Origin of the sequence: Microcoleus sp. AR_TQ3_B6 (assembly GCF_036702785.1) — a bacterium.
In the GTDB taxonomy this organism is placed as follows: Bacteria; Cyanobacteriota; Cyanobacteriia; order Cyanobacteriales; family Microcoleaceae; genus Microcoleus.
In genome coordinates this window covers 1-57,671 of the sequence record NZ_JAUBVJ010000015.1, presented here as the reverse complement: position 1 = coordinate 57,671, position 57,671 = coordinate 1, and the positions used below count along the sequence as shown (strand labels likewise).

Sequence of the window (57,671 nt, the reverse complement as noted above, 5' to 3'; positions counted from 1 at the left end):
ACAGGGAGACCCGAAAACAACTGTTTGCCAAGTCGCAGAAGAAGAAAAAGCCGACTTAGTAATTATGGGTTCCCGGGGACTCGGACGGCTGCAATCGATTTTGGAAAACTCTGTCAGCCAGTACGTTTTCCAGCTAACATCCCGACCGATGCTGTTAGTAAAAGACGACATCTACGTCAAAAAAATTAAGCGCGTTATGGTGGCGCTAGATAAATCCGAATCCGCCAAACAATCCTTAGAACTCGCCCTATCTTTGGTCAAAGAAGTCAGCGGCGGACAGATAATTTTAGTACACGTCACCAAAGATTTGACGGGAAAATCCACCGAAGATTTAACAGCAAATGCTGAAAAAGACCCTGTATTAGCGCCTGCAGTAGCACTTGCGAAACAAATGGGAGTTAGCTACCGCTGCGTGAGTGCCACAGGCAAGCCAGGGGAAGCAATTTGTAAGATTGCAGACGACGTGAATGCCGACTTGTTGGTCATCGGTTCCCCGGATCGGCGGCCGAGCGTTGCCAAAAACTTTGTGGATCTCGATCGACTCCTGGGAAATTCGCTATCAGACTACGTGCGAGTCTACGCCAACTGTCCCGTCTTGCTAGCCCGCACAGTCGCCTAGAATCTCATCATTAACAGTTAGCAGCCAGCACTCAACAGTTAACAAAAAAAGCGCCTCAGCAAAAAGCTGTTGGCGCTTTTTTTGCAAGCAGCTTACCCCAGACAGAAATAGCAGCAGTTGCTAATCTTTTCTACCTTCACGGCTAGCCGTTTGAATGTACAGAATGATTAAAAAAACGCTGGGCACCAATACAAACAGAATGGTTGCCACAAACCCTAAATCGTTAACTTCCATGAAGACGCTCGCCTCTATCGGAAAATAGGAAAACACACACAACTAGGATATCACTCAAAGGCAAAAGCCAAACTCGAAGACAGAAGGAGAGCTTGCGGACAAGCGTCGAAACCCGGTTTCTGCCTGGATACCTCGCTGACCAATCTTTTATTTGTCCTAGAAACCAAGTTTCTTTTCCTGGCCCGGCAAAAGGCGTAATTATACAGTGAAATAGGAAAAAAGAAACAAAATTATTGCTTTCTGCATTTTTCTTTCCTTCTGCATCTGGTGCCGAATGCCGAATGCCTTCTGAGAGTCACGGTTTAGTCTTCACACTCACCTGGCCGTTGACCAAAGCTTGACAAGCCAACCGATAGTTTGCGGGCTTTTTCTTGAGCTTGCGGTTTTCAAAGTCCGTGCGGGGCGACAGATTTTCACTTCCCTCCACAATTTCCACAATGCAGGTGCCGCATTGACCGATGCCCCCGCAATTCATCATCTTTCCCGAAAACGTGTACAAGTCGATGCGGTTTTCTAGAGCTTTCAGCCTCAAATTGGCTCCGTCTGCTGCGATGACTTCCTGATTTTCCTTCACAAACTTGATGTTGGCCATTGCCGATTCCTTAACGCAGTTGACATGGAACTCTATTACAAAATATTAACTAATGTGTCGGACGTTTAATACCCCGATGTCTAATTGCCTTTGTGAAGCCACCGGAAGATCCAAATCAGATGTTTTAAGGGAACTCATCCGAAGCCTTAAGACAAAGAGAAAGCTGTGCTAGAAGGACGGGGCTTTAGACCCATTTCTCCGGTAATTAAAGGTTGTCAAGCGTAGCTATCCCGTAGGGAATCGCCCCAACCCAATCTCAAGGAGCATCCGAGAGGTTATTAGTGGGAAGATTGCTCACAGCCCGTTGGAGAGAGGAAAGCCCCAGGTTGTAGTTGACAATGGCCGACAATCGGTTTCTCTCAGCCCTAGTCAAATCTGTTTCCGCCTGAATCACATCCGTCTGAGTACCCACACCAGCTTGAAACCGCAGTCGCGCCAGACGCAGAGCTTCCCTGGACTGCAAAACTCCCGCCTCAGAAGTTTCGATATTCTCAAAACTCGACTCTAAGCCAAAATAAGCTTGTTCCACTTCCCGGCGAACCTGGTTGCGCAGTTGGTCAAATCGGCTTTCGGCGATCGTAATCTCAGTCTCCCGCTGTTTCGCCCTGGCGTTCGCCGCGCCCCCGTCGAAGATACTCCAAGTCAGACTCGCCCGCACCGAATACCCGTCCGCCCAGCCGCGAGCAGTATATGGGTTCGGGTCGTCAGGGTCTTGCCCCAGCACGTTGTAGGCGGCCGAGACACTCACTTGAGGGTAACGCCCCGCCTGAATAGCTCGCCTCTGCTGCTTGCTGATATCTCTCTGCACCAACTGCTGTTCCAACTCGGGGCGATTCCTAAAAGCCTGCACGATACTCTCTTCCAAAGACAGCCTCCAAGAGCCAGCTTGCTCTACCGGGTCAGCCGCTGTCAAGTTCGCCGACTGGCTGATATTCAAAATCTCAGCCAGACGCCGCTGGGCAACTCGCTGGTCGCGACGGGCCACTGACAGTTGTTGCTGTTCGTTAGCCAAATTTGCCTGAGCCTGCAACACAGCAAACCGGGTTCCCACCCCTGCCCGTTCCAGGGCTTCGGCATCCCGCAAACTTTGCTGGGCATTTCTCACCGAAGCTTGGCGGATGGCAACTTGTCCGTCCGCGTTTTGCAAGTTGTAGTAAGCCTCAGCAGTATCGAAGCGGAGTTCCTCGGCCTGGCGTTCCACATCCAGTTCCCGAAAGCGCAACTGTTCCTCTGCAGCGCGGATCGTAGCGCGCCGGCCTCCGAACAAATCGAGGTTGTAGCTCAACTGCAAAGTGCTGTTGAGACTGTTGCTGCCGAAATTTGTGCCGGCTTGGGGGGCGGGCTCCCCGGTTTGGTTGGCCCGAGCGTTGAGGCGGCGCTGCGCAGCCCGGATTCCGAGTTCTCCGCCAGCAGTCACAGAACGGCTGGCGTCCATTTGAAAATTGAGGTCTGGATAAAGAGCAGCTTGCTGTTCGCGCAAAACGGATCTGGTTTGTTCCACTTGCTGTTGGGCGATTTGCAAAACTTGGCTGTTGCGGCGGGCGAGGTCTATCGCTTGCTGCAAGGTAATTGACTCTGTTCGCTCGATCCTGACATCCTCGGGGTTTGTCGGAAACTGCAGCGGATTGGGGTTGGGTTCCAGGGAAGCCGGAGGCTTGGTGTCTAAAAGGCCCTTCGGAGTGAGAGGGGGGAAACTTTCGTTCGGCGTGCCCCGGAGAATTGGTACCGGGGAACTCGGGACAGGAACATTGTTGAGAGGGCTCGGGGAAGGCTGCTGAGCGTCTGTCGGCCCCAAACCTCTTTGAGGCGTTGAACCGCCCTGAGACAGAGTTGATGGGGAAGCCGGAGCAGCCTGTTGAGGCTTTGATGCTTGCTCGGGCCTGGTTGGGGGATTTGATGCGATATTCGCTGGGACTGGCTGCCCAGACTCGGAGGTTGGCGCGTTAAGGGCGATCGACTGTTCGGGGTCTTTTGCTGATTCTGGCGCTGTGTTCGAGGTCGATCGAACATTCGGCCCTAATTCGACGAGCTGATTGCTAGGGGCCAAGCTGTCCTGGGACTGAGCCGGAAGCTGTGCTTCAGCACTCTGTGCGGCGTTGCTGAAAGTAATTGCAGCGCCCACTCCGACTCCGATGATTTGACGAAAAACACGCATAATTTTTTAATTAGTCTGCAATCCTAGAGACAATTTTAGAGCAAGATTTGGCTTCAAGTTTCTAGTTTGTAGCCTGAACTCTCCAGTTACAAGTCAGAATCACCCTACTCATCTTAACTTTTGAAGGTTCGATTCAAAATTTACAATTTAACTTCAGCAGTTGCCAGACCGATCGCCGCCGAGATTAGTTCCTCTACTCCGCTAACCGGCAAAATCCGGGTTTTCAGCAAGCTGGCGAGTTGTTCGACGGTCATGTCGTCTAGAAAACGCGGTTCCCCCTGTTTTAGCATCACCGACGGCAGCAGGATGCCATTTCCCAAGTCTTGCCCCTGCAAAGCTTCCAGCAAATCTTGCCCGGTGAGCAAACCCGTGACAGTGATACTTTGTCCCCAGTAGCGGCTGCACAGAGCTGTCATGTTGACGGACAAGCCGGGAATTTGGTTTAGTTGTTGTACGATCGGCTCAAAAGCTTTTTCTACAGCATTCCCCACCACCCAAACTAACTTGCGCTCTGGCTCGACTTGCATCGGTTGCAGCTTCTCAAAAGCCGTTTCAAACTGCTGGATAAACTGGCGGATTGAACCGACACCGTTACCAATTTGCGGATAATCTTCGTAATCTTCAGCCGACGGCAAATCTAAACCCGCTATTAAAAACCACTCGTCAGCCAGCCAAATACAGCGCGATTTTGACTTGTGCTTTTTCGCCTTTGAACCGCCTTTTCCTTTACTTAAAAGCACTTGAATTTTCTGCACTTGTTCGATTACTTCTCGCGCTTTTTCCGCAGTTACTGCGATCAGTTCATCTTCGGCTGGGCGAAAGCGAGTTAAACCCACCGGCACTACAGCCACCGATGCTACAGCGGGAATATTTCCGGTATGAAACTTTGCCAAATCTAACAAAGTGCGTTCTAAATGTTCCCCATCATTAATGCCGGGACAAACAACTACTTGAGCGTGAATTTGCAAGCGGCGTTCTTGAAACCATTTGATTTGTTCGAGAATCTTGCCCGCGCGGAGATTTTTTAACAGCCTAATTCGCACTTCCGGTTCCGTAGCGTGCACGGAAACATAGAGAGGAGAAAGCCGCATTTGCTCGATTCTCTCCCACTCTTTTTGAGTCAGATTGGTGAGAGTGAGATAGCTACCATAAAGAAAGCTGAGGCGGTAGTCATCATCTTTGAGATACAAAGTTTCGCGCTTTCCCGGAGGCTGTTGGTCAATGAAGCAAAAAGGGCAGCGATTGTTGCACTGAATTAGTCCATCAAAAAGAGCTGTTTCAAATTCCACTCCCAAGTCTTCGTCATACTCTTTTTCTATTTCTAACTTGTGAGTTTTGCCTTTGGCATCTAAAACTTCTAGTTCGAGAAATTCATCCGCACAGAGGAATTGATAGTCAATTAAATCGCGGGGTTTTTGGCCGTTGACTGCGACGATTGAGTCTCCGGGTTCAAATCCGATTTCGGCGCCGATGCTGTCGGGGATAACTTTGGTGATTAGGGCTGGTCGGGTTGATAATTCGCTCATAAGTTCGCGCTGGCATTTTCAATTTTGATAAATTGTTGTTTAAAGATTTATTTTTATTTTATTATTGTCACTAATCCTATCACAATTGCTGTCATTTGTCAACAGCGCTGTGCTGGGAGAAATAGATGTTTGTGAGGTGTCCTCGACCGAAACACCGCCAGCTTTAAAATAATCTGTCGGTCTGGTGGAGGGCCTTGTTGTGGTGCTTGTTGTTGACTTTTAGTCACCAGCTTTGAACTTTTGCCATGCAGACCAGATTTCTCTCGCTGAATCTGCATATTTCTCTTTGGGACCTGCCATATTTTCATCAAACCACTTGATAAACTCCTCGTGAATTATTTGAAGCACTTCATTTTCTGACGTTGCCGATCCAAGACGGGGGAGAATTGTGCCGACTTCTGGGTGATATTCGTCGGTATTATGTTCAAAATTAATACCTAAAGGATCGTGGCGAAATAAAATTTCTGCCATTGTATCAAAGAGGCGAGGATAACTTTTTTCTATTGGTTCGCGTTCTGCATTCATAATTATTCCAAGTTTCGTTATGGTTTCAAAATCAGGATTAGTTCTGGGTTGTAAATTTATTTTAGCTGTGAGATAATAAAGCAAAAATCTTTATTTATGAAATTCAAAATCTTGACGGGACTCCTGACAGGGTTAGTTATGTCTGATATCACAACAGCGCTTTTTTGTCAAGGCAGCCGTGCGGGAAATAATAACTTTTTTTGGGGTACTCTTCCATATATTAGCACTGGGATTCTGAACCCAGAACCAGTTTTTAATGAGAGGATTCTGATTAATATGAGTGTGAGATTGTTGGCATCAGCTCAAGTGGATGTAGGGGTCAATCGATTTTAGATTTTAGATTTTAGATTTTAGATTTTAGATTGACCCCACGGATAAATTCGGGGGCTTGAGGATTTTCGATTTGGGATTGATTCCACGGATAAATCCGGGGGGTTATACCACCTTTGAAATTTTTGGTCAAGGTTTCGAGTGCGTCTGTGCCCACACATCCCAAAGCTGAGGATTTCTTTATTCAGAGTAACGATAAGTATGAAAAAGGAGATTATCAAGCGGCTATAGCGGCTTACAGCCAAGCAATTGTGCTTAATCCTAATTATGTTGAAGCCTACAACCGCCGGGGAAATGCCCGCCGTGCTTTAGGAGACAATAAGGGTGCGCTCGCCGATTACAACGCAGCGAGTGCGAATTAATCCGTCAGATGCTCTCGCCTACTACGATCGCGGAATGGTCCGGGTTAGGTTAGGAGAATTTCCGGGTGCATCGCCGATTACAGCGAACTTTTACGAATTATTCCTAACGAAAGCCTCCGCCTACCAGAACCGGGGAGTTGCCCGCCGTGATTCTGGAGACAAGTCCGGGGCGATTCAAGACTTTCAGAGAGCGCCAGATTTATATCAGCAGCGAGGAGATAAAAATAGCTATGAAAAAGCGATTTACATTCTGATGAGACTTCAATAAACTGCCGCCTTACTAATCGCTAAGGCCCGATTAACACCTGACAAATCCTCTGTCCTTCCATCTGAGCGAACTTTGTACGAGGAACATAGCTTTGAACTTCCTGTCAGTCGATCGCTTGTAATTAGTGTAGAAAGGCGAGTATGTTTAATTTCAAAGCTATTTTATTCGCAGGTAAAATCAATGAAAATTTTTAACAAACGGACGATCGCGTTGATTGGTGCAGTTGCAATAAGTGCGATCGCACAACCAAACGCAGTTTTCGCTATATCTGTTCAGGTTCCCAGTGCGCCTGTGGTGGCTGAGACGAAAGCTGAGGATTTCTTGATTCAGGGTGAGGAAAAATATGAAAAAGGAGATTATCAAGGCGCTATAGCCGCTTACACTCAAGCAATTGTGCTCAATCCTAATTATGCCGAAGCCTACAACGGCCGGGGAAATGCTCGCTATCGTTTAGGATACCATAAGGGTGCTGTAGCCGATTTCAACGAAGCTTTGCGAATTAATCCTAATTATGCCGAAGCCTACACCAACCGGGGGAATGCCCGCGATGACTCAGGAGACAGCCAGGGTGCTCTAGCCGATTACAACACAGCTTTGCGAATTAATCCTAACGATGCTATTGCCTACTACAACCGGGGAGTTACCCGCTATCGTTTGGGAGACAACAAGGGTGCTGTAGCCGATTACACCGAAGCTTTGCGAAATAATCCTAACTATGCCTCTGCATACAACAACCGGGGACTTGTGCGCTCTGAATTAGGAGACAAGCCAGGTGCTGTAGCGGATTTCAACGAAGCTTTGCGAATTAATCCTAACTTATCCCAAGCCTACGGCAACCGGGGGATTACCCGCTATCGTTTAGGAGACAACCAGGGTGCTGTAGCCGATTTCAACCAAGTTTTACGAATTAATCCTAACGATGCTCTTGCTTACTACCACCGTGGGAATATCCGTTATGTTTCAGGAGACAACCAGGGTGCTGTAGCCGATTACAACGAAGCTGTGCGAATTAATCCTAACTGGGCCGAAGCCTACACCTACCGGGGGAATGCTCGCGATGATTTAGGAGACAGCCAGGGTGCTCTCGCCGATTACGATCGAGCTTTGCAAATTAATCCTAACTTAGCCGCTGCCTACTTAAACCGGGGCGTTACCCACTCTCGTTTAGGAGACACGCAAAGTGCTTTAGCCGATTACACAGCAGCTTTGCGAATCGATCCTAACTTAGCCGGTGCCTACTTGAGGCGGGCACTTATCCGCGCTGAAGGGGGAGACAAGCCCGGGGCGAAGCAAGACTTTCAGAAAGCAGCAGACTTATTTCAGCAGCAAGGTGATAAAGATAACTATCAAAAAGCCATTACCAATCTGCGGAAACTTCAATAAACTGCAAAAACTCCCCAAAGGTCGATCGCACCACTAATCGCTGAAAAATAGAATACCCCGATCCCCGATTTCTTTAAGAAGTCGAGGATCTAATTAAACATTATCCGAATCCGATAATTTATTTTTTTTTATATCTTTCGTTACTATAGCAATCCTAAATGATTCAGATAAATTTGTAGGGGGAGTGCCTTTCTTTGCCTACCCCCTATCTATCGGGCAACCACGGGGGGATTGCCCCTACAATAATTATGCAAATGATGCGAGGATTGCTATATAGCGCGTCTGAATAATATCATGTCCGATCGATTAACCATAATATCCCGGTCTGGGCGGGTTTTTGAGATGGTCAATTGTTCGCAGGTATTGTTGGCTCACGGGCCCCTACAAAAATCGCGGTTTCTCGATCGAACCTGATATAAGTTGTGTAAATAAAAGAAAAGTGGTCAGCTCAAATTATAGAAAAAAAGGGGGGAGACAAATCTTTCGCCTTCCTCCTTAACGGCACGCGAACATTTTATCTAAATCGTCCAGATCTAAATTTATTTTTAACTGCATCAATAGATTCTATAGATTCTCTTGCTGTTGAGGTTTCCGACTTTTTCGCCTTGATAAAAATTTGGTAAGGGGGCATTCTATTTCTTAATTATACAGAGAGCAGAGCGACTTATGTCGCTCCTACTGCTATCGGATTTATATTTTAAATATTGTTCACTGCCCCACCTGCAAGCGCGGTCAAAATCGCCACGCCAAAAGCCAACCTGTACCACACAAACACCCACGTATTTTGAGTTTGCAGGAACTTCATCAGCCACGCGATCGACAAATAAGAAAACACAAATGCCGAAATCGTTCCCACTATCAAAGCTGCAACTCCAGCATCGCCAATTCCTTCTCCCAAAGCCTCCTTCAATTCCACTAATCCAGCCAGAGTAATTGCCGGAATTCCCAATAGAAAAGAAAACCGCGCGGCGGCGGGTCTTTCCAATCCCATAAACAATCCTGCAGTTAGGGTAGAACCCGATCGCGAACACCCCGGAATCAATGCCATTGCTTGAGCTAGCCCCATCAAAATACCGTCTTGAACAGTTAACTTTTCATAAGTGCGATTGCGATTGCCAATTTTTTCTGCGATTGCTAACAGCAGCGACATGACAATCGAAGCAATGGCGATGCTGGCCAAACTCCTGAGTGGTGACTTGTCAAAATCTGGAACCAATCTCTTGATTAGCAGCCCAAAAAATAGTATAGGTATTGTTCCCAAAGCAATCCCCAATGCGATCCGAAACTCTTGCGATTCGTAGTCGCGCCGCACCAGGGCATCTACAGCACCCAAAGTTATAGTTGTCAAGTCTTTCCAGAAATACCAAAGCACTGCCACAATACTGCCCAACTGAATAACAGCAGTATAAGCAACCCCGGGATCGCCCCATCCAAAGGCGATGGGGACTACCTTCAAATGAGCGCTGCTGCTGATGGGCAAAAACTCTGTTAATCCCTGTACAATTCCTAAAACAATGGTCTGCACCAGATTGATTTGACCCTGGCCGGAAACATCAGCAGCGGGCGTTTGGGCGAGGAGTGCGTCAAGCAAAGCTATCATTAGTTGTGAATTTCCAGTTGTGAGTTTCTAGTAATCTGTTGAATTTAAGATCTTGCACCCTTCTGGGAAGCTAGAAGCCCACCCCACCAAAAATAAATTTTATTGTGGCGCGGACACTTCCAGCCCGCCCCTGAAAAGCCGATCGCAAATAGTGGTCTTCGGTCAGTTAAATCGCCGTGTCGATCGCTAAAACAAGCAAACTATGATAGTCGATCTGAAACTACTTTAACCTACTCAACAACATTTGCCTACATTTGGGTGATAAACTTAGAAAAGTTTTTGCATCAGATTTCGCTTTCCTTACAGCAACTGCCAACAACCTATGATATTTACTGAGAAAAAAAATTCACTTGTTACTGCTGCTTCTGGGCTGGGCTGGCTGCGGCGAATGTTGTCAGCCAGTCTTTTAACAGTGGCGATCGCACTTAGCTTGATACTGCTAACCGGTACGCCACCAGCCTTAGCAACTCTCACAGACGATCGCTATGACGGTACAATCTTTGCCCTCTACGCCGGCAACGGTTCCCTAGTTCCTCCTAAAGTAAAGCTCACAGATTCTTTCAAACGCAATAAACCCGTATTGTTAGTGTTTTACACTGACGACAGCAGCGACTCCAAGCAATACGCGATAGTCGTCTCTCAACTCCAGGAATTTTACGGTCGCGAAGCGGATTTTATTCCCGTAACAGTTGATTCTTTGCCTCCGCAACCGTCGCCAAAACTCACAGAACCGAGCCATTATTACGAAGGTTTCGTACCTCAAACTGTCATACTCGACCAATCGGGAAAAGTAGTTTTTAACGCGAAAGGACAAATACCGTTTGAACAGGTAGACGATGCCTTTCGGAAAGTATTTGACTTGCTGCCCAGAGAAAAATCTATCCCGCTGAAACGTCGCGTCGTGAACGAGCTTAATATCGAATTGTCGAAGTAAACTGTTCCAATAACAAATGATTTTGGGGGCGGGTTCACGAATATCTGCAAACAGAATCCCCACATACCCGACTTGTTCAAAAAGTCGGGTATCTAACAGCTATCCAACAATTTAAACTCAAAAATTAAGTCTAGCAATCAAAATTTTATTAATGGCAGTTTGGAAGGGGCGCCGCCAAGTATCGAACAGTACGAGATAAATAGAAATAAAAAAGAAATCGGCAAAGTATTTACAAAGGTGGGATACGGATATATCGGTGTAGGTACGAAGGGACAGAATGAAACTTATAATTCGGAGGCGAAAACATATAGCGGTCATATCATGTCCGATAGATTAACCATAATATCGCGGTCGGGGCGGGTTTTTGAGATGGGAGATTGTTGGCAGGTATTGTTGGCGAACTCGCCCCAACAAAAATCGCGGTTCCTCGACTGGACATGATATCAGAACCGCTACGATGCCTTAACTGATGTTTTGAAAGATGCTACAGAATCAGATATGTTAGAATTGGGGTTGGGCAGTCAATCGATTTTAGATTTTAGATTTTAGATTTTAGATTGACCCCACGGATAAATGCTCTTTCTTGAGGATTTTAGATTTGAGATTTTGGATTGATTCCACGGATAAATCACGTGGCGGGTACCATCAAGAAATTCTTGGTCAATTAATCTTTGATTTTGATGATGGTACTGCGGAACGCGATACTTTGGGGAGGCATTTTTCGAGGTGGACTAAGAGAGGTTTGGGAAAAAATGAAATAGCTACAGCCCGCCGGAGATTCCGGGGGGCCTTCGTTTGTTGACGGGAAGATTGCGGGCGTTAGTTATTGGGGTTATTGCAGGGATTTTTCAAAACCCATATCGCCGATATTGATCATGTGGACGATAACGGCAGTTTTGGGGAAATTTCCGGTGACACTCCGTGTCATTTTATGCTAGTTCGATTGATTGGTTGACCAAACATTCCTGATAGGGATAGTCCTAGACGCATGGGGTCCCCGAAACCGGGTTTTATCTACGAAAAGACGCCTTGCAGCGCGCACACGGGCGTAAAAAACCCGGTTTTCAGGAGTCGGACTGCATCTATAACTCCTAGGGATTTAAGTTAATTGCGACATTCGGGAATAAGTCGAATTTCATAGTTCCATTCGTTTCATTCCCCGAGCGGGATTTAGGTTAATTGCGGGCGTCGGCGGGAGACAAAGGAATTTTAGAAAAAGGGGTTTCAATAATTCTTGTGATTCAATCATTGCGTGGCCAGCTTGAAACAATCGGGCCATTGCTTGCAACTTACACTCCCTCTAACGGCTTTCTGTGCAACCACAACGATCCTGTTACTAAACTACCCTCCAGCCCCACCGTTTTAACTGCCTGCATCACCCCCGGCCATTCCGGTTGATAGTCATCGCAGAACAGATAGCCGCCTGGTTTAAGTTTAGGATACCAGTTCAGCAGATCGGCTTTGACAGAATCGTAATCATGGGCGGCATCAACTAATACCAAATCGAGGGATTGTGGCTCAAATTTGGCTGCTGCTTCGGTGGTACTCATCGCCAGAGTATAAATTTTATCTTTTACCCCAAAGCGTTCAATATTAGCATTAAAGGCTTCTAATAAATTACTGATGTTTAAATTCCATTGTTTGTGTTCGGGAGACCCTTGAAAATGATCGACGCAGTAGAGCACGCTGTTCGGTGGTAAGACGGCTGCGATCGCTACACTACTACGACCTTGAAACGATCCTAGCTCAACTAATTTTGAGTTAGGAGGTAATTTTTTCACAAAAATTTGCATTGCGATAGCTTGGGACAAATCAAACCAACCCTGGATTTGATTCCATTCAGCGACGCCAGTAAAATCGTATTTCATAGTCATGGACTTAACCGATTTTAGATTTTAAATTAACATTTGCCTGTAGCAGACTGAAAGCAAAAAGGGATTAAATCGTCTTTCAACGCTTAATATAAGACTTCACATCTTTTAGACCCTGATACTGAATCGAAAGTCCAGTATACCAGATTACCTTTCCAGCCTTCGGCTTGTCAATAGCATTTTTTTCATATTCAATCCAAAACGTTATCCTGTAATACTTTCAGATTTTACTGGCAGCTTTTTTTCAGATTTCTAGAGGCATCAAATCACGATCGCGCCGAATTTATACCACTCAAAGAATTTGGCGGCAAAATGGATCTGAACAATTTAATTTCAAATCATGACCAAAACCTTAATTCCCGTGATTCTAGCCGGCGGTAAAGGCGAACGTTTTTGGCCACTAAGTCGCAAACAGCGGCCCAAGCAGTTTTTGAGTCTCGATGGTAGCGGCAAGAGTTTGCTGCAAGCTACTGCAGAAAGACTTTTGACCTTAGGTAACGGTTGGGACGATTTGTGGGTGGTAACGTCGGAAATGTTGGCGAATGGGGTTCGCGAACAGTTGCCGCTGTTACCGCCGGAGAATTTGCTGGCGGAACCGGAGGGCAGGGATACTGCGCCGGCGGTGGCTTGGACGGCGATCGAAACTGCGAAGCGTTACGGTGAGGATGCGGTGGTGGGTTTTTTCCCGGCGGATCACTGGATTGGGGAACCCGAGGAGTTTGTCAAGACTTTGGAGGCGGCGGCCGAGTTGGCGAGAAAGGAAAGTGCGATCGCCACTTTGGGAGTAAAACCGAGTTATGCTTCCACCGGCTACGGCTACATCGAACAAGGCGAGGAAATTGGCAGTTTTGGGGGTTTTCCGGCTTATCGGGTGGCGAGGTTTACCGAAAAGCCCGATCGCCCAACTGCTGAGGAATTTGTAGCCAGCGGCAAGTTTAGTTGGAACGGCGGAATTTTTGTCTTTCGAGTCGGAACAGTCTTGACAGAATTGCGAAATCATGTACCGGAAATGATGGCAGCTTTGGAGGCCAAAGGTGCCGCTGCTTACTCCGAATTGCCGAAGATTAGCATCGATTACGCGCTGATGGAGAAGACGCAAAAGGCTTGTGTTCTGCCCGTGGGCTTTAGCTGGGACGATTTGGGTGATTGGAATGCGATCGGTCGTTTGCTGCAAGGAGACAAACCGAATGTCGAGTTAGCAAAACACGTCGGAATTGACACCAAGGATAGCATTCTTTATGCAGCGGATGAGAATGAAGTGATTGTCACCATTGGTTTAGAAGATGTGGTAGTTGTCAGAGATGGCAACGTAACTTTGATTGTGAAAAAGGACAGGACGCAGGAGATTAAACAGGTAATCAAGGTGTTGGGAGAAGATGACAAATTGAAAGATTTGTTATGATGTAAGTACGGCACAGATTGGGCAGGCGAATCCACAAAGAATTACTCAGCATTGAACCCGAATTTCGTTTCTTAATCTGTGTCGTCCTTTACTATTAGACTTTTGCTTTTCGCACTTCGGCTGAAGCCATTTTTGTAGCAGATTCCTAATTAAATAATCTGCTTCTGATAGTGACATAGGTTCTTGTGGTGGAGCGTTCTGAGCGACACTATGCCGTGCATCATCACCCATCGCTCTTTCAATATTAGCAGTATTAGCAGTCTGCGTGAAATTAGCAATCTTCTTTTTTGTTCCCCATTCCATTTCTTTGTTTCTGAATTTTTACTGACCATTTCATAAACCTTATAAATATTCACCCAGTTATGTTCAAATTTAGTCAGTTTTATAAAAAAAATTAACTTTTTTGTCCTATTCTGCCACCTTCACCCAAGAGCACAACTCTAAATTATGAGTTCTATCTTAGCCGCATTCTAGTTGGATATAAGCATCAATTTTATCGGTCATAATTGTAGATTTCATTTCAACCCAGCTATGACGCTTACCTTCTTCATCAACTTGGTAAATGATATGAGGCTTAAGTAGTCGAAACCAGGGAAAATGCATGGCAACATCACTTAGCTGCGGAAAAACTTTAGTAGCTTTCAAATATACATCAGACGTACTTGTTAGTGATTCCCCATCTGAAGAAGTTAGGTAATATTCACCATTCTCGGCCCTTAAGCTAAATTTATCCCAAACATCGTTTCCGCTTGACGGACTCACCCTCCCAAGTAGTCTGGGGCCACTTTCGCCAAGAAGTCTCATTTGCGACTTCCCGTTAAGTTTTGGGCTGCATCGAGGAATGTAGCGAATCATTGCATCACTCAGCATCTTCTGGCTTTTTTGCGATCTAAAAAGGAGAGACAATCGCCAATGGTGGCATTGCCTCTCCTCTATTCTGCCTGGGACTTTATTTTTTCCCCAGTCCCCAACTATTAACCGTTCCTAAAAAAGCATTAATCAATCAGTTGCGGCGTAGGAACTTGTGCATTAATCTGAGCCTGAGAAAACGAGGGCAGAGTCCAAGTTGTCTCACCCGCTTTAAAAACTTTAGCCGGGGTAACATTCAATTGAATACCGCCCGTTGCTGCATTCGTTGTAGCAATTAGCTGCGTACCATCTACAACCTTAATAGCAACCGGTTCAGCCAAAGAAACTGGCTGACTCGCCGGGCCTAAAGTAGCTTGAGTCCCTGCTGGCACGTAAATACCATCGCAATCCCAATCATCATCTGTAATCTCACCCGCTGCCAGGAAATAAAGTTGCGTGGGCGATTTTTTCGGCTTATTAGCATAAACTGCCAGCGTTTGCCCCGTTGCATTGCGACACTGAGCCCGCTTTTTAGCAGTTTCCATCACGTACTTCTGCATTTGCAATTCGCCCAACCGCTGTTGGTACTCTTCAGGCGTATAACCCGCAGTCGAAGGATCGCTCTGAGCTGACAAAAGTTGATTCAATTCCTGTGTCACTTCCGCATAGTCAGCCCCCTTTGTGAAATCCTTGCCGGCCCAAGAAGGCTGAGCTACAGCTAAGTTTACGAAAAGCACTAAAGCCACCAGAATTACTTTGAAAAACTTGCTCATTTTTGTTGTCCTTTGTGTAATAAATCAGAGTTTGTTCTTAAAAACCCCCTCGACTTTGCTGAAGTTATAAATTATTTTCCAACTTCAGCAAAGTCGAGGAAACTTGAACCCTAGCTTGCCTAAAATTTTTCAACTTTAGGTGCAGTCTCTAAGGATTGATAACTGTCTTTAAGCAATATCAGCAGCCACAAGCAACTGATAGCTACAGTAACTACCGTTAAACCGCTATCCTCTAGAGTATGGCTATCGAGCAGGATCAGCGTACCCAGACCCATTAGAACGAAGGGAACAAGGGAATTACCGTAGCGGACAAGTAGGGTCGCGATCGCGCTCGTGCGAGTTAGTTGATAGGCCACATAACACCAGACACCCACTAGCAAGAAAAACACGCTCAGAATCACTAGCAGGCTATCCCAAGTGCAGTTAGCAAACAGCGGGACATAAATCCCCACATTATCACCTCCATTAGCAAATGTCACCGCAGCTACGCTATAAGTTTGTGGCGATAAAAGACTAGCAAAGATAGTGGATGGAGGCGAATCTGTAGCAGTATTTTCATCATCATCCTCTGTATCTCGATTTAGCAGGCGGCTGACTCCAATGGCAATTGGTACTAACCCCAACATCCCCACCCAAGGGCGCGGCACCATCATACAGCCAAAGAAGCTAGGAAGACTGAGCAGCACCAGTGCTGCGAACCCAAGATATTGTCCTGTAACAATATGTTGCCGTCGAAAAACAGCATTTACTTGGGAGAAAAACAGCAGCAAGATGACAATATCATCTAAATTTGTGGCGGTAAAAGCTGTAAAACCTGTGGAAATAGCGGTAAGGAATGGGTTCATATCTAACTGCCTAGATTGTGATGGTAGGATTGCTGGAATACTGCTGGAGATTAATAGATGTTGAGTTTTTTTTGTTAAAAATGTTACTTAACAGATGGGCTAGACTGACGCTCTCATTCACTGATTAGTAACGTCGATTGTCACAGCTTGAAATAGCTTGACGCGGATACCGAATGTGTTAATTGCTTTTGAGTTGGAATTAAAATTGGCATCGCTTCTGCATATTTTGATGAGGAAAATTTCGATTTAAATACTTGGGGAAGTAGTATGGGAACCTCAGGCTTCTGCTTCTGCTCGGAAGCAGACGGCTTAGCTGCTTCATTACCTTCGGTAATTGCCTTAACGGGGGCTGGCATCACCATCACTTTGATGGGACTGACAGATTGCTGTTGCTGATTGAGCTTTTCCATTAAGTCAGGAATGTCGTGGCTTAATCGATCGAGCTTTTCGTGCAGTAGTACCACATCGTGAGCGGCTTTGAGATTAACTTGATGATTGTAGAGATTTTGTTCGCGTTCGGCATCCGACTGGCGGTTTTGACTCATTAACACAATCGGTGCAGTGTAAGCAGAGGCAAAGGAGAATACTAAATTGAGCAGGATGAAGGGCTGCTGATCCCAGTGAGGAAGGCCCGGTGTCAGGTTCGCGCCCACCCACCCGGCGAGGACTACTGTCTGTCCAATCAAAAAGGGCCACGAACCCACTTTCGCTGCTAGGGTATCTGCTAATTGCTGTCCGCGAGTTAAAGTTTTTTCCTCTGGTTTTTGAGGCGTAACCTGTAAAGGCTTTTGATGGCTGGCGGTTTTCATTTTTGCGTTAACGCTGTTGGATAGAGTGGATTTCATGGCAAACCTCACGGGTGAATGTCTAGTTGAAGCGGACTGGTTAATGTTCGCTGGCGTTTTTCTTTGATGCCTTTACTTTAGTTAAGCTCCACTCATAAGAGCAAATGTTCTTTTTTATCAAGTCAATCACTTCTCTTTATAGACTTGTTGGGAAATAGGAGAGAAGTAATGCCAAAGCCAAAAACCGATCGCACCCCTGGCACATCCCAAAATTCGTGAAGCGAAGCTATCCCGTAGGGAATCGCACTCTTTCCCCCAAGTTATTCCTCAAAACACTGGTCAGCTTGGTTAACAGCCCTATGCTAATAGTGATATTGCCATTAAACTCGATCGACCCGGAGGCCCCTTGTTTAGGCTAGTTCAAAACACTTGTGGCAAAGAAGAAATTCTAGAGGTCGTCTTCCGCAACGGTTGGGACTACATGAAACGCCTGCTTGTCGCAGAAAAAACGCGAGTACGGGCGAGGGCCCAACGCCATCACCTTTTTCGGCACACTATATGTTGTGCCGGAGGAAGTCCTGTAATTCACAAAAATTGTTGTACTCAAAATTCTTGACACTCACCGTCCTTTCATGAGCGGTGATTCTTCCTTCACAGAACAATGCCTCACAAAAGCAGTGCCTTTGCTTGGTCTTACTCGTTCTCCAGAAGCTACCGAGGTATGCCCTACCTCTAACATTCGTAAACCTTCATCTCGGATATTTTTAGCGGCATTGATATCTCGGTCGTGCAAAGTTCCGCATTTAGGACATTGCCAACTGCGAATATCCAATGGCATTTCGCTAGTTCGATGCAAACAGTGATTACAAGTTTTGGAACTAGGGAAAAATCTATCTACTTCTATGTAGATTTTTCCTTCCCATTCTGCTTTATATTTCAGCATGGTACAAAATAGTCCCCATCCTAAATCAGCTATTGACTTAGCTAATTTATGATTGCGTACCAGGTTTTTCACTGCTAGATTCTCTACCACTATGACTTGATTTTCGTCTACTAATTTACGACTTAGTTTGTGGAGAAAATCTTCTCGACATCTAGTAATTTTCTGGTGTACTTTGGCTACTCTTTTTCTTGCCTTATTGCGGTTGTTAGAGCCTTTCTGCTTCGCGAGCTAATCTCTTTTGGTACTTAGCCAACTTTTTCTCATGCTTGCGGTAGTGCTTAGGATTGCCGTGTTTGGTTCCATCTGAGGTAATAGCAAAATGAGTAATACCTAAATCAATGCCTACCGCTTTACCTTCCTTAGACAGTTCTGGCTTATCCTTTCCTTCATCAAATAAACAACTAGCATAGAATTCACCACTAGGAGTCAGTGAAACCGTGACAGATTTAAATTCACCTTCGGGAATTCTGGATACTTTGCAGTAAACTTTTCCCAGTTTAGGCAATGTTAAATAGTCACCGCTTAATTTCATCTTTTGAGGAAATCTAATTGACTGCCTTTGATGCTTCTTCTTGAAATTGGGATACTTCGCCCTCTTTTCAAAGAAATTGAGAAAAGCACTCGACAAATCAAAGGCTACTTGTTGCAGAACTTGGGAAGGTGGCTCTGTTAACCATTCATGCTCTTTCTTGAGTTGTGGGAGCAGTTTGATTATTTCATTTCTGCTTAATCCCTTCCCAGTCTTTTTGTAAGTTTCGGTTGTTAAGTTAAGGCTGTAATTGTAGAACCAACGGCAACAACCAAAAGACTTAACCAGTAAGTCTCTTTGCTCGGTTGTTGGGTAGATTCTATACTTAAACGCCTTGAACATTGCACTTACCAAACTATACTTACTATGGTAAACCAAAATCAAGCAAATGTAAAGCCGTCCTAAAAGGACGGGGTTTCAACCCTCCGCTACGCTCCGCCCAAATTTCTGATAACTCTCTGGATAACGGGCCAGCTTATCAGCGCAAAATTTTCCGATAGCGAGCTTCAATTACCGAGTAGATGCCATAGGCAATTAAACCCAAAGGTACAATACCCAAAATTACTGGACTAAAAGGCTGTTGTGCCAGAATTGCCAACACATCGCCCAATCCCTTCGTTTGACTGGCATCTGATAGCCTTGCTGCTTGAATAAAGAAAAAACCGATTATAACGAAAACAATCCCACGGGCAGCAATGCCAAATCGACCCAACCGTGTTGCCCAAGTTAGCTCGTTTTGGCTCATTTCACCTAGCTTGAAATGGCGGCGAAATTTTGCTTTATATGCTTGGTAGAAATAAGAAAAACCTACACCAATAACAATTGATCCCGCCAATCCTACCAGCCATTGTCCAAAGGGTTGCGCTAAAAGTTGGGCTGTCAAATCTTGGGTTGTATCCTTTTTAGCACCGCCCGAACCCATTATCAGTTTTACAGCCGTTAAAGCCAAACCTGCGTAAGCTAAAGCACTCAAGGCGTAGCCAATGCGTTGGGCAATTCGCTTGGCATCGATTTTTTGTCCTTGGTGTTCTGGGTCGAGAATTGTCTGAACCATACGCAAAAGGAAATAACCAATAATACCAATCGTTACAAGAAATAGCAGAAATTTACCGAACGGTTGGTTAACAATTGCTGATAATGCACCGGTAGTATCGGTTGTCCTGCCGCGCGTACTAAAGACTGCTTGTGCTGCCAGAAAACCAACAATAAAGTAAACTATGCCTTTGGAAGCATATCCCAATCTTGCCAGTCGCTCAAACCAGGGATTAGAAGCTGTCCGTCGAATTGACTGTTCAATGCTGTCGGTGGGTGAGTTGCGCGGTTTCATATTTTTTGACAATTTAGTTGTTAACGACTGCTGCCATAAGCAATGGTGCATTCCTTTCCAGTTAACAGAGTTCTTAAACAAATAATTTATGTTATTATTTATTAACTTAAAGATTAGCTTGTTTAAACAAAATTAAAATCTGTCTTGAGCGGGAGTGTCAACGGTTGATTGATGGATAATTTTCACCTTTTTTGAGATTGACAAATATAGCTTTGTGGGCTATAATAAAATAGCTGGCTGATGCAGCATTCAGCTAGCGGTCAAGTATATTTTTGATGAAAACTTCTTTAACCCAAGTAGAATAACAATTAGAATTTGCAGCGCTAAAAATACTCCCAAGAAACCAAAGTAAAATGCGAATGCTGTCCACAGAGCTAAGGTGTAAGCGGGAAGCAAAGATACCTGATTTTTCATAATGATAGCTGTGAGAAAATTGCCTTCAAGACGTTGTAAAAATGGATGGGCCCCCCTGCGGCAGTTGGGAATCAAGCATCTATCGCCAACCGTCCGAGCGATCGCACTTAACTGAAAGCAGTATCATAAGTTTTCCCTCAACCCTCTTCCATCAGGTGGATATTTTTTTATGGCATTAGACAGATGGCAAAGTTGGGCTAGTTAGATTAAATAGAGATAGAATCAACATTTTGAAATGTTGAACAGGGACAATAGACCTTTTACAGAAGTCTATTTTTAAGATTCTAAATTGCCATGGTCGCAAGAAGTTGATGGTGCACAGGAGGATCTTAGGAAAATGGAATCAACCACAACGGCACTGGCTGTGTTGAGTTCAACCTTTTATTTACCGGAAATTGCCCAAATTAGTTCTAAAACATCAGGCATCCTGCCTGTGCTGAACTGAGTTTTCAGGAGAAGTCTAATAGCTAACCACAAAGTGGTAGCTTGCGCCAAGAAGATAAGCAGAACCTCTTTCTTGCCTCGTTTGTTTTGACGATCAATTCAGCAATAAGGTGTATATAATGAATCAACCAGAAACCTTGTCTCAACCCCTGACGAACACCGAATTCGTCGCAACTTTTCGCTTGTTCAGTCGAGTTAGCTTCTGGATACAGTTATTCTTAGGTGCTGTTTCGGCCATTGTTTTAGTATTTGCCATGTTGGGTCGCAACATGAGCGAACAAACCAATAATAATGCAGGTATTGGTTTCGGGGTATTTTTAGCGATACTCGGCCTTTTATTGCTGTGCTTTAGAATTTATTGGGATTTTCGCTATCGGCTCTTAGGGAGACTTTTGCACGCCGAAAATGCCCAGGTATATCCCAGCAAAGAACATATTACTCATACCTTACGGATTGGATTAATTTCTAGTTTGGTGGGGGTATTAATCGCTTTTGTCGCTTCTGAAGAAACAGTTGCTGTAGTCCTGGCGAAAACTCTTAGTCAACCGCAAGCGATGGCAGCTTATGCGCCAGAAAATGTGATTCGTTCCCTAGATATTTTTGTGACAATGGCAAACGTCAATCTGATTGGGGCTCACTTTTTTGGAGCTGTTACTTCTCTTGGGTTACTCAATTGGGTAGAGGATTAGTTGGCAGCATTAGCGATCGCTAATGGCAAACACATATTTTATGTAGTCAGGATTTACAAGGGCTGACCGATTTAACTAAGGTTTGTCAACTACCGCACACCAACCCGAAGGGTATGGTGTGGGCTTGAAGAAAGCCTGTTGACCAGACGGCTAGTTTTCTACTAGCAGCCGTTAAGACTAAGCGTTAAAGTTCGTACCAAGGAATGCGTGCCAGTTCCTTGCTCTACAACTGAGTAATTAAACAGGTCATTAAGGGAAAGCCAGTGTTAGTCAGAAAGTACCGAGTCTTAACACCGTCGAGGCAAACTAAACCAAGAAATTGAGAGATGCAGTAATGCGTACTTTTGTTCTGGATAAAAACTTGAAACCTCTTGACCCTTGCCATCAGGCACGGGCAAGAGAACTACTAAAGAAAGGGAGAGCTAAGGTATTTAAACGCTATCCATTCACCATTGTCTTACAGGATAGGGTTCGAGAAAATTCGGTTACTCATTGTCACCGAATCAAAATTGACCCAGGCAGCAAAGCTACGGGTATTGCCGTTGTTCAAGAGCAAACTGGTCGGGTCACCAACGCCTTAGAAATCTCTCACAGAGGGCAACAAATTAAAGATTCTCTTGAGTCTCGCTCTTCTTTAAGAAGAGGTCGTCGTAACAGGAAGACCCGTTATCGTAAACCTCGTTTCTTAAACAGAACCCGTAAAGCCGGATGGTTGCCACCCTCTCTGGAGAGCCGGATTACCAACATTGAAACCTGGGTCCGACGAATCAGGAATGTTTGCCCCGTCACCGGCCTAACTCAAGAACTGGTGCGTTTTGATTTGCAACAACTCCAAAACCTTGAAGTTTCTGGAGTTGAATATCAAAGAGGCGAGCTGTTCGGTTTTGAAGTTAAGGAATATCTACTCCAAAAATGGAGCAGAAAATGCGCTTACTGCGCCATTGAAAATGTTCCCTTTGAGATCGAGCATATTGTAGCCAAGTCTAAGGGAGGAAGCAATCGGGTTAGCAATCTGTGCCTTAGTTGCCATTCCTGTAACCAAGCCAAGAGAAATAAGCCAGTTGAAGAGTTTCTAAAGAAAAAACCTGAAGTCCTTAAACGAATATTGGCTCAAGCCAAAGCACCCCTTAAAGATGCAGCAGCGGTCAATACTACTCGTTGGGAACTCTACAGAAGGCTTCAATCAACGGAACTACCTGTAGAACTGGGGTCAGGAGGTCGGACAAAATTTAATCGTAAAAGGAGGGGGATAGAGAAACAAGACTGGACTGATGCAGCTTGTGTCGGAGAATCAACTCCAGAAAAAATACTTTTAAATGGCGTTAAACCCTTGTTAGTTAAAGCCAAAGGACACGGAAAAAGGCAGCGCTGCGGAACCGACAAATTTGGATTTCCTGTTCCTCATGCACCATCTCAAAAGTCCTTCATGGGTTTCCAGACGGGGGATTTGGTAAAGGCTAATGTTCTCACGGGAAAGTATGCAGGAAGCTACACAGGTCGAATTGCAATTCGGTTTAAACCAAGTTTCAAGCTAACAGCAGGAGGTAAAAGTTTCGATGTGCATCCAAAATATTTGAAAACCATTCACAAGGCTGATGGCTATGAATATTCATCCTAAAAACTAGGATCTCTGGTGATTTTTTAATCAGTTAAATTTTTAATTGTACGGACGATCGCGCTTGTCGGAGAGAAAAGGCGATCGCTCTTTTTCAGCACAGTATATGTAGCGTGCCTTCGTAATTCCTGTGTATATTACGATGAGGAGTAATGCCAAAGCCAAAAACCGCCCCCACATCCCAAAATTCGTGAAGCGAAGCTATCCCGTAGGGAATCGCACCCTTTGGGCCAAGTTATTCCTCAAGACACTGGTCAGCTTGGTTAACAGCGCTATCCTAGTAGTTATATAGCCCTTAAACCCGATCGACCCGGAGGCCCCTTGTTCAGCCTAGTTCAAAATACTTCTCGCAAAGGAGAAATTCTAGAGGTCGTCTTCCGCAACGGTTGGGACTACATGAAAAGCCTCCTAACCGGCCGCAAAACCGACGCACCCAGTCTCCCAACTCCAGCAGTTCTCCGCAACATCCTCGTCGAATTAGGCCCAGTTTTTGTCAAATTGGGACAATTGCTGAGTACCCGTCCCGACCTTTTGCCGGCCATCTACATCGAAACCCTCTCCACGTTACAAGCGGAAGTACCGCCCGTACCGTGGTCGGAAGTAGAAGCAATCGTCCGCAAGGAACTCACACAATCTCTCGAAGATACCTTCGCCAAATTTAACACTCAAGCTGTCGCCGCAGGTTCGATCGCCCAAACCCACAAAGCTACTTTAAAAGACGGCCGCGAAGTCGCCCTCAAAGTTCAGCGCCCCGGTATTGAGATTGTCATCGAACAAGATATCGCCGTGCTCCGAGGTTTGGCAGAACTTGTCATGCTCACAGAGTTCGGTCAACAATACGATATTGTCGCCTTAGCAGAAGAATTTGCGATCGCCCTGCGTGCAGAACTAGACTTCATTCAAGAAGCCAGCTACACAGACGAACTGCGCCGCAATTTATCTAAAAGCCGCTGGTTTGACCCCAAACAAGTTGTGCTACCAGAAATTCACTGGGAGTTGACCACAAAAAAACTCTTAGTAATGGAATGGCTGAACGGAGTGCCAATTTTGTTAGGCGACTTGCAAGGAATTCGCCAAAAAGGAGATATAAATGCCGAACGCGAAGAAATTACAACGCTGCTTTGCCGCGTTTTCTTCCAGCAGTTGTATATCGACGGATTCTTTCACGCAGACCCGCACCCCGGCAATTTATTTTATCTCAAAGACGGTCGAATAGCTTTGCTCGACTGCGGCATGGTCGGCAGATTAGACCCGCGCACCCAGCAGAATTTGACAGAAATGTTGCTGGCAATTGTCGATTTAGACGCTCAGCGCTGCACTCAATTAACATTGGAAATGGCAGAATTTGCTCAGCCGAAAAGTTTAGCGGTTCTCGAGAACGATTTGGCGAGAATGCTGCGCAAGTATTACAATGTCAGCCTGTCGCAAATGAACTTGTCGGAAATTTTTTATGAGGTGCTGGAAATCACCCGCAAAAATAAAATTCGGCTTCCCAGCAATCTCGGTTTGTATGCAAAAACTCTAGCTAATTTGGAAGGACTGGCGCGCTCTTTTAATCCCAGATTCAATATTGTAGAGCAGGTAAAACCGCTGATGACCGATATGTTTCGGCGTCAGTTATTAGGAGATGACCCGCTACAAGCTGTGCTGAGAACAGCCCTGGATCTGAAAAGCTTATCTTTGCAATCTCCGCGACAGGTGGAAGTGCTTTTAGACCGGGTTACTTCCGAAACTTTGAAGTGGAACTTGACGCTAAAAGAACTCGAGCCGCTACGCCGCACTCTGGGGGATTCTGCGAACCGACTTTCTTTTAGTATTGTCGTGGGTTCGCTAATTGTGGGGGCGGCTATTATTTCTTCTAACGCGCAAACTGCTCAGCTATCTTTTCTGAGCAACGGTTTATTTGGGGCGGCGAGTTTTTTGGGTTTTTGGTTGATTCTTAGCATTCTGCGATCGGGTCGTTTGCGCAGTTAATTGTCAAGGAGAAAAGGGGGAAATCATCATATATAGCCTTTCTCCATTTTCGTGAGGTATACAGACGACCAATTCCAGATCCGAGTGCCATTCGCAGAGATATCTTGAAATTATCTGCGTTAATCTGTGTTTATCTGCCTAAATCTGCGGTTTTCCTATCTACCGCACTATTGCCAACAAAGGCTATAGCATCCTCAACTATTAAGCCACATCTCTGACTTAAGATAGGCGATCGCCCGCAGCAGCTAAGTCTAAGCTAGAAATTGTTCCATAAACCTAATTGAGGAAAAAAATATGAGTAGCGGTCACGCCAGCCATAAAGGCTCTTCCACAAAACCCAATACCAACACTAACGGTCAAATTACATCCCCTGAGGATCAACCCGCTGACCCGCTAAATCAAGAAACATCCGGTTATCCGTTCCATAACGAAGCAATCGAAAATCCTGTTGCCACCGCGCGGCCAGGCGAAGAGGCAGAGTCTGGCGAAGAACAGCAATAGTTATATCGATTAAATAGGCATCGATATGCTATCTGCCAGGCGGTTCATTAGATGTTTGATAACAATCCGGTTTGTACTAATTACATCTTGCACTTCCAGAGTCCGCCAGGGATTTCAATCTCGGCCGGACTCTTTAGGCAGGTTGAGTATTACCTAAAAACTTCAAGACTAAAAACTCAAGTCCTTACGAGAAACCTATTTAACATAAAATTAAAGTTAGGGATTATTGCTAAATGAGCGAGATTAACCAAGTAGTGGAACAGGAAAAATTGCCGGAATTGGGATTAGTCTGCATTACAACATCCGATGCAGTGCGCTTTCGCACTGTCACCCGGAAGCGACTTTTACAGCTTTCGGAAACTGAACAAGAAAAAGTATTGCGCGAGCTTTATACAGACAACTTAAAGCGGCTTGACAAAGCGATCGACTTCTGTTCCGTTAATCAGATTAAGCTCTACCGCATGACTTCTGCACTGTTCCCTTTTTCAGATACAGATTTGGGGGAAGCAGTGCTGCACTCCATGACTGAAGAATTGCGGAAGACGGGCGATCGCGCTCTTTCTTTGGGCATCCGCTTGGTACTCCACCCCGATCAATTTGTCGTCCTCAGTTCCGACAAACTTTCTGTGGTTGAAAACAGCATTAAAATTCTCGCGGCTCATGCTTTAATTTTAGATATGTTGGGACAGCCCCGATCGCCCCAGGCACTGATGAACATTCACGGCGGCAAGAGCGATCGTACTTCGCAGCTCAAATCAGTCATCCGCGACTTGCCAGAATCAATTCGATCGCGCTTAACCTTTGAAAACGACGAATACGCTTACAGTTCCTCGGAAATTTTAGAAGTTTGTCTCGATACCGGCGTACCAATGGTTTTTGACGCCCACCACCACGTCATTCACGAACATTTAGAAACTTACGACGATCCCAGCGTTGCCGAAATGCTCGCAGCAGCCCGCACAACTTGGTCTGTTCCTGAATGGCAATTAGTACACATATCGAATGGAAAAGATTTTTTTGCCGATCCGCGCCACAGCGATTTAATTACAGAAATGCCTAATTGCTATTATCAGGCTCCTTGGATTGAAGTAGAAGCTAAATTTAAAGAATTAGCTATTGAAAAGTTGCGCGCCGAATGGTTGTCTGCGAATGTTCCACAATTTAGCAATGTCTCTTAGGGTGGGGTTTTACCAACAATAATTGCCTAAAACCAATCAACTCGAAAACTCACCCCCACCCAACGGTAAATTGCAACAACAGGCTTTCCGGCCTGTTCCACAAAGAATGAATTTTATTGTGGGGTGTCCCGCCCGCCCGGTTTAGTCCGACAGTCCGACAGGGGTTTTTAACGCCTTTATCATAGCTAAAGTCCTCTAAAAGAGGGCTAAAATAGATAGATATTGAGATCGTATTTTCAGTCGGTTTTAACCGACTTTAGCTTTGAGGCAGGGGTTTAAACCCCTGCCGGACTGCCGGATTGCCGGATTGCCCGACTGTCGAACTGCCGGAATCGGTAAAAACCGCGTTAATACAAACTATAAATTATGTGTGGACGATACACTTTAACTACTTCAGCTCAAATCATAGCCGAATTCTTCAAACTGTCGGAAGTTCCCGACATCAAACCGCGCTACAATATCGCCCCAACTCAATCAGTTGCCACAGTCACAGTTGATGCCGAAAAAATGCAGCGACAGTTCCAATTTATGCGCTGGGGTTTGATTCCAAGTTGGGCAAAAGACATGAAAATGGGCAGCAAGATGATCAATGCGCGATCGGAAACAGTAGCCGAAAAACCTGCTTTTCGCAGCGCCATCAAGCACAGGCGGTGTTTGATAGTCGCTGACGGTTTCTACGAATGGCAGCAGCAGGGAAAGAACAAACAGCCTTACTATTTTCAAGCGGCAGACGGCGAACCTTTTGCTTTTGCCGGTTTGTGGGAAAATTGGGAATCTCCAGAAAAAGAAAACATTGTATCTTGCACTATAATTACTACCGCTGCTAACGAAACAGTGCAGCCGATGCACGATCGAATGCCGGTGATTCTCCCCGACAGCGATTGGGAACAGTGGCTCGATCCTGCTGTTAAAAATGCTCAGGAAGTTTTGCCGCTGTTAAAGCCCTATGCTTCCGATGCTATGAAAGCAAAGGCGGTAAGTGCGATCGTCAACAGTCCAAGTAGAGACAGTCCCGAATGTATTAGCGATCGGCAATAAATCATTGGAGCGGACAAAACCGAGATAGTTTGAGTTATGATGTAAAATAATGTTTGAGTTGTAGCTTGGGTTTTCTAAGGATCAGTTTAACTCAATTGTTATTTGCTCAAACATTTTTTAAATCTTAACATCAGTTAGAAGACCAAAAATATGATCGGATACGTTACACTCGGTACCAACGATATTGAAAGTGCAGCCAAGTTTTATGATGCTTTGCTTGCGGAAATTGGCGCTCGACGATTCATGGAATTCGACGGATTTATCGCATGGAGCGTTTCTCCAGAGCTACCAGCACTTGCTATTACAAAACCATTTGATGGTAACAGAGCAACTGTTGGCAATGGAGTAATGATAGCTCTTCAAGTTGACAGTCCAGAAAAAGTCAACTTAGTTTATAACAAAGCGATCGAACTTGGGGCTAAGGATGAAGGACCTGCCGGACCAAGAGGCGTGTTGCCGGGGTTTTATGCCGGATATTTTCGGGATCTTGATGGGAATAAGCTGAACGTGTTTTGTATGACTCGGCCAAACAGTTAAGAAAGAAAACCGTTATCGCACCGGTGCGTCGCCACCCGTCAATCTGCAACTCCCATCGCATATATGACAGGTCCGCACCCTACAGAATTGACCGTCACGAAAATCAAAGAATTCTCAATCTACTTAAGCGAAAGATGAGAACATCACAACCTGAGGTAAAACTGATTGATTTCAGCCAAGAAAAGGCAACAGATTTTTTGTTACCTCAGCCCGCGGTCATGACAAGTTCGGGATGGGATAATCTCTATTACGAACACCATCAACAGCCAAAATTTGAGACGCCCGAACATCAAGGTTCATGGCACGTTATTGCCCATTGTCCTGCTTTTGAGGTATCGGGAGAGCGATCGGGAGAACGGTGGTTGGATGGTAAGCTGAAAACAGAAGCCCGGAATCAGGGAGACATTGCGGTGATTCCGGCGTGTATTTCCCAGCGCTGCAATTGGAATACTTTAGCTCAGTTTACCATTTTGGCGATCGACCCTGCACTCCTCAAACAAGTAGCCCAAGATTTGATAGATCCCGATCGCATTGAACTCATCCCTCATTATATGACAGAGCAAGATATCCTGATTCAAGGGATATTCTCTGCCTTGAGACAAGAATTAGAAGCGGGCAAAATCGGCGGTTATTTGCTGATTGATAGTCTCAAAACCGGATTGGCTATTCATCTATTGCGGAATTATTGCACCGCGCCACCTCGGCTTTCTAGCTATAGGGATGGATTATCTAAATTCAAACTGCAACAGATAACGGAATATATCAACGAACATCTTCATGAAGAGGTAAAGCTAATTGAACTTGCTGCGATCGTCCAAATCAGTCCTTATCACTTTTTACGTCTGTTCAAGCAAAGTACGGGTATAACGCCCCACCAGTACATCTTACAGCGCCGCATCGACAAAGCCAAGTACCTGTTACGCCAGAGCGAACTTAATATCACAGATATTGCTTTGCGAGTCGGATTTTGCGACCAAAGTCACTTCACCCGATGTTTCAAGCGCTTGCTGGGGATGACACCGAAACAATTCCTGCCAGGGCGATCGCAATAATGTACCAAAAATCCCGCAACTTTTTTCTATATTTATCAATAGCGAGCTTCCTAAACTATTAGTAAGTTTTACGAGGTTTGTTTATGAATTCGCTTAACATGACCTTTCCTCTCTGGGGTTTAGCAATTTTCATTTTGTGGACAATTGCTGTTGTTATCCTTCTACTCGCCGTCAGGATGCGACATCTATCTACTGGTGGATCGGTTAAAGATTTTGGCACACCAAACGATGACAGCTTGCTGTGGCGACTATTTCGGGTACAGTCCAATTTAGTAGAAAACCTGCCTTTATATCTAGGAGTTGTTTTCCTGCTGACAGTTCGGGGCGTATCAGGAACAGCGGTAGATTTGCCGATCGTTATTTACATTGTGTTTCGGCTTGTACACTCAGTGATTCACATCGCTGGAATTAATCCAATATTTCGCCTTTTGTGCTTAGTAATTCAGTTAGGTTGTTTGGTCGCCTTAACTGCGATAGCATTCTTGTGAAGCAGGATTACGGCTTAAATTTCTTCATCCGCTGTATGTCTTAGTCGGAACTTACCCCGTGTGCGGGGTAACTTCCGTCTGAAACCATTGCCAGGTGAGACTTGCCCGGAGCGTCCAAGTCTTTTACAGGACTACAATCTCTTACAACGCTTATGTGGCGGGGTTTTTGCTTAAATTTATCAGAGAACAATACTCTCGCCCTAAGTATTAAGAAAATCTTAAATACATGACTGCAGTTTGTCGGCAGTCAAGTCGCTAAAACCGAGACGGGACAAAGAAGATAGCCCCCCGAACTACCCCCGCAGGAGGTAAGCTCCCCTTAGTGGAAAACCAGAATTAAAGTTCACATAGGCTTGCTCGAAAATTCTTGCGTCTGCCTCAGCTTGATTGAAGGCTTCTGCATCTTCGCTATCGTACCTCTCAAAACGATTTTGATATCCCTGCTCTATCGCTAAAATAATCGTCTCTAACCATTAACAGGCGCAAACACAGTTCGTTCATCATTGCTACCGCCGAGAACTACTTGAGTGGCTTCATATCACATCTCTTAGGTAAACAGTTAAGTCATTCGCAGGGGGTACTGCGGGCACCTGATACATCATGTCACTTACTAAACCCCTATGATAGGTTCCATGATTAACAACATGAAGAATCATGTCACTACGTGACATAGCCCCTTCACCTCCATCAACAAATTGGAAGTTTACAATTTCTAATAACTCTTTTTCAGAAATCGAATGAGCATAGTCAATATACCACTGGTCAATAATTTTGACTGCCTTCCATAGCTCTTCTAATGGTGGATAATTTTCGGTATTTCTCGCAGTATACGGGTGAGGCTGGTTTTCTAAATGAGCTTTAAAAATACAATCGATAACGTATACATGATTAAGCGTATAAATCATGTTCTTATAGCGGGTTTTGCGTTCTTTAGTTGCTTCACCTTCTGACAGGGATGTTACTGTTGAAAAAGTAATTTCATTGGCCCACGCTTTATACCCAGCCAGCCTTTTTACTGTTTCAACCAAACCCATAAAGATTTCTACTCTAAGCTCAGTAATGTCTGACTATAATATCACACCTTTAGATGACATTCTTCTGAAGGCAGAAGGTAGAGCGCAGGATTTAAGAAAGGCAGAAGGTAGAAGGCAGAATTTTTTATTCTTCCTAATGCCAACTGCTTTCCTGTCAACTGACTAATGACTAATAACTAAATTAACTCTCGTACATCCGCGCTTCAGCAGCTTCGGGATTTTCCTCGCAATACTCGTCAAAAGCCGTTTTGTCAAGCTTCATCGATCGCTGGTGAGAAGCCTCAGCCTGCATTTCCTCTACAATGTCCCACGCTACCGCGCACTCTCTGGAAGTAACGCCTTTCTCGGCACAGATACTTCTGGCCTCCGCGATCGCCTCTTCGATTTCTTCCTCAAATAAAACACTTTTCGGTTTCTCGACAAAATCGCTTTTTGTCAAGATATCCGTTACCGAAATAATACCCAGCAGTTTATCTTTAATCACCGGAGCTCGGCGGATTCTTGTATTGGCGAACAACCTCGCCACGTATTCCACGCCCAAGTCGGGATTCACCGTGATGCACGGTTTGGTCATAATCTCGAAAACGCGGACTTTTTTCGGGTCTACTCCGTAGGCTGCTACTTTGTAAACAATATCCGTTTCCGTGACAATGCCGTAGGCGTCTTGGTCGTGGCGGCGTTCCACAATTAACGCGCGCAAACACAGTTCGTTCATCATCGCCACTGCTTCAGCTACAGTTGCCGAACCGCGAATGGTGACAACTTCTGTCGTCATAATATCTTGGGCTTTCATCATCATTTTTTATTGTTTCCCGCTGATAAAGTCTAGTGCGTCGCGATTTGGGGCAGCCCATTTGATTTGCCATCATCCTTAGGACTTGCGCTCAGAAACCCGGTTTATAGGAAAATATTGGGTTTAGTAACTATAAATTCAGTCAGCCACCGGGTTTCTGAGAAATCGTGCGATCGCAAACTAATCATAAAACCTTTAACGGCACTCGCGATGACAAGTTGCCTGAAACAGCCGATCGCTCCCCGGAACCTCTGGAGTCCGCGATTTCCCGCTCCCTGGGGGCCAGCCTGCGTGCGGCCAAGCAAGAGTGAAGCATTCGGGGATCGATAGTTGAGCTTGTTGGGTCCCGATTTTGCAGCCCCAGTCTCAAAGAAGCAAAAGTTAACACAAACTAAGCAACTGCTTGCGCTCGCACAGATCCCCGCCTCTGATAAACTTGATGGCTGGGAGTGCAAAAGAGCACAAGGCACGCATCAGCAGTTGGGAGGATCATAGTTCGTGGACAATGTAATCGGTTTAGAGATCATCGAAGTAGTTGAGCAGGCAGCCATCGCCTCCGCTCGCTTGATGGGCAAAGGCGAAAAAGATGAAGCCGACAGAGTGGCTGTAGAAGCCATGCGGGAGCGGATGAACAAAATTCATATGCGCGGCCGCATCGTGATCGGCGAAGGCGAGCGCGATGACGCACCCATGCTTTACATCGGAGAGCAAGTAGGTATTTGTACCCGCGAAGATGCCAACGAAATCTGCAACCTAGAGGAATTGGTCGAAATTGACATCGCTGTTGACCCCTGCGAAGGTACTAACCTGGTGGCTTACGGTCAAAACGGTTCGATGGCAGTTTTGGCAATCTCTGAAAAAGGTGGTTTGTTTGCTGCTCCCGATTTCTATATGAACAAATTGGCTGCTCCAGCAGCTGCCAGAAATCATGTAGATATTCGCAAGACGCCAACCCAAAACCTAAAAATTATCTCTGATTGCCTCGGCCGCAGTGTTGAGGATTTGGTCGTGGTGGTGATGGATCGCCCCCGGCACAAAGATTTAATTAATGAAATTCGGCAAGCGGGTGCAAGAGTTAGGCTGATCAGCGACGGCGACGTTTCTGCAGCGATTTCTTGCGCGTTTTCTGGTTCCAACATCCACGCACTTATGGGTATTGGCGCAGCACCGGAAGGTGTGATTTCAGCAGCAGCAATGCGCTGTTTGGGCGGTCACTTCCAAGGGCAGTTAATTTACGATCCGGCTGTTGTAAAAACTGGTTTGATCGGTGAAAGCAAAGAGAGCAATATCGCTCGACTTAAAGAGATGGGCATCACCGACCCGGACAAGATTTACAATGCTGAAGAGTTGGCATCTGGAGAAACAGTTCTGTTTGCAGCTTGCGGGATTACTCCCGGCACGCTGATGAATGGAGTTCGCTTCTTTGGCGGCGGCGCTCGCACTGAAAGTTTGGTAATTTCTTCTCAGTCGAAAACTGCTCGGTTTGTGGATACAATCCATATGTTTGACGAGCCGAAATCTTTGCAATTGAATTAGTGATTAGTTAGCGGTTAACAGTTAAATGTTAATCACTAACAGTTAACTGTTAACAGTCACCGATGATTAGCAATTAGCGATAAACTAATAACTAATAACAGGTGACTGTTAACAACTAAGAAAGAAATAGTGACAAATCACAGATATGAATATTGCAGTCGTAGGTCTCAGCCACAAAACAGCGCCGGTAGAAGTTCGCGAAAAACTGAGCATTCCAGAACAGAAAATTGAAGCGGCGATCGCCCAATTGCGCGGGTACCCGCACATTCAAGAGGTTGCCATCCTCAGCACTTGCAACCGCTTAGAAATTTATATTGTTACCAGCGAGTCGGAGCCTGGTGTGCGAGAGGTTATTCAGTTCCTTTCCGAATGCAGTAAAGTTCCTTTACAGTCTTTGCGCCCTCACCTGTTTATTTTGCTCCACGAAGATGCGGTGATGCACTTGATGCGAGTGGCTTCTGGCCTCGACAGTTTGGTGCTCGGAGAAGGACAAATTTTGGCTCAGGTGAAACAAACTCACAAACTCGCCCAGCAGTACAAAGGTGTAGGCAGAATTTTAGAGCGCTTGTTCAAGCAAGCTCTCACAGCAGGGAAGCGAGTTCGCACGGAAACTAGTATCGGTACCGGTGCGGTTTCGATTTCTTCGGCGGCTGCAGAATTGGCTCAAATGAAGGGTCAGCATTTAGCAAGCAGCAAAATTGCTATTATTGGTGCTGGCAAAATGTCGCGGCTTTTGGTGCAGCATTTGCTCTCAAAAGGAGCTAGCCATATTTCGATCGTCAACCGCTCTGTGCGCGGCGCCCTGGAGTTGGCCGGTCAGTTTAAAGATGCTGAATTGCATCTGTATCAGCTCTCGGAAATGATGCAGGTAATTGCTAGTTCAGACTTGGTTTTTACCAGTACCGCAGCTACAGATCCCCTGTTAAATAAAGCTAAATTGGAAGCTGTTTTAGACCCGAATCGCCCTTTAATGTTGGTGGATATTTCTGTGCCGCGCAACGTAGACTCGGATGCCAACGAACTCGCTAATGTGCGATCGTTTAATGTGGACGACTTGAAAGCAGTGGTAGCTCAAAATCACGAAAGCCGTCGCAAAATGGCAATGGAAGCTCAGGGCTTGCTCGAACAGGAAGTAGAGGCTTTCGATCTGTGGTGGCGCAGTCTGGAAACTGTTCCCACTATTAGCTGTTTGCGGGATAAGATAGAATTGATTCGGGAACAAGAGTTAGAAAAAGCTTTATCGCGTCTGGGTTCGGAATTTTCGGAGAAACATCAAGATGTGATTGAATCTTTAACAAGGGGGATTGTGAATAAGATTTTGCACGATCCGATGGTACAGTTGCGCGCTCAGCAGGATATTGAGGCGCGGCGGCAAGCTATGCAAACTTTGCAAACACTGTTTAATTTGGATGTGGATGTCAATCAGCAGTACAGTTAGTTTGTCATTAGTCATTAGTCATTAGTCATTAGTCATTAGTCAGTTGACAGGAAAGCAGTTAGCCGTTGACCCGAAAGCAGGAGTCATATCATGTCCGGTGGATTACCCTGATTCCTGTACGGGCGGGCTCAACAATAATATTTGCCAAAAATGGACAATCTCACAAACCCGCCCCTATGTATTATGGGCGATCGATCGGACATGATATCATATTATGTCCGGTCAATTACCATGAATAAAAATGCCTCCAACCCTGGCGACAAAACCATCATTCGGGAGGGTAAATTGCTCGAACCTGATATCAGTTATCATTCAACCACTAACTAATGACTAATAACTAATGACTAATGACTAATAACTAATGACTAATAGGCGAATTTATCAAATAATCCTACTGATTGTAGGGCTGTGGCTGGTTTTGGAGTTGGCCTCCCGCATTGTTGCAGAAATTCTCTGGTTTCAGGAAGTTGGATATCTTCAGGTTTTTCTGTTAAAGCTAAAAACTCAAGGGTTGCTGGGGGCGATCGCCTTTGCTGTTTCTTCTGTCTTTTTGTTCGGAAATTTGGCTTTAGCCCGCCGCCTGCAACATCCCGCAGAAGAAATGAAATCGCCGGTTGCAGGGGCGCTATGGGCTTCACTGAGGGCCAACAAAACGGAGAAGAATTACGAATTACCTGTTGCTAAATCCCAAATAACCTTTTTCTGGCTGCTGTTGGCGGTATTCGGATTGACTTCGATCGCAACTTTGACAGTAATTCACTGCGGGCTGTTAGCTGCAAACAGCCTCACCTATTTCGGTATAGCTGGCAATTTACCTCCACCGCCCCTGCAATTGGGAATTGAGTCAATTCAGCATGGGGCGGTGCAGCTATTTTCTCGCTGGTGGCAGTTAGGCTTGCTGCTGGGGACAATGTTAGCTGTGGTAATTAAGCCTGATTTTTGGCTGCGGGCGATCGCCCTTTTTTTCAGTTTGGCGATCGGGCCCATTGCCGCCAGTCGCTGGACAAATGTTTTGCAATATTTTCACCCTACTAATTTTAACACAACCGACCCTCTTTTCAATCAAAATATTAGCTTTTATGTATTTATTTTGCCAATCTTAGATTTGCTAGGATTCTGGATGACAGTTGTATTTTTGTACAGTTTAGTATCTTGTGGTTTAACCTATTTGCTGTCTGGAAATAGCCTAAGTCAAGGGATATTTTTGGGGTTTTCTCGATCGCAGCAGCGGCACTTGTACGGGTTGGGTGCAGCTTTAATGCTAGCCGTTGCATTCCGCTACTGGCTGGGGCGCTACGAATTGCTGTATTCGCGGGGAGACATTACTTACGGGGCGAATTATGCTGACGTGACGGTGCGGCTGCCCTGGTATGGATTTTTGAGTATTTTGGCGGGGGCGATCGCACTTTTGATGCTGTGCCAGGTTTACCGATTAAAAATTAAAAATGAACTCATAAAAAAGATTATTATAGCGTGGCTAACTTTAAGTATTTTAGGAGGTTGGCTGCTGCCACAAATTGTGCAGCAACTCCTAGTTAAACCCAACGAATTAGCACGAGAAAAGCCGTACCTCCAGCGCAGCATAGCCTTTACTCAAGAAGCCTTTGACCTCAACAATATAGAAATAAAAACTTTCGATCCCGCCGGAAAACTTACTTATGCAGACTTAGAAAAAAATCAACTTACTATTAGCAACATCCGGCTGTGGGACAAGCGACCGCTGCTGCAAACCACCCGACAGTTACAGCAAATCCGACCCTATTATACATTTCCTGATGCCGATATCGAGCGCTACACAATCAAAAATGAAAAAGCTAAAAAGGGAGATGCTGAAAGCCAACAAGTGTTTCTGGCAGCGCGGGAATTAGATTACACAGCAGTTGCCCCCGAAGCTCAAACTTGGGTGAACAAGCACCTGGTTTACACTCACGGTTACGGCTTTACTCTTTCTCCAGTAAATACAGTCGGTGTCGGCGGTTTACCCGATTATTTTGTCAAAGATATTGGGGTTGCAACCCAGAAAGGAGAGGCTGCTTTGGAAATAACCAGCGCTCAAATTCGGGCCAGTATTCCGATCGGCTACCCGCGAATTTACTACGGCGAACTAACCGATACAGACGCAATGGCGCCCACAAAAGTCGAAGAATTCGACTATCCCAGCGGCGAAGACAATGTTTACAATACTTACAGCGGTAGGGGCGGAATTGAGATCGGTTCTATGTGGCGGCGCTGGCTGTTTGCTAATTATCTCAAAAATTGGCAAATGGCGCTGACGCGCAATTTTACGCCAGAAACTAAATTGCTGTACCGCCGAAATATTAACAAAAGAGTCCGGGCAATTGCTCCTTTTTTGCGCTACGATTCCGACCCTTATTTAGTAGCAGCAAACGCCAACCTTACCAATGATGATATAGAAAAAGATCGAGATAAAAATGGCAACCAGATTAAACCTTCTCCCTCGCCTACTGATAAATCTCCCAACTATCTTTACTGGATTATCGATGCCTATACAGCGAGCGAGCGCTATCCGTATTCTGACCCGGGCAATCATGAGTTTAACTACATCCGCAACTCCGTTAAAGTAGTGATTGATGCCTACAACGGGTCTGTTGACTTCTACGTTGCCTATCCCTTCGATCCGATTATTAACAGTTGGATGGCTATCTTTCCCGGACTCTTCAAACCCCTTGACAAAATGCCTCCCGCTCTCCGAAAACATATCAGATATCCAGTAGATTTGTTGAGCATTCAATCAGAACGCTTGCTAACTTATCATATGGAAGACCCGCAAGTATTTTACAATCGGGAGGATTTGTGGCGAGTTCCAAATGAAATTTATGGTAGCGAACAGCAGCCCGTAGCACCGTATTATTTGATTACGAAACTGCCCACGGAAACAGCAGAAGAATTTATTTTGCTGCTCCCATTTACACCAGTAAGTCGCAACAATTTAATTGCTTGGATTGCAGGGCGCTCGGATGGTGGCGATTACGGAAAATTGCTGCTGTATCTGTTCCCCAAACAGCGATTAGTTTACGGTCCGGAACAAATAGAAGCTTTAATTAACCAAGATCCGGTTATTTCCGAACAAATCTCTCTCTGGAATCGCCAGGGTTCCAAAGCACTTCAAGGAAACTTATTAGTAATTCCCATAGAACAATCTTTACTGTATGTCGAACCTCTTTACTTAGAAGCCGAACGCAATAGTTTGCCAACTTTAATCAGAGTTATTGCTGCCTACGAAAACCGCATCGTCATGGCAGAAAATCTTGACTTGGCACTCAAGGCACTTTTTCAGAAACAATCTACCAATAAACCCACAATTGTGCGACCTGTAGAAGGAACTGAACCAGCTTTAAAGAGTAAATGATATCAATTCCGGTTGCACTCCTCCGGAATTGTTGACTGTTGACTGTTGACTGTTGACTAATGACTGTTGACTAATGACTGTTGACTAATGACTAATGACTCGATTTTATTATTCCGAGGCAAGCGGAAACGATATAAATTACTGCGATTTCTGTTCGCTAGCAGCCTTGATATCCTGCCACCAAACATCGACATAGGGCCACCTCAATCTCTCGTCTCCTCTAGAATCTAGTTTCACTGTCACCTCATAACGGTCAATATGCGTGAGCTCCCCAGTTTTGCCATTCAAATACAATTGTTTGGGATTGTCAGTGATAATTTCTACCCTTTGATTCAACAGCGGCAGCATCTGGGTAGAAGAACCTTGAAACGGATTTTTGCCTTGGAGTACATAGCCGCCAATCAAAGATAAGTACATTGAAGCTAGGAAAAATACCGTACAGAAACCCACAATTACCAGTGTTTTTTGTTGTGAAAAACTGGTAGAAACGCTCACATATCCTACGCTCATAGTCCCAAAAAACAACAAATTTGGCAGGTACAGCCCATCTTCCAGAAACACGCTACCAAACAACATGAGGGCTACCTGAAAAGCAAATAATGCACCCACCCAACTCCACCCAGTGAGCAACGATGCAGATAGTAGCCAATTCATTGCTATAGTAAGGGCGATCGCCATTGCTATAGCCCCAAGTGGTGCTGCATAATCGTACTGTCTGAAGGGAAGAAGAACAAAAAATACTAAAGCATAAGCAAAACCCGCCAAAGCCAGTGCTAATCCACTAATTATTGCGTTCCAGTTCAGCATGGCGATGGATTTTTGGACTGGTAAAGTGAAGCGTTCATCTTCAGTTCTGATAGTAGCCGTTGAAAATTCCCAACGGATTAAAGCCATAAATTCTAATCCTAGGGTGCGCCACAAGCAGCTTACCGCTATATTTAGGGGAGCGAAGCGATTTGTTAACCAAGCGTGCTATCCCAGTTTCCGAAGGTGCAAGTGGGCCGGAGCAGAAGGTATAAGTTTCAGAAAACCAGATTATTTAGGGTCGATCGACTTAACAAATTGTTGCACAGGCTGCGGTAGAGCCGGCACAAAAGTCTTTCTAAAACCCCTAACATCGAACACTCGCCACAAAATACCTACCGCTACCGTGAAAAAAAATAACGCTCCCAAAAAATTGAACACAATAGATACAAAACTGCTGTTCCTTTTTTTCGGAGGTGTAATATGTGTCCTGCGATATACAGCCGGCTCGTAATCTCTCAAGTCCTCGCGAATGGGGGGCGGCGTTTTGGGGCGCGACTTCGCACTGCGCTTCTGAGTCAAACCCGTTTTATTAGTTTTAGTAAAACTGCTGGACGACTGCAAATCAGAAGTGTTGGGCGTCCCCGTTAACTGGCTAGCAGAAGCCCCCGTTTTCCCTAAAGCAGCATCCTGAATTCTGCTGTTAGAGCGCGGAGTCGATTTGCGTTCGGCGAGGGTGCGCATCAAACTTTGCAATTGCTGAGTCGCGGCCGGCGGGCGTTCCCCTTTCCTCGCCCAATTTAACAGCATCGCCCCGGTAATCCCGCAAAGATTCGTACTCCCCACAGAAGCCAGCCGCTTCAGCAGAGGCTGGCTGTTGGACACAAAAATCACCAATGCCTCCGGGTTTTCCTGAGCCAAACCGTAAACACACTGAGCCGTCGCCACTACAAGCATGGCTTGCTTGCTTTGATTTTTGATCGAAGGTTCGAGAGCGCGGTGCGTCTCTTGAGCGTCTGTTGCAATCCAGCCGCTGTCGGCAAAAAAGCGCATAAACTCCCTAGCTACTTGCTCGATGGCCGGTTCCACCGCTTGGTCGGTGAGACGATCTATTTCGTCGTACACTACTTCCGGGATATAGCAAGTTCCTACCTTGGCATATTCTTGCCACACTTGAGTTCTGCCAGCCATTAAAACATCTGTATCAAAAGTTACCAATAGAGGAGGAAGTTGATTAGCCATGACTTTATCCTATAAGCTCAGATAAGTTATTTAAACTTAATCGATCCAGTTTAAACAAATTTTGGGTTATCAAAAAATCAACTTTTGGTAATAGAGAAATTCCCCAGGGCGGGGAGCTTAATTGGAAATTATTGACACTCCCGGGCAAGAAGGCGTGGGGATTATTGCTTCGCAGGGATTTCCATGAATTTACCCTCATGCGGTCCATATTGACCCTATGCCCTAGGGCTGCAAGCCCTCGCTTGAGGACTACTTGTGTGGCTGCAACATCTCTGTGGGTTGTATAGGCGCAATGGTGACACGAGTGAACTCGTTCTGATAACTCTTTTTTGCCTGTTTCATTAAGACAAGTAGGACAGAGATGGCTCGTCTTTTTAGCGTCTACTTTTTGGAAATATACACCGCGTTTAAAGCAAGTTTGCTCCAATATATTGAAGCATTGCCCGAACCCAGGATCTAAGCAGTGCTTGGCTAACATCGCCGCTTTGGATCCGACCAGATTAAGGTCTTCGAGAAACACCATCCCTGCGTTATCGCAGATTTGATGTGACAACTTGCGATGCCAATCTTTTCGGCAGTTGGCAAGGTATTCATGCAGCAAAGCGACTTTTTCCGAAGCTCTTTTCCGGTTGTTCGACCCGATTCTTTTTCGAGTAACGCGCTTTTGCAAAAATTTAAGTTTGCGTTCTGCCTCAGCAAAAAACCTCGTTGTTTTAATTAAAAGCCAGTTAGAAGTTGCAACAAAATTAGTCAACCCTATATCAATTCCTACGGGATTGCCGTGAGGAATAGTATCTGGAATCGAGACATCCCATGGCAATGTCAACATTATGTACCAGCCAGTAGACCGTCTAACTGCGCGAGCTGGTTTGACGATTGCGCCTTGGGGGATGGGACGATCCTGCCAAAACTTGATGCAGCTAATTACAGGCAGTTTAAATCGGTTGCCTTGAGGGAAAGTTGTACCCAACTGCCGTTGGTTAAAAGACCTCAAAGCTCCCTTTTTTTTTAACCGAGGGAACCCGTGGCTTTGCTCCCACATACTGACGAAACTTTTTTCCAACAAACGCTGCGTTTGTTGCAGTAGGGCCGGGTTTACTCGTTGCAGGGCGGGGCTGGTTTTTCTGTATGCTGTTAAAGCCTTGGACTGACTTGAATATGTCGGTAAGGACCCGTCAGCAGGAATAATGTACTCGGAGCTTTTGGAGCAAGAGTTAATTTGACATTTGCGTGAGTTGTACCCGTCTTTGCACTCTTTCAAGGCCGAGTTGTACACCTTCGGGCACTGTTCTAGCGAGTCTTCAAAAACTGCTATCTGTGTCGCTGTGGGCTTCAAATTAAATTCCCAGGTCAAATTAAACACTTGCTTCACCTCCTTGACTCAGTATACAGCCGCCCTACAAATCCTCAAGGGGTTTCTTAAGATTAATTAAATTCGTCGGCTTATGGGCGAGGCTCTCACCCCAAAATTTTGGTAGTTAGGAACCCGATCGCCCTTGAGTTTCCCAGTTCGATCGCTCAATTCCTATATTCCACTAATTTACCGCACCCCAAGAGGCTATTACCAAAAACACCTGGCTACTGTTAGTTCCCAATTCCCAAACGGCCAGCCATTGCCGGAGTCAACGGCAGCAGCGCAGCAATCATCAAGAACAAAGCTAGCAAACCCAAAGCTGCGCGAGCGTCGTCAGGCTCAGTCAGCTCGTTGAGGCTCGGCCGCTCCAGATTCCGCTGTAAAATTACTATCACGATCGCCCAATACAGAGCCAAAGGATTAACTAAAGAAGCGATCGCCAGCACCACAAACGTCGCCAAAGTAGCGCGACTTGCTATTTTCCGACCGTAGATGGCTTGCATTATTCTACCCCCGTCCAACTGTCCGGCGGGCATCAAATTAATCGCCGTTATTACCAAGCCCAACCAACCAATAACTACCAGCGGGTCAACGTCAACAATCTGCTGCTGCAAGCGGGCACCCAAAACCACTTTTGCCAAAGTTCCCACCAAAACCGAGCCCTTGAAAAATTCTGCGGGAATTTGAAACAAACTCCCGGGGTGAGACAGCAGCAAACCCGTTACCAGCATTAGCAGAGAAACTATTCCCCCAGCGGCTGACCCCGCAAAAGCGAGGTCAAACAAAACTTTACGGTTGGGTAGCAGCGACTCAAAACGGTCGATCGCTCCAAAACAACCTATCTGCAAAGTTGGTATAAAAAACGGCCAACTCAAGCGAACCTTGTACCGATTTGCCAGCACTCGGCGAGCAATTTCGCCAGAGCCTAAAACCGCCCAAATTCCTGCCGCAATTGGCAGCACTTCGAGATATCGACCGGGCGAGTTAAAGAAATCGAAACCTAGCAGCAAACCGCCTGTTTCTAAGGTAGTAGCAATTGTTGCCAGCAGCAGCACGACTGCTAGGATTTTTTGAGATACGTTAGTTTGCTGCGGGTCGTTGGTGCTGGGCAAGATAATAACTACTGGCTTGTCGTCCTGATTTTCTACTAAAAATAGGCGGTAGCGATCGTTTAATTTTTCTGCCAAACTTGCCGTCAAACGTGAGTGTACTTGTTCGGGGTCTCCTCGGAGATTGCCTTTCAATATCACCCCATCTTGATAGGGAATTGTTTCTGTGGCAAAGAAAGTATCAATGCCAAAGATGCCTTTAATTGCCTTGAGGTCTTCAACTGGAACGGGAATTTTTTCTGATTCATTATTCTCCGGCGACGAGGTGACGATCTTTATGGTTTCTTTGGCTGGTGTCGGCTGGGAGTCAGGGGCCGAGAAAGCATCGCTTTGGGACTTTACCTCAGCAGCATCGGGGCGCTTTTGCAGCGCTGCATCGGATGCAGCCTTACGCAATTGCCGGCCCAGATAAATGTATAATCCCGTGGATGCCACCAGCAGCAACAATACCGCAACTAGATTGAGGTAAATGCCGACGGCGAACAAACCAAAGAACAGCAACCAGGGACTCATCAGGGCAACTGACTGCAACCAAGCCAAAATTCCCAGTTTGCCAAAAGGTCTGGCGCGATAAAATCCCCAACCCAGAATTCCCAGAGCAACCAATAGGAGCGCAATTGTTGCCGTATTTTCCGATGCAACTATAGGCATTCCGCTTGCTTGCGCGAATAGGGGCTTTAATCGGTCGATCGCGCTGCGGTCGAGTAATAGCATTAAATTTTGGGGAATATGAAATAGAGTTGTTGGGAACATATCCAAACCTGTCGGAAACTAGCCTGATTACTAAGGATAACCCCTGAGGGCTACTCGACCCACAATCGGCGGATGGTGCTGTTTTAACATCGCCGGCGCTTGGGTATTGACACAATAGACTTTTTATGATACCACATCGGCTGTGGCAAACATATACTCAGAAGGGTAGCACTGTCGATCGCCCGTCCGAGAGAAGATGAGTCCGGGTTGGGCAGGCGGGGCTTTTTCAAGGATTGGTTTCGGATGCCAGAATCCGAAACCAATCCGAAGCAAATAAGATTTCAACCGCTCTCTCCTTTTTGGTAAAAAAGTGCTGAAACCATTGATATCATTAAATTTGTGTAACGGGTACGGCAGGACTTGAACCTGCGGCTCGCTGCTTAGAAGGCAGTAGCATCAAATTATTGCATCCCTTTGTGCGTAAGTTTTTCAAGGTTTAGTTAGTTAAAACCAAGCAAAGATGCACAACAATTGCACAACAATTGCACAACATTTTGATATTGTAGCTCTGTAGAGTTGAGGGCGCGATCGTGCAAATAAACCAATCTCAGCGTCGGAGAAAGGGGACTGTCGGAGTGATGGCAAGCCGAGGTATGCTACGCCTTCATTTACCCCGCGAGCTTTATTCCGGTAAAAATACGTTTCTGTATATCGGTCTGGCGGATACTTTGGAAAACCGGGCGATCGCAGAATGTAAGGCTAAGCAGATTGAGCTTGACATCCTGACAGGGATATTTGACCCAAATGATTTAAGCAAATACAAGCCTGTCCAACCCCACAAACACAGGAATCTGGTACAGGCTAAATTTGGGGCAACAGGTCTGACGCTGCAAGAGTTGTGGGACAAATATTTAAACTACAAGCAGGGTGCGCTCAAGCCAAAGTCTTTGCACTACTTACGGACTACGTTGGGGCGACACGTAGCCAAGTGTCCTTCGGATATTCTGCAAGCGCTAGAAGTTCGCGAAGTCCTTTTAGGGACAACAACGGGAGACATGACTAAGCGCATTCTCACCCACTTAAATGCTGCTGTTAATTGGGGTATCAAGCATGGGTTAATTATTTTGCCTGTTAGTCCCTACAAAGATATGGCTAATGATTTACCTAGGTACAACTGGCAGAATGACCCCAATCCTAATGCTTTTGTCACTGAAGAAAAGTTGCTGGTGTTACAAGCTTTTGAGTCTCACAAAAATAAGCCCGGACACTGTTACCACACATATTACCCATTAGTAAAATTTTGGTTTTTAACGGGTTGTCGTCCTAGCGAAGCTATTGGCTTGAATTGGGGAAATGTCTCGCCAGACTGTTCTTACGTTTTGTTCAACAGCAGCATTCAGTTCATTGAGGGCAAAGCTGTTGAGAGTAAGGGTAGTAAAAATAACAAACACCGAAAATTCCCCTGTAATAATGAGTTGAAAGAGTTTTTAGTGTCAATTAAGCCCAAACAGTTTGATTCTAAAGAATTGGTTTTTTCTTCTCCAACTGGGGAGGCCATCAACTACAGCAATTTTTCTCAAAGAGCTTGGCACAAGATAGTTGTACCTATCACTGACAAGACACGGGAACCTGGTTACAAGCCTACTACCCCATATTCTTGTCGGGATACTTTTATTAGCGAACAATTGGCGCAAGGTATCCCATCTGCGGTAATTGCTCGCTGGTGTGATACGTCGGAAAGTATTATTAATTCCCACTATTTAGATAACAAAATATTGGAGCATTTACGCCCGCTTTGATGCTGTTAATATGTTGATTCTACGGGCAACTTTTGGGACACAAAACTTTGCAGTCACCCCTTGACAATTGGCTGCAATACTGCGATCGTAAGTAACAAGGAAGATTGAGGCGCGACTGCCCGGTGCGTCAACACCGAACAAGTCACGACTTCCCCAAACGTTGTATTGGAACGCTTGGAGCGGATTTATTATGCCAAAAAATGACGCGACCCCGGAAGGGCGATCGCAAAACTTAACGCTTGATTGGAGTGGCAAAATTGTCATCGATATCAAAGCACTCAAGCGACTGCAAATCCTTGCAAATCGTTGTGCCGAAGGTTTGATGAACTCTCGGGACTGTACAGTCTTGTTAACTTCGCTCGACGCCCATCTGAGTGAGAGCGTATTGCCTGAGCCAGTTCGGAGTTCTCAGGCATTGTTGCTTTTAAAGCTTTATCGTGATGCCGTCCCGGCTGCCCTAGAGTTAGCAAATCAGCGGTTGGAAGAAATCACCACAACTGTGGTCGCCATCATGCTTGCCGCAGAACGTGCGGAAGGGGGCAACAATGAATAAACCTATTGTCAGCCACCGCCGAATTGACCAACTTAGGGCGATCGCTTCCGATTGTGGTTTTACCAGCGAAGACGCCAAGCGGTTCGGTAAGCTTTCCAGAACTGCTACGTGGGAAGCGCTGTTAGAAACCTACGGCATTCCTCCGCAGGTTGTAGACACTGTAGACAATCAACCTCAATCGCTTGATACGGGAAATAATTCAGCCCCTGGGCTTAGAGTTTTAGGGCTGGATATTTGCAAAAGCTCTGTTGTCGCGTGCCTGTTAACCCAAAAGCCTGCTCAGCCTCGGGAGGCTTATCATTCCTTAGAATTTTTCAAGCTGAACGCTGATGCTGCGGGAATCAAGCAGTTGCTAGCGCTCAAGCCGGACGTGGCTCTGATGGAACCCACAGGAATTAACTATCAGAGGCTCTGGGGAATTCAACTTGCAAAGGTGGGTGTAGAGGTGCGACTTGTTAGCAACAATAAGCTTCCGAGCTACCGCAAAACTCTTGACCTTCCAGACAAAGACGATGATGCAGATGCACTCGCCCTAGCTTGCTACTACTTCGATTATCAGCACCTACCCCGGCGATTTTTACAGGTGCGCGATGCTGTGACTGTGCGTGTCCGCGAGCTCTGCCTCAGACTGTGCCATTACAACCGCGTGCAGTCGCCCATAATCAATCGCCTGCGACAAGATTTGGCTTGGCAGTTTCCGGAAGTCATGAACGTGAAATCGGCGATCGGAGCGGATGACAACTTACCGCCTTTGCTATGGGGCTGGATAGCAGGGGAGCGAAACTCTTCCAGGTATGATCGCCTTTACGACCTGAGCGTCGGCTCTGGACTCACAGACGAATGCAGGTTTGCCGCTAAGATGTACTGCGACCTGGCGCTGCAAGAACGGCTGATCGAAACAGAACTTGCGAACCTGATTAAGACAGATATGCGGTTTCTTCCGTATAGAAAAGTCTTTGCCCGGTTTGGGTTTGGCGTCCGAACTCAAGGGATAATCCTTAGCCAGATTTTCCCCATTCAAAACTTCTTTGGTTCAGACAACAAGCCAGAAGTAGTCAAAACGAGGGGGCGTAACTCCAAGAAAGTTACAACAAAGCGCCGTAGCGAGGCACGTTTTATGAAAAGTCTTGGTGTGGCTCCCGTGCGTCAATGGTCAGGCGATGACAAGAAAAAGACTTCTCAAACAGGCAGTGATGTTTGCCGAAAAGCTTTATGGCAATGGATTTTTACCCGCATTGAACCGCAGCGAAATCGACCGCCAAACGCGGCTGTAGGCAAGCTAGTGGCTTACTTTTTGGAAGCTAAAAGTCAGAAGCAACCCATTCGCCTTGTCCGCTCGCGTTTGGCGGCCAAAGCTGCGCGCGCGCTTTGGCGTGAATTGGTTGCAGAAATTGTAGGAGCTGTAGACAATGTGGACGCTGTAGACACTGTAGACAACGGGCTAGACGATTAGGAGCGTGGGTCGGGGGGAAGCCAGGTTATGACCCGCCCCCCGACCACGTCTTTGTCAGTCCCCAGACTGTGTGATACCCAGTAAAACCAAAAAGCCATGATTGTCAAACTAATATATCAAGACAAACAACGCGCCCCATACATTACCCGAGCTACCTTCAGAAAACCGCCTGGGACAATAATTCACGACGATGCTGTTTTTCAAAATTGCAACATTGTTTACGTCAATAACAATAAAGACAATCCCATTTATCAATATCGAGAAGTCCCTTCGGTATTGATAAAGGAAATTGAGTTAGTGAGCTCGGTGCCGATAAAATTTAAACCAGCACCGGAGTAAAAGTAATGACAAAAACCGCAAAGCAACGAGGAGCAAATATCAGAATTGTTGGAACTAAATCGCAGATTTCCGAGCTACTAGCTGCATTCAGGGCCAAGGACTTTACGTGGCAGTCGAACGAGCACTTCTATGCTCGAAGAGATGAACCCGGTTTGTACTCGTACTACGTAGAAAATTTTGAGTGTGTGCAACAGTGCAAGGGTTCGGTTGAAGAGTAGCTGTAGCACCTGTTTTTTAGCGTTATTGCTTAAGAAACCTAATAGGTTTCGGAAAAGTTAGCAAGCGTACTATCGAGTATCGCTGAAAATCTTATAGCGGTTTGCACAACCCTAGGGTTTCTCATAAGAACCGTTATACTCAAATGCTTGCAGAGCAAGCGCTTCAGAGGTTGACAGGTCAGCCAAGGCTAAACCAGCCAATATGAAGCGCCAAACCTTTATCAGGCTTATGTTTCATCCACCTGGGTGTTATACGCAACCTAGGGTTGATCCGTAGCACTTTGCATCAAGACCAAACAGACTCAATTAGATGAAACTACTTTTTTACCCCAAGCTACAAACCTGTAGTCGCCGAGCTCTACTTCGACGCACCAAGCCTAACGTCTACACACCCAGGATACATTTGCTAAAAAGATTGGCTCGCCAGACTGGTATGACGATGGGGCAGGTATGGGCGCAACTGGAAGCGGAGCGGGAGCATCTTCTGAATCGGGACGCTTTGCCATAAACCCCAAAAAGTCCACTCAAGGTAAAATTAGATCTCATGAACAAGTCCCTTCTTCGTAAGTTAAAGCCATTTCTCTCTTGTGTGGCGCCCCAGGGCGGTCGCAACTTGTTTCAAGTATTTAATTTGTTAGAGGGAATAACAGGGAGAAATTATTGGCTCCGGCTCAATGAAGTGCTAAGGGCTTTCATCCTGCTCACACGACGCAGGCTCAACAAGCAGAGTGTGTCTAAAAGCCAAGCTTTTTGGGAGATTTCAGTTACTAAAATTATTGCGAGTGTGTGGCTAGGTGAATGGGCTGCCTTACGAACGACATTCTTCAGCCCTGCAATACTTCTACTACTTTTTCTAGAGACAACCCTAGATAGCAACCGCATCCCTGAGCGGCAAGATTTTACCTTTGAGGAAATAAAGCAAAGTCTGTGGGATAGGCATTGGCCGCCACAGAGACAGCGTTGTGATTTCATAGCCGCCTCCGCTTATTAATTTCAGCGGAGCGGTTCCCCCTGTCTAGCTCTAAATTGTCAAATACTACTTGTAAGCACCAAAAAACCGCTGCGACAATTGGAACCTGAAACAGCGGCTTTTTTGGATCACGTCGCCCAAAAGGAGGGCATATGACTACATCCTACCCCAACGGGGAAAATTTTGCATTTCAAAGTTTCAAATCTTTCAACCAAAAACACATCATTGAATGGGTTGAAGGCTCAGCCGTATTGGAAGCAATCGCGCGTCTCAACATAGAATCCCTGACAGTCAAGGAATTTAACGAAAGAATACGCCCCAAGGAACCCATCAAGACAGGTGGCTGGTGGTGTCGAGGCGTTAACTGGCGGACAGGCGCATTTATGGGTACGTGGTACGGGCAAGGTAAGCCAGACAAGCCACACCACCCTGAAGGATCTAAGGAGTGTAAATACCTTACAGGCAGCGGCATGGAACCGGATGCAATATTTCTGGCAATGCCTGAGAAAGACTATTGGGCAAAGGTTCACGCTGACAAATCCATTCCTCGCCATTGGACAGAAGGAGTTAAGAAGGCGGGGGCCGGTTTAAGTCTGGGCTTAGCAGTTATTGCTTTGACAGGGGTTTGGAACTGGGGAAAAGACGGGAGGCTGGCACGCTTTATTGAGGAGTGGGCGCAACCGGGAACAACTCATTACATTGATTTTGACTCGGACTATGCGGCCAATCCGTCTTGCCGTGCAGCCATTTTGAAGTTTAGCCGCTTGTTAGGTGAGCACGGGTGTGAAGTACACATCACTGTTTGGGATACGCAGTTCAAAGGGATGGATGATTTCATTAAAGCTAAAGGCGGTGAAGCATTCAAAGAAGCTGCTGCGAGCGCGCCAGCTCTAGAAAAATGGGAAAAACAACTCAAAAAAAGCGATCGCAAAAATGACTCTTTAAACCCTAATATTTCTTCTACTTCTCACCCGCGCACGCGAAAAGATGTAGTATATTTGGAGTCTTCTAGTAGTAACGAGGACTACATCCCAGATACTGCGCCCGCTCCAGAGCAAAACTTTGTCCAAAAAGCCATCGAAGCACTGTACACTGGCTCCCCTTGGGTATCGGTAGCCGGACAGCTTTTAGAATTCACTGGTACTCATTACGAACTGCGCCCCGAAGCGACTGAGAAGCGGCGAATCTTTGATTGGTTGAGTACCTATTCTGAATTCGTTAAGGGAAAATATCGCTGCAATCGAGCTAACTCTGCAAGCGTCAATGAGGTTTATAGCTCTATGCTCTTGGCTGTAGCTGTAGACCCCAACACCATCAACCCAGAAGGATTAAACTCTTCTAGCGGCGTAGTAAAAATTAACCCTGATGGCTCTCACTCGCTTGTACCGCATAACCCCAAGCACGTTTACACCTATGTCGGTTGTAAGTATGACCCCGCTGTTGACTCGACGGATTGTGATCACCTTTTGGAGTGTTTGGAGCCGTCGCAGCGTGAAATATTCCTGCGAACTGCTGCCGCTGCACTTAACCTAAAACTGGTGCGCTCAAAGTTGACGGGGCGGGGAGTAAAAGGTTTGCTCTGTCACGGGGAAGGGTCAAACGGTAAAGATACTTTGCGGGCTGTGTTAGCTGCTGTTTTTGGTCAGGGCATGACTGGCAAGTCGCTGTCGGATTTTAAATCCTACGATATGGGGCGCAAATTCACTCTGGCGGGGATTGAAGGAAGCATCTGCAACTGGGCTTCTGAAAACACGGCAAAAGTAGACCTAGACAACATTCAGAGTCTTAAGCAACTCATTACAGGCGACCCGATCGACATCGAGCGGAAGGGTAAAGACAGCTACGAATACAAACCGACCGCTATCTTTTTTGCTAATTGCAACAAGCTGCCATCTATCACTGGGGGAAATGCCGCCATTGACGACCGTTACGGCATCCTGAGGTTTGACAAAACCTATGTCCGAAATGCGATCGCTGCCGAGGGGCAATTAGAAGCCGACCCTCGCTTCAAGGAGGATGAAAAGTTCATTCTTGAGCAAATTGCGCCGGCGATGCTTAACAAGTTGCTGGAGCGGTTGCCGTTGTTGCTTACCGAGGGTATCGACTACAAGGCAACCAAGGATGCAATGCAGAAGGCCCAGGAGGAAAGCCGCCACCTCTGGCAATTTGTCCGCGATGTTGGTATTGAGGCACAATCTGGTTGTCGCATCTACATCGAAGATGCGTGGGAGCTGCTGCTTGACTGGTATCAGGAGACAGGGACGTTGGAAATTGAAGATAGAGAAGGCAAGAACAAGATGGTTTGGCATGACCTTCCTAACAAATATGACACGCCTGTGAAAGCTATAAACCAAGTGTTTGCAAGGTTTTCAGAGATTTTTCCTAAAATCCAGAAAATGCGACATACCGAAGGTGGCAGTCTTGACCCCCTTAAAGGGAAATTCTATTTGTCGGGAATTGTTCAAACTTCTGCTTCACCTCTGAATATTGCTTCACTTGCTTCACTTGCCCACACAGAGCGAGAGACAGCTTCACTTGTTGCTTCACTCGCCAAACCAAGTGAAGCACCGAGTGAAGCTAGAACCCTTACGGCGGGAAGAAGTGAAGCAAGTGAAGCAATTTCTCCCACTTTGTTGGACTTTTGCAATTTGTTCTCTAAACTCTCAGACTCCGACAAGCAAAAACTGACAGAACTGCTTACAGGCGTCCCCTGCTCTGACCCGCTCAAAGCTTTCAGGGTCGGAGACAAAGTGGCTGGCAACAAGCCAGAGGATTCTAGCTACAACTGGCACGGTCGCATCGTTGAGATTACCACCAGTATCAGTTGCAAAGTGGACTGGCAAGAGCGCGAAGGTATGAGGGGCGGACGGGTAATCTCAATGCTCTTCTGTAACCTGCGGAAAATTTAGAGGCTCTGCCTGACAACTAACGGCTCAATCTCATCCCCCTTAATTGGGGGATTTTTGTGTCTACAAGTTTTGTAGACAATTTGTTGACACTGTAGACAGCCGTCTGTTATTGTAGACAAATACTGTATACGGGTGTCTACGATGAGTCAAAGTCAAGTCGTATCGTTCAGAGCTTCCGGTCACTTCCTCAACTGGATAGAAGCTCAGAGGCTAGAGGGTGAGTCGGTCAGTCAAGCTGCACAACGCATTCTCAAGGAAGTTTCAGGCACGTCTACACCCCTGTCTACATTGTCTACAGCTAGCGACGATATTGTGTCTACACCGTCTACAGATTTGTCTACACGAAGTAATGATAGCGTCGTGTCTACAAATGTTGTAGACATTGTAGACAAGGCTGTAAGTTCAAGTCTTGACCCCGTCATGGAGCGTATGGCCGCCATTGAGGAACGCTTGGGAAAATTGAGTGCCTGAGCGATGGCAACGATGAATCGCTCAGGCAGGAATTGAAAGCGGCCAACAAGCAACTTACAGAATGGGATGCAGAACTGAATCAGTTACACGAGCGCAACGGCGATTTAGGGCTGAAGGTGCAGATGCTGGAACAAGAGCTCAAGGAAGCACGGCGCGATCGGGACGAAAATAAAAACTCGGCTCCGACCGTCACAGAATTTCCAGAGTCGGCCGACTTGCTCAACCAGTTAAAAGCGCGGCGCAAAAAGTCGAGGGCAGACTTGGCGGACGTGGAGACGTTCTTGGAAATATTGGGCTCGGAGAGTTGACCCGTGTCTGCCGAAAGGATACCGGGATACCACCTGACCCAGGTAGGCAGTGTTGTGCAATTGTTGTGCATTCGTCTTGCACAACAATTGCACAACAAACGCACAACAAATAAGGTTTGAGCCGCTCTCTCCTTTACGGTAAAGAACGGCTCAAAGCATTGATGCTATTAGGTTTGATTAACGGGTACGGCAGGACTTGAACCTGCGACTCGCTGCTTAGAAGGCAGCTACTCTATCCAACTGAGTTACGCACCCAACTCAAAAATCGCTAACAACATTATTCTATCGGTGGAATGTGCGATCGAGCAAGTAAATTATGTTTTGACACTCAAGCGGTCTGAACATACGCTCGATTCAAGAATCGATCTGCGATCTTCAAAGGCATTGTCAAGGTACCCTGACGCTCAAAACAACTACCCAGAGGTATTGCTATTGGGGTAACATTTATTTTCAAATCCCTTTGGGAACTCAACACTAGCCAATCCGGTACGCTCCCCACCCTGCCATTACTGGCTCTTTTTGTGTTGTGCTTCTATGCAATTAGGTGCTTCGCGGGAATCTCTCCCTACTAGGAATGGTTCAACACGTAGTTGATTATTCTTACTCGCACCTAGATTATAAGAGAAGATTCACGGCGGCTTCAACCGCCCAGGCGATGCCCGCTCGCGTAGCCGAAGGGTCGTTTCCCGGGCTGGTTCTCTTTGGGACGCTCGTTTTCCAGTTACCGAGTTTTTTTACGACTTACGCAGAAACCGGTTTGATGTACGAAAATACGGCGTGGAGAGCGATGGGGGAAAAAAACCAAGGTGATGAGAGTGCCTGTGCGTCCAAGGCTGTATCTGACAAAAGCTGTCAGGACTCACCTGCAAACAGCACAATTGTAAAGTTACAATCAAAACTAGGTAGGACGTGAACTAATGTAAGGTATTTAGAGGTCGAGTTGAAACCCAAATATTTTGTCGATCGGATATCTCAGAAAATAAGACCGAGGTCAGACAGGACAAGAGTCACAGGTGCTTTTTCAGGGATGTCTATTGGTTATGTTAACATTCGATAGTGGTAAAGCCTAAAACGCTGACCGCATGACCGAAAAACCAGAGATCGTTCCCTGATTTTAGGCATGAGTTGAGCCAGAATGACTGATTCGCTGATATTTAGTTATGTTGGCCAACATTCGGCTCGACTTGATATTTGATAAAAATGTGGTAGAACTAGGATTGAAAGACTCAGGTGAAAATCCTTGATGGTATGGAGGCTCTATATAAGCTTCCTCTACGGCATCAAAGCAACACAGTCAATCGCCCGCTCGGCAAGAGCGCGAAAATCAAGCGTTGCCAGTACAGGGGTTGTAAATTGTGCGCGGGGGATTTTCCTTCGTGCATTGATTGATACGCCAAAGCAGAGAGACAATCTCAGCTTAGATACTTGTTAGCATTTGTTAGCAAAAAAGTATCGGAACGCTTGAGGAGAGCACCATCTCTGGGTGATCGGGAGCAATCCTGCTAATTTAAGTGGACTCGCTGAATCAAGAATCCCCTCGCCCTTAGGCATGGGGAGTGTCAAAAGCACAGCACCTCGGCCATGACAGGAGTCAAATCGCAGTGTCATGTTTATTCTGAAACGGCAGGATGTTGAAATAACCAATTTTCAACACCCAAAACGGGATCAACAAATTCCCATTCTCAATTATCAGGGGCAGACTTTTCGCCTGATCAGCGCCTTCAACGGCAAGCAAGCAGAAGACGCCAGAGCCTTGTGGCGGGACTTAACCGACAACCGAGGCAAAGCCTGTGTTCTGCTAGAAGAGCCGGATCGATATAGCGTCTGGGGAAAAGTCCGTTTAGATCAGCTTGCCGGTGAAGAACCGGCAGGTAATGAAGCAACCAAAGCACCGCTGTTCGCGCAGGGTTGTCTGCTGCTCCTCCAAGCTGTTTACTTCGATGTAGAAGACCTCTTAGGCGCAAGGCAAGCCGCATCGTTTCAGAAAGATATCGCCAAGGTATTTCAGCAGGGAAACTTCCCCCAGGCAGACTCCCCTGATGCGATCAAAAATTGGCTAACCGTTAGTCCCTTGCAAAATCACAAGGCGCCGCCTTGGCAAGAGCAGCATCTCAAGACATTATTGCAAGAACTCCACCGTTTGGGCAAATCATACTTTGGCGATACGGGCTTCGCTGAGGGAGTGAGCGATGTGCTGCAAGATATGCCAGCACCGGATCGCACTCAGTTTCTAGATTGGCTGAAACAATCAGCCCTCAACAAGTTGTGGATCGCAGCATAGAAAATCTTTGACAATTGCTCAGACAATTGGGCCCAGATAATTGAGCTCAGATAATTGCACTTTAGGGGGTAGGTGATATACAGGTTGGATTACCAACGTGTATGAAGCAACAAAATTGTTGAGTCGGTTTGGAAGCCACTTAAGGTCTGGCAATTTAATTAAATGTCGATCGATCGCACTCCCCCACCCATAATCATTAGATATGAGTTGGGGAGTGCGCAAGCAAACAAACAGATGCCGCAACTTTTGAGGGTATAATTTCAGAGATAGATTGGGTACTGTAAAAGCCTTAAGGGTGGAGACATATACCGTATTTCTATCATTAATTTCCGGGCAAAAGATCGACTAACGACTAATTCCTTGAATTAGTAAATAGATATTATTCTTGCTTAGTCTTTCTAGAGTGTACAAGGGCAAAAGTCCCAAGGGCACGCTGAGGACGCCAGTTTTTCCGGGAGCGTCAGACAAAGGTTCTGTTGCGAAAGAATCCTCATCTACAATCAAAAATTGAGATGGGGTGCGTTCAACCGCTAGTTAGGTCTCGTGGAATCCCTATGAGTAGTACTTCAGAAAAGTCATCTACATCTCCATCTTTACTGTCAGCTCAGACCCTAGTGATTGCGGGCATTGTCTGGGCTGTAATGGCGCTGCTGTTCTTTTTGCTGTTCAGCGTCCCCTTTTCAGTAGAAGAGGGTTTACCTCTTTGGTACTCGATCGGCACTTATATTTTTGAATGCGGAGCATACTTGGGAGCGGCTTTAGTCTGTTTTAGAAACTGGCAAAGCCCGCACATGGTCAGCGGGCGCAACGTCTGGCTGGGCATTGGTCTGGGGATGCTGTTCTATTTCCTAGGCGGCGTGCTGTTCGGGATTTGGGAACTCTATTTCGAGTTAGACCCGGACGTGTCTCCTGCAGATGCGTTTTATCTGGGCAGCTATGTGGTATTGATTGGGGGCATGGTTCTAGCTGTGACTTCCAAGCGGCTGAATCTAGAAATTTGGCAGTGGGGTTTGTTAGCGGGAATTGCAGCCTTCGGGATTGCTGTAGCTATCTGGGTTGCTGCACCTGACTCTTGGAGGGCACAGCTAGGAATGGGCACAGCAGCCACTCAGGAAGTAGTGACAGGATCTGCACCATCGGCCGCTGCCAAAGGAAAAGCGCCTGCTTTGGACAATTCGTCCAAGTTACAGACAAAAGGAGCAGCAGCGACTGATGCTGAATCAGCACCCGAAGAAGCAGCAGAGGAAATCAAAGCTCCCGCATGGGTGATGGCACTTGACAAGCAACTGTCACCTTACAAAAATGCAATCAATTTGTTTTACATCGTCGGGGACGTTTTTCTGCTGATTATTGCTACTGCACTGCTGCTGGCGTTTTGGGGAGGACGTTTTTCCCAATCTTGGAGGATGATTGCGGCTGCGACTTTTTCGCTTTACATCGCAGATATGTACTTTAAATGGCGCGATACTCAGGCTGAGGGTACTTATCAAAGCGGCAGTTTGCTGGAAGTCTTTTTTGTTTTCAGCGCCATCCTGTTCGGAATAGGAGCTATCTTGGAACATGACATCTCAACGCGTTCTCGCCAGAGCAGACGCAGTCGTCGCGCAGCGTAGCGATTTGAGATTGGGGTTGGTTTGGCAAGCGATGGGGACGCGAAAGCTTTTTTGCCCTTGTCGGCATCTGTGAGCTTGAAATCAAAAATGAAAAATCACAGTTCGCTGATTGCTAGCCTGCGTCTTTTCACGTCTTTTTGCTGGAAAACTTGGCATGACGCCTACAAAACTCTCCGATTCAGACAAACGGGAACTCATCAGGCTGTACCGACAGTCAAACGAGAATACTATCACTTTGGCAAAGCGCTACGGAGTGAGCAGTTCGACTGTGAGGCGCATCATTCAGGGGGCTTTGTCGCAGCCGGAATATGAATTTCTAGTCCAGCAAAAACAAAAGCGTTTGTCCGATCGCACAAGTGTTTCTGAACCGACAGAGAGGACTACTGAGTCGTCGGCCGATGGCGAAACCGATCCGGTAGGTGTCCCCCTGTCGGAGTCAGCCCCCCTGCCTCCGGAGACCTCTAATTCGAGACCGACGATCCGAAAGCGTTCTGGATCAGCCCCTGAACCAGTTGCAGAACTCGAAATTCGAGGAACTGTAGAGTCGGATTTGGATGTTTCTGATTTGCCAGATGTCCAAGCAGCAAAGAAGGCCGCTCGGAGCGACCGCGCTGTTGTGACTGGTGAACAAAAGGCAATACTGCCAGCATCCGGGCTGCTGGCAGGTGAAGATTTTAGCGATTTCGACGAGGATGAGGATGAAGACGATTTAGAGGACGACTTCGACGAAGATTTAGAGGATGAAGACTCTCTGTTTGAACGCAGCCTGCTGGGTTCCATATCGTTGGGGGAGTCGATCGAGCTTCGGGGTACAGGGCTGATTCAAGTTTTGCCTTTAAGCGAAGCGTCTTTGCCCAAAATTTGTTATTTGGTCGTCGATCGGGGGGCGGAGTTAATCACTAGACCTCTAAAAGCTTTTGGCGAACTCGGTCAAATTCCGGCGGCGGAAATTCGCGAGAAAACCCTGGCAGTGTTTGACAATCACCGAGTGGCCCGCCGATTTGCTACTCGCAATCAAAGGGTTTTCAAGATTCCTGACGGCAGTATGCTGCAAAAAACCGCGCCTTATTTGCTAGCTAAGGGAATTACTCGATTGCTGATTGACGGTCAGGTGTATTCCCTCTAAGGGATCAAATCTACTTAATATTGTACGGTGTCGGATTCTTCTGGATTTGCCTGAAATTTAGGACGCGAGTTTTGGGAATCTGAAAGGTTCCACAGCGGTTGCAGTAGCGCACCTCCGATCAGTCCTGCACTCATGCTCATTGCCAATACTACTCCTACGGGCATTTGTATAGATTGAAAAAAGATAAAGTTTAAGGATACTGGCGCGGCGTTCTGCACAGAGATAATGCCGATCGCGCTTGCTAAAATTGCTACTAAAAAACTAATGGCGAGCAGAGGAATTGTTTTCATAAACGCGTTGACCGGCTAGTCATCTAACTGATATTATTATTTAATAATGGAAATATGTCTAAAACTATTATTTTTTTAACCATCAAATTATTTAATAATATACCACAAAATTAGGGTAAAAGTCAAGGAGAGGCGGGAAAAATTTCGTAATTTTTTTATTAATTTTAACGTATCGGCTCAATAAATAGGGGTAGCAGTTATTCTAGTTGCCAAGACAATCCCAAGGGATGAAGAGCAGATTTTTCG

53 protein-coding genes, 2 tRNA genes and 1 pseudogene (1 of these 56 running past the window's edge) are annotated in these 57,671 nt (G+C 46.0%); 33 read left to right on the top strand and 23 right to left on the bottom strand.

All coding sequences use genetic code 11. The features are described 5' to 3' along the window. Positions 1-619, top strand: partial view of a universal stress protein gene (locus QUB56_RS10265; protein WP_332955045.1) — the 3' portion only. The gene continues 233 nt to the left of window position 1, outside the view; only the last 619 of its 852 coding nucleotides appear in the window; its start codon lies off the left edge, out of view; it ends in the stop codon at positions 617-619. A 120-nt stretch (positions 620-739) separates the two neighbouring features. On the opposite strand, the gene psbM is transcribed toward QUB56_RS10265, so the two are convergent. Both psbM and QUB56_RS10255 read right to left on the bottom strand, forming a co-directional pair. After that, on the bottom strand, positions 740-853 hold the full coding sequence (gene psbM / locus QUB56_RS10260; protein WP_332955092.1) for a photosystem II reaction center protein PsbM: 114 nt from the start codon (positions 851-853) through the stop codon (positions 740-742). A 295-nt stretch (positions 854-1,148) separates the two neighbouring features. Then, on the bottom strand, positions 1,149-1,445 hold the full coding sequence (locus QUB56_RS10255) for a 2Fe-2S iron-sulfur cluster-binding protein (protein ID WP_332955044.1): 297 nt from the start codon (positions 1,443-1,445) through the stop codon (positions 1,149-1,151). A 52-nt stretch (positions 1,446-1,497) separates the two neighbouring features. Here QUB56_RS10255 and QUB56_RS37165 point away from each other — a divergent pair, with 52 nt between their 5' ends. Further along, positions 1,498-1,617, top strand: a complete 120-nt coding sequence (locus QUB56_RS37165) for a ribbon-helix-helix protein, CopG family (protein ID WP_445243326.1) — start codon at positions 1,498-1,500, stop codon at positions 1,615-1,617. A gap of 84 nt (positions 1,618-1,701) precedes the next feature. Here QUB56_RS37165 and QUB56_RS10250 read toward each other — a convergent pair whose 3' ends face one another. The 3 genes from QUB56_RS10250 to QUB56_RS10240 form a co-directional block, all read right to left on the bottom strand. Further along, positions 1,702-3,600, bottom strand: a complete 1,899-nt coding sequence (locus tag QUB56_RS10250; RefSeq protein WP_332955043.1) for a TolC family protein — start codon at positions 3,598-3,600, stop codon at positions 1,702-1,704. A gap of 140 nt (positions 3,601-3,740) precedes the next feature. Further along, complete coding sequence (locus tag QUB56_RS10245) at positions 3,741-5,126, bottom strand: TIGR03279 family radical SAM protein (RefSeq protein WP_332955042.1); 1,386 nt, start codon at positions 5,124-5,126, stop codon at positions 3,741-3,743. Positions 5,127-5,345: 219 nt separating this feature from the next. Beyond that, positions 5,346-5,651 (bottom strand): hypothetical protein, encoded by a 306-nt coding sequence (locus QUB56_RS10240; RefSeq protein ID WP_332955041.1) that lies wholly within the window; start codon positions 5,649-5,651, stop codon positions 5,346-5,348. Between the two features lie 455 nt (positions 5,652-6,106). Between QUB56_RS10240 and QUB56_RS10235 the strand changes: the two genes are divergently transcribed. The 3 genes from QUB56_RS10235 to QUB56_RS10225 all read left to right on the top strand — a co-directional run bounded on the left by QUB56_RS10235 (position 6,107) and on the right by QUB56_RS10225 (position 7,994). Continuing rightward, entirely contained in the window at positions 6,107-6,343 is a 237-nt protein-coding gene (locus QUB56_RS10235; protein WP_332955040.1) for a tetratricopeptide repeat protein, read from the top strand. Then, the gene (locus QUB56_RS10230; protein WP_332955039.1) at positions 6,306-6,611 is read left to right on the top strand and encodes a hypothetical protein; all 306 of its coding nucleotides are present in this window, start codon (positions 6,306-6,308) and stop codon (positions 6,609-6,611) included. The genes QUB56_RS10235 and QUB56_RS10230 overlap by 38 nt, the downstream gene beginning before the upstream one ends. Positions 6,612-6,791: 180 nt before the next feature. After that, positions 6,792-7,994: a tetratricopeptide repeat protein gene (locus QUB56_RS10225; RefSeq protein WP_332955038.1), complete on the top strand. Its 1,203-nt coding sequence runs from the start codon at positions 6,792-6,794 to the stop codon at positions 7,992-7,994. 697 nt (positions 7,995-8,691) lie between these two features. Here QUB56_RS10225 and QUB56_RS10220 read toward each other — a convergent pair. Continuing rightward, entirely contained in the window at positions 8,692-9,594 is a 903-nt protein-coding gene (locus tag QUB56_RS10220) for an undecaprenyl-diphosphate phosphatase (RefSeq protein WP_332955037.1), read from the bottom strand. Positions 9,595-9,916: 322 nt separating this feature from the next. Between QUB56_RS10220 and QUB56_RS10215 the strand changes: the two genes are divergently transcribed. Beyond that, positions 9,917-10,528: a thylakoid membrane photosystem I accumulation factor gene (locus tag QUB56_RS10215; RefSeq protein ID WP_332955036.1), complete on the top strand. Its 612-nt coding sequence runs from the start codon at positions 9,917-9,919 to the stop codon at positions 10,526-10,528. A gap of 1,289 nt (positions 10,529-11,817) precedes the next feature. Here QUB56_RS10215 and QUB56_RS10210 read toward each other — a convergent pair. After that, on the bottom strand, positions 11,818-12,402 hold the full coding sequence (locus QUB56_RS10210) for a class I SAM-dependent methyltransferase (protein ID WP_332955035.1): 585 nt from the start codon (positions 12,400-12,402) through the stop codon (positions 11,818-11,820). Positions 12,403-12,739: 337 nt separating this feature from the next. On the opposite strand from QUB56_RS10210, the gene QUB56_RS10205 reads away from it, so the two are divergent. Next, on the top strand, positions 12,740-13,801 hold the full coding sequence (locus QUB56_RS10205) for a mannose-1-phosphate guanylyltransferase (protein WP_332955034.1): 1,062 nt from the start codon (positions 12,740-12,742) through the stop codon (positions 13,799-13,801). A 459-nt stretch (positions 13,802-14,260) separates the two neighbouring features. Here QUB56_RS10205 and QUB56_RS10200 read toward each other — a convergent pair whose 3' ends face one another. From QUB56_RS10200 to QUB56_RS10175, 6 genes and pseudogenes are all read right to left on the bottom strand, one after another. After that, entirely contained in the window at positions 14,261-14,605 is a 345-nt protein-coding gene (locus QUB56_RS10200) for a hypothetical protein (protein WP_332955033.1), read from the bottom strand. 191 nt (positions 14,606-14,796) lie between these two features. After that, positions 14,797-15,423 carry a hypothetical protein gene (locus tag QUB56_RS10195; RefSeq protein WP_332955032.1) on the bottom strand — a complete coding sequence of 209 codons (627 nt, stop codon included), beginning with the start codon at positions 15,421-15,423 and terminating at the stop codon, positions 14,797-14,799. Positions 15,424-15,542: 119 nt separating this feature from the next. Beyond that, a complete protein-coding gene (locus tag QUB56_RS10190) occupies positions 15,543-16,268 on the bottom strand; it encodes a cadmium resistance transporter (RefSeq protein ID WP_332955031.1) in 726 nt (241 codons plus the stop codon). Between the two features lie 140 nt (positions 16,269-16,408). Next, on the bottom strand, positions 16,409-17,113 hold the full coding sequence (locus QUB56_RS10185) for a DUF1003 domain-containing protein (protein ID WP_332955030.1): 705 nt from the start codon (positions 17,111-17,113) through the stop codon (positions 16,409-16,411). Between the two features lie 559 nt (positions 17,114-17,672). Further along, positions 17,673-18,867 (bottom strand): annotated as a pseudogene (gene tnpB / locus QUB56_RS10180) (IS200/IS605 family element RNA-guided endonuclease TnpB). Between the two features lie 136 nt (positions 18,868-19,003). Further along, entirely contained in the window at positions 19,004-19,852 is an 849-nt protein-coding gene (locus QUB56_RS10175) for a DUF1206 domain-containing protein (RefSeq protein ID WP_332955029.1), read from the bottom strand. Between the two features lie 977 nt (positions 19,853-20,829). On the opposite strand from QUB56_RS10175, the gene QUB56_RS10170 reads away from it, so the two are divergent. From QUB56_RS10170 to QUB56_RS10130, 9 genes are all read left to right on the top strand, one after another. Continuing rightward, the gene (locus QUB56_RS10170; protein WP_332955028.1) at positions 20,830-21,399 is read left to right on the top strand and encodes a DUF3611 family protein; all 570 of its coding nucleotides are present in this window, start codon (positions 20,830-20,832) and stop codon (positions 21,397-21,399) included. A 334-nt stretch (positions 21,400-21,733) separates the two neighbouring features. Then, positions 21,734-23,017, top strand: coding sequence for an RNA-guided endonuclease IscB (gene iscB, locus QUB56_RS10165; protein ID WP_332955027.1), 1,284 nt, complete (start codon positions 21,734-21,736; stop codon positions 23,015-23,017). A gap of 318 nt (positions 23,018-23,335) precedes the next feature. Beyond that, positions 23,336-24,988, top strand: coding sequence for an AarF/ABC1/UbiB kinase family protein (locus tag QUB56_RS10160; protein ID WP_332955026.1), 1,653 nt, complete (start codon positions 23,336-23,338; stop codon positions 24,986-24,988). 294 nt (positions 24,989-25,282) lie between these two features. Then, on the top strand, positions 25,283-25,489 hold the full coding sequence (locus QUB56_RS10155) for a hypothetical protein (RefSeq protein ID WP_332955025.1): 207 nt from the start codon (positions 25,283-25,285) through the stop codon (positions 25,487-25,489). A 233-nt stretch (positions 25,490-25,722) separates the two neighbouring features. Further along, entirely contained in the window at positions 25,723-26,667 is a 945-nt protein-coding gene (uvsE, locus tag QUB56_RS10150; protein WP_332955024.1) for a UV DNA damage repair endonuclease UvsE, read from the top strand. A gap of 366 nt (positions 26,668-27,033) precedes the next feature. Continuing rightward, positions 27,034-27,705: an SOS response-associated peptidase gene (locus QUB56_RS10145; protein ID WP_332955023.1), complete on the top strand. Its 672-nt coding sequence runs from the start codon at positions 27,034-27,036 to the stop codon at positions 27,703-27,705. Positions 27,706-27,855: 150 nt separating this feature from the next. Beyond that, entirely contained in the window at positions 27,856-28,242 is a 387-nt protein-coding gene (locus QUB56_RS10140; protein WP_332955022.1) for a VOC family protein, read from the top strand. A 134-nt stretch (positions 28,243-28,376) separates the two neighbouring features. Beyond that, a complete protein-coding gene (locus QUB56_RS10135; protein ID WP_332955021.1) occupies positions 28,377-29,294 on the top strand; it encodes an AraC family transcriptional regulator in 918 nt (305 codons plus the stop codon). An 83-nt stretch (positions 29,295-29,377) separates the two neighbouring features. Next, complete coding sequence (locus QUB56_RS10130; protein ID WP_332955020.1) at positions 29,378-29,782, top strand: MAPEG family protein; 405 nt, start codon at positions 29,378-29,380, stop codon at positions 29,780-29,782. 533 nt (positions 29,783-30,315) lie between these two features. Here the strand turns inward: QUB56_RS10130 and QUB56_RS10125 are convergent. Both QUB56_RS10125 and QUB56_RS10120 read right to left on the bottom strand, forming a co-directional pair. Then, positions 30,316-30,816, bottom strand: a complete 501-nt coding sequence (locus QUB56_RS10125) for a DinB family protein (protein ID WP_332955019.1) — start codon at positions 30,814-30,816, stop codon at positions 30,316-30,318. A gap of 181 nt (positions 30,817-30,997) precedes the next feature. Then, entirely contained in the window at positions 30,998-31,615 is a 618-nt protein-coding gene (locus QUB56_RS10120; protein ID WP_332955018.1) for a CP12 domain-containing protein, read from the bottom strand. 161 nt (positions 31,616-31,776) lie between these two features. Between QUB56_RS10120 and QUB56_RS10115 the strand changes: the two genes are divergently transcribed. The 5 genes from QUB56_RS10115 (at position 31,777) to QUB56_RS10095 (ending at position 37,953) form a co-directional block, all read left to right on the top strand. Then, entirely contained in the window at positions 31,777-31,920 is a 144-nt protein-coding gene (locus QUB56_RS10115; protein ID WP_332955017.1) for a hypothetical protein, read from the top strand. A 187-nt stretch (positions 31,921-32,107) separates the two neighbouring features. Further along, on the top strand, positions 32,108-33,145 hold the full coding sequence (gene glpX / locus QUB56_RS10110) for a class II fructose-bisphosphatase (protein ID WP_332955016.1): 1,038 nt from the start codon (positions 32,108-32,110) through the stop codon (positions 33,143-33,145). 145 nt (positions 33,146-33,290) lie between these two features. Further along, positions 33,291-34,583, top strand: a complete 1,293-nt coding sequence (locus QUB56_RS10105) for a glutamyl-tRNA reductase (protein ID WP_332955015.1) — start codon at positions 33,291-33,293, stop codon at positions 34,581-34,583. 150 nt (positions 34,584-34,733) lie between these two features. Then, entirely contained in the window at positions 34,734-34,910 is a 177-nt protein-coding gene (locus QUB56_RS10100) for a hypothetical protein (RefSeq protein ID WP_332955014.1), read from the top strand. Positions 34,911-34,944: 34 nt separating this feature from the next. Further along, positions 34,945-37,953: a UPF0182 family protein gene (locus QUB56_RS10095; RefSeq protein ID WP_332955013.1), complete on the top strand. Its 3,009-nt coding sequence runs from the start codon at positions 34,945-34,947 to the stop codon at positions 37,951-37,953. A 138-nt stretch (positions 37,954-38,091) separates the two neighbouring features. Here the strand turns inward: QUB56_RS10095 and QUB56_RS10090 are convergent, their stop codons facing one another. From QUB56_RS10090 to QUB56_RS10065, 6 genes are all read right to left on the bottom strand, one after another. Further along, a complete protein-coding gene (locus tag QUB56_RS10090) occupies positions 38,092-38,847 on the bottom strand; it encodes a hypothetical protein (protein ID WP_332955012.1) in 756 nt (251 codons plus the stop codon). A 141-nt stretch (positions 38,848-38,988) separates the two neighbouring features. Further along, positions 38,989-39,939 carry a PIN domain-containing protein gene (locus QUB56_RS10085; RefSeq protein WP_332955011.1) on the bottom strand — a complete coding sequence of 317 codons (951 nt, stop codon included), beginning with the start codon at positions 39,937-39,939 and terminating at the stop codon, positions 38,989-38,991. 4 nt (positions 39,940-39,943) lie between these two features. Beyond that, positions 39,944-41,302: a transposase gene (locus QUB56_RS10080; RefSeq protein ID WP_332955010.1), complete on the bottom strand. Its 1,359-nt coding sequence runs from the start codon at positions 41,300-41,302 to the stop codon at positions 39,944-39,946. Between the two features lie 221 nt (positions 41,303-41,523). Next, complete coding sequence (locus QUB56_RS10075; protein ID WP_445243328.1) at positions 41,524-43,053, bottom strand: site-2 protease family protein; 1,530 nt, start codon at positions 43,051-43,053, stop codon at positions 41,524-41,526. A gap of 225 nt (positions 43,054-43,278) precedes the next feature. Then, entirely contained in the window at positions 43,279-43,440 is a 162-nt protein-coding gene (locus tag QUB56_RS10070; RefSeq protein WP_332955008.1) for a hypothetical protein, read from the bottom strand. Between the two features lie 60 nt (positions 43,441-43,500). Continuing rightward, positions 43,501-43,568: transfer RNA gene (locus QUB56_RS10065), tRNA-Arg, on the bottom strand. 180 nt (positions 43,569-43,748) lie between these two features. Here QUB56_RS10065 and QUB56_RS10060 point away from each other — a divergent pair. The 8 genes from QUB56_RS10060 to QUB56_RS10025 all read left to right on the top strand — a co-directional run bounded on the left by QUB56_RS10060 (position 43,749) and on the right by QUB56_RS10025 (position 52,115). Further along, positions 43,749-44,894 (top strand): tyrosine-type recombinase/integrase, encoded by a 1,146-nt coding sequence (locus tag QUB56_RS10060; RefSeq protein WP_332955007.1) that lies wholly within the window; start codon positions 43,749-43,751, stop codon positions 44,892-44,894. 190 nt (positions 44,895-45,084) lie between these two features. Next, the gene (locus tag QUB56_RS10055) at positions 45,085-45,447 is read left to right on the top strand and encodes a hypothetical protein (protein ID WP_332955006.1); all 363 of its coding nucleotides are present in this window, start codon (positions 45,085-45,087) and stop codon (positions 45,445-45,447) included. After that, a complete protein-coding gene (locus QUB56_RS10050) occupies positions 45,440-46,900 on the top strand; it encodes an IS110 family transposase (protein ID WP_332955005.1) in 1,461 nt (486 codons plus the stop codon). Before QUB56_RS10055 ends, QUB56_RS10050 begins: the two co-directional genes overlap by 8 nt. Positions 46,901-46,996: 96 nt before the next feature. Beyond that, positions 46,997-47,239 (top strand): hypothetical protein, encoded by a 243-nt coding sequence (locus tag QUB56_RS10045; protein ID WP_332955004.1) that lies wholly within the window; start codon positions 46,997-46,999, stop codon positions 47,237-47,239. Between the two features lie 5 nt (positions 47,240-47,244). Continuing rightward, positions 47,245-47,457: a hypothetical protein gene (locus tag QUB56_RS10040; protein ID WP_332955003.1), complete on the top strand. Its 213-nt coding sequence runs from the start codon at positions 47,245-47,247 to the stop codon at positions 47,455-47,457. Positions 47,458-48,579: 1,122 nt separating this feature from the next. Continuing rightward, positions 48,580-51,336 carry a DUF3854 domain-containing protein gene (locus QUB56_RS10035; RefSeq protein WP_332955002.1) on the top strand — a complete coding sequence of 919 codons (2,757 nt, stop codon included), beginning with the start codon at positions 48,580-48,582 and terminating at the stop codon, positions 51,334-51,336. A 141-nt stretch (positions 51,337-51,477) separates the two neighbouring features. Continuing rightward, complete coding sequence (locus tag QUB56_RS10030) at positions 51,478-51,807, top strand: hypothetical protein (RefSeq protein ID WP_332955001.1); 330 nt, start codon at positions 51,478-51,480, stop codon at positions 51,805-51,807. Between the two features lie 32 nt (positions 51,808-51,839). Next, on the top strand, positions 51,840-52,115 hold the full coding sequence (locus QUB56_RS10025; protein ID WP_332955000.1) for a flagellar alpha dynein: 276 nt from the start codon (positions 51,840-51,842) through the stop codon (positions 52,113-52,115). Positions 52,116-52,296: 181 nt separating this feature from the next. On the opposite strand, the gene QUB56_RS10020 is transcribed toward QUB56_RS10025, so the two are convergent. Next, positions 52,297-52,370 (bottom strand) — tRNA-Arg (locus tag QUB56_RS10020). Between the two features lie 319 nt (positions 52,371-52,689). On the opposite strand from QUB56_RS10020, the gene QUB56_RS10015 reads away from it, so the two are divergent. The 4 genes from QUB56_RS10015 (at position 52,690) to QUB56_RS10000 (ending at position 57,135) form a co-directional block, all read left to right on the top strand. Beyond that, positions 52,690-53,028 carry a hypothetical protein gene (locus tag QUB56_RS10015; protein ID WP_332954999.1) on the top strand — a complete coding sequence of 113 codons (339 nt, stop codon included), beginning with the start codon at positions 52,690-52,692 and terminating at the stop codon, positions 53,026-53,028. 693 nt (positions 53,029-53,721) lie between these two features. Further along, positions 53,722-54,396: an Npun_F0813 family protein gene (locus QUB56_RS10010; protein WP_332954998.1), complete on the top strand. Its 675-nt coding sequence runs from the start codon at positions 53,722-53,724 to the stop codon at positions 54,394-54,396. Between the two features lie 554 nt (positions 54,397-54,950). After that, positions 54,951-56,009, top strand: coding sequence for a hypothetical protein (locus QUB56_RS10005; protein ID WP_332954997.1), 1,059 nt, complete (start codon positions 54,951-54,953; stop codon positions 56,007-56,009). A gap of 154 nt (positions 56,010-56,163) precedes the next feature. After that, complete coding sequence (locus tag QUB56_RS10000; protein ID WP_332954996.1) at positions 56,164-57,135, top strand: hypothetical protein; 972 nt, start codon at positions 56,164-56,166, stop codon at positions 57,133-57,135. 14 nt (positions 57,136-57,149) lie between these two features. Here QUB56_RS10000 and QUB56_RS09995 read toward each other — a convergent pair whose 3' ends face one another. Next, on the bottom strand, positions 57,150-57,425 hold the full coding sequence (locus tag QUB56_RS09995) for a LapA family protein (protein WP_332954995.1): 276 nt from the start codon (positions 57,423-57,425) through the stop codon (positions 57,150-57,152). Positions 57,426-57,671 lie beyond the last annotated feature (246 nt).

Coding starts and splice junctions, on each gene's coding strand:
- QUB56_RS10215 (WP_332955036.1), top strand. CDS start 9,917: ATGATATTTACTGAGAAAAAAAATTCACTTGTTACTGCTGCTTCTGGG.
- QUB56_RS10130 (WP_332955020.1), top strand. CDS start 29,378: ATGAATTCGCTTAACATGACCTTTCCTCTCTGGGGTTTAGCAATTTTC.
- QUB56_RS10090 (WP_332955012.1), bottom strand. CDS start 38,847: ATGGCTTTAATCCGTTGGGAATTTTCAACGGCTACTATCAGAACTGAA.
- QUB56_RS10155 (WP_332955025.1), top strand. CDS start 25,283: ATGAGTAGCGGTCACGCCAGCCATAAAGGCTCTTCCACAAAACCCAAT.
- QUB56_RS10055 (WP_332955006.1), top strand. CDS start 45,085: ATGCCAAAAAATGACGCGACCCCGGAAGGGCGATCGCAAAACTTAACG.
- QUB56_RS10170 (WP_332955028.1), top strand. CDS start 20,830: ATGAATCAACCAGAAACCTTGTCTCAACCCCTGACGAACACCGAATTC.
- QUB56_RS10075 (WP_445243328.1), bottom strand. CDS start 43,053: ATGCCTATAGTTGCATCGGAAAATACGGCAACAATTGCGCTCCTATTG.
- QUB56_RS10010 (WP_332954998.1), top strand. CDS start 53,722: ATGTTTATTCTGAAACGGCAGGATGTTGAAATAACCAATTTTCAACAC.
- QUB56_RS10035 (WP_332955002.1), top strand. CDS start 48,580: ATGACTACATCCTACCCCAACGGGGAAAATTTTGCATTTCAAAGTTTC.
- QUB56_RS10015 (WP_332954999.1), top strand. CDS start 52,690: ATGGTTCAACACGTAGTTGATTATTCTTACTCGCACCTAGATTATAAG.
- QUB56_RS10135 (WP_332955021.1), top strand. CDS start 28,377: ATGAGAACATCACAACCTGAGGTAAAACTGATTGATTTCAGCCAAGAA.
- QUB56_RS10050 (WP_332955005.1), top strand. CDS start 45,440: ATGAATAAACCTATTGTCAGCCACCGCCGAATTGACCAACTTAGGGCG.
- uvsE (WP_332955024.1), top strand. CDS start 25,723: ATGAGCGAGATTAACCAAGTAGTGGAACAGGAAAAATTGCCGGAATTG.
- QUB56_RS10200 (WP_332955033.1), bottom strand. CDS start 14,605: ATGAGACTTCTTGGCGAAAGTGGCCCCAGACTACTTGGGAGGGTGAGT.
- QUB56_RS10060 (WP_332955007.1), top strand. CDS start 43,749: ATGCTACGCCTTCATTTACCCCGCGAGCTTTATTCCGGTAAAAATACG.
- QUB56_RS10190 (WP_332955031.1), bottom strand. CDS start 16,268: ATGAACCCATTCCTTACCGCTATTTCCACAGGTTTTACAGCTTTTACC.
- QUB56_RS09995 (WP_332954995.1), bottom strand. CDS start 57,425: ATGAAAACAATTCCTCTGCTCGCCATTAGTTTTTTAGTAGCAATTTTA.
- QUB56_RS10240 (WP_332955041.1), bottom strand. CDS start 5,651: ATGAATGCAGAACGCGAACCAATAGAAAAAAGTTATCCTCGCCTCTTT.
- psbM (WP_332955092.1), bottom strand. CDS start 853: ATGGAAGTTAACGATTTAGGGTTTGTGGCAACCATTCTGTTTGTATTG.
- QUB56_RS10145 (WP_332955023.1), top strand. CDS start 27,034: ATGTGTGGACGATACACTTTAACTACTTCAGCTCAAATCATAGCCGAA.
- iscB (WP_332955027.1), top strand. CDS start 21,734: ATGCGTACTTTTGTTCTGGATAAAAACTTGAAACCTCTTGACCCTTGC.
- QUB56_RS10095 (WP_332955013.1), top strand. CDS start 34,945: ATGACTAATAGGCGAATTTATCAAATAATCCTACTGATTGTAGGGCTG.
- QUB56_RS10120 (WP_332955018.1), bottom strand. CDS start 31,615: ATGATGATGAAAGCCCAAGATATTATGACGACAGAAGTTGTCACCATT.
- QUB56_RS10245 (WP_332955042.1), bottom strand. CDS start 5,126: ATGAGCGAATTATCAACCCGACCAGCCCTAATCACCAAAGTTATCCCC.
- QUB56_RS10225 (WP_332955038.1), top strand. CDS start 6,792: ATGAAAATTTTTAACAAACGGACGATCGCGTTGATTGGTGCAGTTGCA.
- QUB56_RS10195 (WP_332955032.1), bottom strand. CDS start 15,423: ATGAGCAAGTTTTTCAAAGTAATTCTGGTGGCTTTAGTGCTTTTCGTA.
- QUB56_RS37165 (WP_445243326.1), top strand. CDS start 1,498: ATGTGTCGGACGTTTAATACCCCGATGTCTAATTGCCTTTGTGAAGCC.
- QUB56_RS10220 (WP_332955037.1), bottom strand. CDS start 9,594: ATGATAGCTTTGCTTGACGCACTCCTCGCCCAAACGCCCGCTGCTGAT.
- QUB56_RS10185 (WP_332955030.1), bottom strand. CDS start 17,113: ATGAAATCCACTCTATCCAACAGCGTTAACGCAAAAATGAAAACCGCC.
- QUB56_RS10030 (WP_332955001.1), top strand. CDS start 51,478: ATGAGTCAAAGTCAAGTCGTATCGTTCAGAGCTTCCGGTCACTTCCTC.
- QUB56_RS10100 (WP_332955014.1), top strand. CDS start 34,734: ATGGACAATCTCACAAACCCGCCCCTATGTATTATGGGCGATCGATCG.
- QUB56_RS10125 (WP_332955019.1), bottom strand. CDS start 30,816: ATGGGTTTGGTTGAAACAGTAAAAAGGCTGGCTGGGTATAAAGCGTGG.
- QUB56_RS10000 (WP_332954996.1), top strand. CDS start 56,164: ATGACGCCTACAAAACTCTCCGATTCAGACAAACGGGAACTCATCAGG.
- QUB56_RS10040 (WP_332955003.1), top strand. CDS start 47,245: ATGACAAAAACCGCAAAGCAACGAGGAGCAAATATCAGAATTGTTGGA.
- QUB56_RS10045 (WP_332955004.1), top strand. CDS start 46,997: ATGATTGTCAAACTAATATATCAAGACAAACAACGCGCCCCATACATT.
- QUB56_RS10250 (WP_332955043.1), bottom strand. CDS start 3,600: ATGCGTGTTTTTCGTCAAATCATCGGAGTCGGAGTGGGCGCTGCAATT.
- QUB56_RS10105 (WP_332955015.1), top strand. CDS start 33,291: ATGAATATTGCAGTCGTAGGTCTCAGCCACAAAACAGCGCCGGTAGAA.
- QUB56_RS10205 (WP_332955034.1), top strand. CDS start 12,740: ATGACCAAAACCTTAATTCCCGTGATTCTAGCCGGCGGTAAAGGCGAA.
- QUB56_RS10140 (WP_332955022.1), top strand. CDS start 27,856: ATGATCGGATACGTTACACTCGGTACCAACGATATTGAAAGTGCAGCC.
- QUB56_RS10210 (WP_332955035.1), bottom strand. CDS start 12,402: ATGACTATGAAATACGATTTTACTGGCGTCGCTGAATGGAATCAAATC.
- QUB56_RS10175 (WP_332955029.1), bottom strand. CDS start 19,852: ATGAAACCGCGCAACTCACCCACCGACAGCATTGAACAGTCAATTCGA.
- QUB56_RS10255 (WP_332955044.1), bottom strand. CDS start 1,445: ATGGCCAACATCAAGTTTGTGAAGGAAAATCAGGAAGTCATCGCAGCA.
- QUB56_RS10085 (WP_332955011.1), bottom strand. CDS start 39,939: ATGGCTAATCAACTTCCTCCTCTATTGGTAACTTTTGATACAGATGTT.
- QUB56_RS10005 (WP_332954997.1), top strand. CDS start 54,951: ATGAGTAGTACTTCAGAAAAGTCATCTACATCTCCATCTTTACTGTCA.